A 40,653-nucleotide genomic window follows, 5' to 3' on the forward strand; every position below is an offset into this window, starting at 1 on the left:
ACGCGGGCCTTCCGGGCCGGCGAAGGCGGGAAGCGAGGCCAGCAGCATTTCGGCCAGGCGCCGGCCCATCGGCTCCAGCGCCGGGCGGAAGGCGGTCAGCGCCGGGGAAAAATACCGGCAGAGCGGCGTGTCCACGATCACGGTCACCGCGATGTCGTGGCCCGGCCGGATGCCCATCTCGGCCAGCGCCTTGCAGCCGCCGAGGGCCATGGCGTCGTTGTTGAAGATGATGGCCGTCGGCCGGTCCTTTGCCAGCATCACGCGCGGCGTCACCTGGTAGCCGCCGGCCTCGTTGATGAAGCCGTCGGCGATCAGCGCGGGGTCGGCCTCGATGCCGTGCCGTTTCAGGGCTTTGCGGTAGCCGTTCAGAAACAGATGGCCGAAATTGAGATTGAGGGAAGGGCGGATGGCGGCGATATGGCGGTGGCCGCGCGCCACCAAGCGGTCGACCGCATCGCTGCCTGCCTTCTCGAAATCCAGGTCGAGCGAGGGATAGGCCTTGCCGCCGCTGCGGCTGCGGCCGAGCGTGGCGAAGGGGAAGCCGACCTGTGTGAGATAATCGATGCGTTCGTCCTCGCGCCGCGTCCAGGCCAGCAGCACGGCATCGGCGCGGCGGGTCTCGACGACGCGGCGCAGGCGCTCCTGCTGATAGTCGCCCGGCGCGCCCATCACCACGGTCAGGTCGAGTCCGCTTTCGGCAAGGCGGCCTTGCAGCCCGATCAGGAAGGGAATGAAGAACGGTTCGCCATATTGCTGGTCGCCGGGATGCGGCTGCAGCATGAAGGCGATCGAGTGGGTCGCGCCTTGCCTGAGACTGCGGCCGGACTGGTTGGGTGAATAGTTCAGCTTCTTGGCGGCGTCGAGCACGCGCTGGCGCGTGTCGGCATTGACGTCGGCGCGGCCGTTCAGCGCCCGCGACACGGTGCCGATCGAAATGTTCAGGTGACGCGCTAGGTCGTGAATGCTGGACGCCAAAGACTTTCTCCCCCGAGCTTCGCTAGCATTGGCCGGTGCCGAGGCCAAGGCGAAAGACGATTTTCGTGAGCGGCCAATTGACATTCTACGCTATCGGGTGTGTTCTCGTAAACGTTTACGGAAAACGTTTACGGTGATGCCGTGGATGCCGTGACGGTCGGTCTGGAGGGACCGAGCGGAGGAGGAACGCCGGATGATGAATGTCGTCCTCGTCGGCTGCGGCGCGATGAGCAGGCAATGGCTCGATGCCGCGAGGCAGATCGATGGGCTTGCCATTGTCGGCCTTGTCGACCTCGACGCCGAGCGGGCGAAGGCGAGGGCGCACGAATACGACCTCACCGGCATTGTCATCGGCACCAGCCTTGACGCGGTGCTCTCCCAGACCAGGCCCGACGCGGTGTTCGATGTCGTCGTTCCCGCTGCCCGGCGTGAGGTCGCGCTTTCGGCCTTCGCCCACAATTGCCATCTCTTGACCGAAAAGCCGCTGGCCGACAGTCCTGAAAACGCGCGCGCCATCGTCGAGGCGGCTCGCCAGGCCGGGCGCATCCATGCCGTCGTGCAGAATCGCCGCTACGTCGCCAATGTCAGGCGCATCCGCCGCTTCCTGGACTCCGGCGCCATTGGCGCTGCGACCAGCGTCCATGCCGATTTCTTCGTCGCGCCGCATTTCGGCGGCTTTCGCGAGGAGATGGCGCATGTGCTTCTACTCGACATGGCCATCCACACTTTTGATGCCGCCCGCTATATGGCCGGCGGCGAGCCGGCCGGCGTCTACTGCCAGGAATGGGAGCCGGCCAATTCCTGGTACCGGCAGGGCTCGTCGGCAAGTGCTGTCTTCGATCTCGGCGACGGCAAGGTCTTCACCTATGCCGGTTCCTGGTGCGCCGACGGCTTCCGCACCAGCTGGGAAGGCAGCTGGCGCATCGTCGCCGAGCGCGGCAGCCTCATCTGGGATGGCCATGACCTCTTGACGGCGGAGGTGGTGGCGACGGGCCGCGATGGGCTGTTCGCCAAGACCCAGCCGATCGACGTGCCGCCGCTCGATCCAGCCGACCGCGTCGGCGGTCATCTCGGCATCATCAGGGATTTCATGCACGCCATCGAGACCGGCACCGAGCCGGAGACGCGCGGCACCGACAACATCAAAAGCCTGGCCATGGTTTTCAGCGCCATCGAGAGCGCCGAAACCGGACGCCGCGTGGCGATTTCACAGGAAACACGATAATGCCAAACCCGCTTCTCGACATCAGGATCGGCACCATGGTGCGGGCCAACCTCGACGACCCGGCGGCGTATATCAAGCAGATCCTGCCGCTCGGCTTCGAGAGCATCCAGCCCTTCTTCTGGCAGACGCTGGGCGGCAAGGATCTTCCGCGCCTTGCCGGCGAAATCCGCGAGGCGATCGGCGATGCCGATGTCGTCGTGTCTTCCCTCGGCGTGTTCGGCAATCCGCTGGAGAGCGGCGAGGTCGATCGCGGCGTGCTCGCGGCCTGGGAGACGGTCATCGACAATGCGCATCTGTTCGGCGCTTCGATGGTCAGCGGCTTCACCGGGCGCATCCGCGGCAAGAAGCTGACGGACAGCCTGCCGCGCTTTCGCGAAGTGTGGGGGCCACTGGCCAAGCGCGCCGCCGACAAGGGCGTGCGCATCGCCTTCGAGAACTGTGCCATGGACGGCAATTGGGCGGCCGGAGACTGGAACATCGCCCACAATCCGGACGCCTGGGAGCTGATGTTCAACGAAGTGCCGGACGACGCTCTCGGGCTCGAATGGGAACCCTGCCACCAGCTCGTCTATCTGATCGATCCGATCCCGCAGATCCGCAAATGGGCGCCACGCATCTTCCATGTCCATGGCAAGGACGCCACCGTGCGCTGGGACGTCATCCGCGAGCACGGGGTGTTCGGCCGGCTGCCCTTCGTACAGATGCGCACGCCCGGCTTCGGCGACAGCGACTGGACGCGGGTGATCAGCGAATTGCGGCTGGCCGGCTACAAGGGAGCCATCGATATAGAGGGCTGGCACGATCCGGTCTATCGCGGCGATCTCGAGATGTCAGGCCAGGTCCGCGCGCTGGATTATCTCAAGCAATGCCGGGGAGGCGCCAGCTACCTGCAAAATCCGACGTGAGGACCCGGCCGGCGGGAGGAGCCGGTTCGTAAGTGGCGAAACAATCGTCAACAGCCCCTCGGCTGACGAGGGAAACAATGGGAGGACAAGTGCATGAGCATCGCGATCAGAACGACACTTCTGCGCACGACCGTCGTGGCCGCCGCCACGGCGCTTTGCGCCGCAATCTCGACCTTGCCGGCACGGGCGCTCGACGCCCAGTGGTGCAAGGATGTCCATATCCGCTTCTTCGTCGGCGGCGCCGAGGGCGACGCTTTCGGCACCATCGTCTATAATGGCGCCAAGCAGGCGGCGGCCGATCTCGGCCCCAAGGTCGACTACATCTTCTCCGGCTGGGACGTCGAAAAGATGGTGCAGCAATTGCGCGAGGCGGTCGCGGTCAAGCCCAACGGCATCGCCATGATGGGCCATCCAGGCGAAGACGCGATCATGCCGCTGGCCGAGCAGGCGCATAAGGACGGCATCAAGATGATGTACCAGAACGTGCCGGTGCCGAAGGTGACGGCGGCGTTCGGCGGCGGCTATGTCGGCGCGCAGCAGGAGCAGCAGGGCCGCGCGCTCGGCGCCGAGGCGTTCAAGCTGGCCGGGCTGAAGTCCGGTGACAAGGCGATCATGATCGGCCCCTTCGACAATGAGAGCCGGGGCGCACGCGAGCGTGGGACCGTCGCCGCATTGAAGGAGGCCGGCGTCGACGTCGTGCAAATCAATTCCGTAACCGAGTGGGCCGCCGATCCGAATCTTGCGATCCCGGTGATCACCGCGGCCTTGCTCAACAATCCCAACGTCAAGGCGGTCGGTTACCCCGGCGGGCAGATGCTGGGCAATGTGCCGACCTATATGCAGGCCGCGGGGCGCAAGCCCGGCGATATCTTCAATTTCGGCTTCGACACCAGCCCGCAGATCGTCGAGGGCTTCAAGGGCGGCTGGGTGCAGCTGACGGCCGACCAGCAGCCGTTCATGCAGGGCTATCTGCCGATCCTCAGCCTCTGCCAGCAAGTGGTGCTGGGGCTGGCGCCGATGAATGTCGACACCGGTGCCGGCTTCGTCACGCCGCAGAACTACGAGATCGTCTCAGAGCTCGCCAAGCAGGCGCTGCGCTGACCTCCCAAGGCTGCCGGCCGGGTTGGACCCGGCCGGCAGGACCGCCGGCAAAGGGCCGGCATGCGACAATGAAAGCGAGGATCCGATGGCCGAACGCATCATCGAACTGCGCGATATCACGAAATCCTACGGTCAGGTCTATGCGTTGGGCGGCGTCAATCTCAGCGTCGACCGCGGCGAGGTGGTCGGCCTCATAGGCGACAATGGCGCCGGCAAGTCGACGCTGATCAAGATCCTGTCCGGCGTGGTCAGGCCGACCACCGGCGACATCCTCGTGCGTGACAAGCCGGTGAGCGGCTGGAGCGCGGCGCGCTCGCGCGACGCCGGCATCGAGACGGTGTTCCAGGACCGGGCGCTGGCCGTGCAGCAGACCATCGTGCGCAACATCTTCATGGGCCGCGAACTGACCGGCTTCATGGGCTGGCTGAAGGTCAACAAGGAGATCGAGGAGGCGAGCCGGCTGATGCGCGAGATCGGCTTCACCTCGAAAGTGTTCACGCCGCACTCGATCGTCGGCCAGCTGTCGGGCGGCGAACGCCAGGGCGTGGCGATCGCGCGCGCCATCTACAAGCAGGCCGAGCTGATCATCCTCGACGAGCCGACCACGGCGCTGTCGCTGACCGAGACCGCCAAGGTGTTCCACTTCGTGCGCCAGGTGCGGGCGAGCGGACGCTCGATCCTGTTCATCGGCCACAACATCCATCATGTCTTCGACATTGCCGACCGTTTCGTGGTGCTCGATCGCGGCAAGGTGGCGCTGACCGCCGACCGCAGCGCGGTCAAGTCGGCGGAGGAGTTGATCAATTTCATGGAGGACGTCGCGCATCCCGGCGGATTGCCTGGGCTGCGCGAGGCCGGCGAAGCGGAGCAGCAGGCGCGATGAGCAAGACCATGGAACCCGATCTCGAAAGCCCTCTGCGCCCTCACGCCGGGTCCGCCCGCCAGGAGTGGAAACATCCATCCGACCACTGGCTTCGCGGCTTCGTCCTCGACAACCGCGCCTCGCTCGGCACGCTCGCCGTGTTCATCGTCATGATGGCGGTGTTCATGGTCGCCAACCCGACCGTGTTCACCACCTGGTATCTCTACAGCTCGGTGCTGACGACGCTGCCCGTGGCGCTGTTCGTGGTGGTGCCGCTGGTCTTCGTCGTCACCTGCGGCGAGATCGACCTGTCGTTTCCGGCGACGATGGGGTTTGCCGCCTGGGTTTTCGCCCTGGTGGTGCGGGCCGGCTACGACCCGTTCCTCGGCATTGCGGCCGCACTCGTGACGGGCATGCTGCTCGGCTTCCTCGTCGGCTCGCTGGTCGTCTATGGCGGGCTGTCCTCGCTGATCGCCACGCTCGGGATGAATTTCCTGCTGCGCGGCCTGATCCAGATCATCAACGAAGGCAAGTCGATGTCGTTGACCAGCCTCAGCAACAGCTGGGCCTACAAGATCTTCTCCAGCCAGATCTACGGCGTTCCGGTGCAGATCTTCTGGGCCATCGCCTTCGTCGTGCTGTCGGCAATGCTCTATAACAGGCATCGCTTCGGCGCACAGGTGAGGGTGGTCGGCGACAATCCCGACAGCGCCCAGCAGATGGGCATCGACGTCAAGCGCGTGCGGGTGAAGGTGTTCGTCTTCGTCGGCATAGGGGCTGCGATCGCCGGCACGTTTTCGGTGATGATCAACTTCACCTGGTGGCCGACGGCCGGCGACGGCTATCTCCTGCCGGTGCTGGCCTCGGTGTTCGTCGGCGGCACGCCAACCTGGGGCGGCATCGGCACGGTCGTTGGCGGCGCCATAGGCGCGGTCACCGTGTCGTTCATCCAGACCGGCGTCGTGGCGGCGGGCCTGAGCGGCTTCTACGTGCAGTTCTTCAACGGGCTGATCATCATCCTGTCGCTGCTCGGGCATAAGTGGAACCAGGCACGGTATCGGTGAGGGAAGCACTGCCGTTGTTGGAACGGCGCGAGAGCTGCTCGGAAGGGCAGCTCACACCGTCGCGACGAACCCGTCGAGCACGCGTTTCTGGCCGGCCTTGTCGAAGTCGATGGTCAGCTTGTTGCCTTCTATGGCCGAGATGTTGCCGTTGCCGAATTTCTGGTGGAAGACGCGGTCGCCGACGCTGAAGGGCGACGGCTTGTCGGCGACGGATTTGGCGACCAGTTCGCCGTCGATGGTGCGGCCCTTCACGCTCGTGCGACCGGCGCCGTAGCCCGAGTCGGTCTCACCATAGCCGATGCGCTCGACCTGGTGGCCGGAGCGCGTGCCCCAGTTGCGGTCGGTCGCTTCGGTCCGGTTGGCCTGCGCGCGCTGCCAGCCGGGCGTCGAATAGGTGTTGGAGAAGGCGCCTGATTTTTCGGTGTTGGCGCCGACACTGTCGAAACGCGAGGCGCCGTAGGGGTTCTGCCGCCCACCGCCACGGCCGGAGGCGAAGGAGCCGCCGCCATAGGGATTGCCGTAGCCGCCATAGGAATTGCCGCTTTCGGCGATCTCGACATGGGATTCCGGCAGCTCCTCGAGGAAGCGCGACGGGATGGTCGATTGCCAGAGCCCGTGGATCAGGCGGTTGGAGACGAACCAGATATGCAGGTTCTTCTTGGCCCGGGTGAGACCGACATAGGCCAGCCGGCGCTCTTCCTCCAGCCCGGAGCGGCCGCCTTCATCGAGCGCGCGCTGGTGCGGGAACAGGCCTTCTTCCCAACCGGGCAGGAAGACCGTCTCGAATTCGAGGCCCTTGGCAGAATGCAGCGTCATGATGGAGACGGCGTCCTGCCCGGCATTCTGCTCGGCATCCATCACCAGCGCCACATGTTCGAGGAAGGAGCGCAGCGACTCGTACTCCTCCATCGAGCGGATCAGTTCCTTGAGGTTCTCCAGCCGGCCCGGCGCTTCGGCCGAACGGTCGTTCTTCCACATATCGGTGTAGCCGCTCTCCTCGAGAATGGTCTCGGCGAGCTCGGTGTGCGGCTTGGTTTCCAGCGCCTTCTGCCAGCGCTCGAAATTGGCGGCCACTTCGCGCAACGCGGCGCGCGGTTTCGGCTTCAGCTCGTCGCTCTCGGCGAGATTGCCGGCGGCCTCAAGCATTGGAATGCGAAGCGCACGCGCCGTGTCGTGGATCTGGCGGATGGTGGCTTCGCCCAGCCCGCGCTTGGGCACATTCACGATGCGCTCGAAGGCGAGGTCGTCGCCGCTGTTGGCGACGACGCGGAAGAAGGCCAGCGCGTCGCGGATTTCCATGCGCTCGTAGAAGCGCGGCCCGCCGATGACGCGGTAGTTGAGGCCGAGCGTGATGAAGCGGTCCTCGAAGGCGCGCATCTGGAAGGACGCGCGCACCAGGATCGCCATGTCGTTGAGATTGTGCTTCTGGCGCTGATAAGCCTCGATGGTCTCGCCGATAGCACGGGCTTCCTCCTCGGAATCCCAGGCGGCGTGGACATTGACCTTGCCATCCTCGGGGTCGTTGCGGTCGGTGAACAGCGTCTTGCCGAAGCGGCCTTCATTATGGGCGATGAGATGCGAAGCCGCGCCAAGGATGTGGGCGGTCGAGCGGTAGTTGCGCTCCAGCCTGATGATGGTTGCGCCCGGGAAATCCTTGTCGAAGCGCAGGATGTTGTCGACCTCGGCGCCGCGCCAGCCATAGATGGACTGGTCGTCGTCGCCGACGCAGCAGATGTTGACTTTGTTTTCGCTCACGGCCGCACGCGAGCTCCGCTCGCTGGCCTCCGCGGCGGCGGCCTGGCCGGCCGACGCCCGGTCGGGCTTGCGGCCTTCGGCCGATCGCGGATCCGTTGACGTCGTCGAACGCCCGGCGTCCGGCCGCTGCGCCAGCAGGCGCAGCCACATGTACTGGGCGGTGTTGGTGTCCTGGTACTCGTCGACGAGGATGTATTTGAAGCGCCGGTGGTAGTCCTTCAGCACGTCCGGATTGGCGCGGAAGATGCGGATGGGGTGGCAGAGCAGGTCGCCGAAGTCGCAGGCGTTCAGCGTCTGCAGCCGCTCCTGATAGGCCTTGTAGAGTTCGCGGCCCTTGCCGTTGGCGAAGCTGCGCGCGTCGCCCTCGGCGATATCGGCCGGACCTTGCCCCTTGTTCTTCCAGCCGTCGATCATCTGGGCGAACTGCTTGGCCGGCCAGCGCTTGTCGTCGAGGCCCTCGGCCTGGATCAGCTGCTTGATCAGCCGCACGACGTCGTCGGTGTCGAGGATGGTGAAGTCGGAACGCAGGCCGGCGAGTTCGGCATGACGGCGCAACAGCTTCACGCCGATCGAATGGAAGGTGCCGAGCCAGGGCATGCCCTCGACATTGCCTTCGCCGATCAGGATGCCGATGCGCTGCTTCATCTCGCGCGCGGCCTTGTTGGTGAAGGTCACGGCGAGGATCTGCGACGGGAAGGCCTTGCCGGTGGCAAGGATGTGGGCGATGCGGGTGGTGAGCACACGCGTCTTGCCGGTGCCGGCGCCGGCCAGCACCAGAACCGGGCCTTCGGTGGTTTCCACCGCCAGTCTTTGTTCCGGATTCAGCCCCTTGAGATAATCGGGCGCACTGCTCTGGCCGCCGCGGGCAGCCATGGCGCGCGCGGCAATGCCCGACGGGGCCGTCGGCCGCGCATTGGGTTCATCGAAAAAGGGCATGTCTTCGGAAAAGCCGGACATCTTCCCCCCGAATGTAGTGATTCGGCAGGGAAAGACCAGAACTGTCTACGTTTTGTTCCGGGTAAAAGTGGCGGCGCGGCAAGAATGTAGCTTCGGATGGCGGCCCCGCGAGATGGGCAGGGCTTAACGCTTCGGTGGGCCTTGGTAGAGATACCTGACGGGCAAGGAGACGAGGCTGAACAAAATTCCGGCCAGCAGACCCCAATAGAGGTAGGGGTCTTGCACTCGATCAAGCACATATAGACCGCCGCCATGCTTCGGGATGATGGCTTTGCCCATCCAAAGGAAAACGGCCACGACCAGTGTGCCGATAAGCATCTGTAACAGGAAGATGCCCACTAGGATGGGTGAGTATCGATTATCGCCAGCCATTTAGCTCACGTCTTGCGGTAACCAAGGGCGACGAAGAATCGATGGCCGAAGGAGCGCGCCTCGTCCGTCATTACCGCGCCCAGGGCGACCTGCATCTGGTCGTAGTAGCGGCTGCCGGCGGGTGAGGCCAGGAAGGCACCATAGAGCTTCAGGTCGGCCATGGACATATTCCGGTAGACATAGGCTGCAGATTCCATGGCCTCGCTGTCGATGTCACGGCGAAGCCCTTCGGTTTGCTTGCGCAGCAGGGCCATTACGTGGTCGTCGGGCAGGGGCTTTCCGGCCGCGCCCAGCATTTCGGAAAGCATGGCGTAGCCCATGTTCAAGGCGACGGCTTCTCCGGTGTCGACGGCGCTGATATCGTCCATCATCTTCCTGTACAATGCGAACCTGGCCGGATCCCTGGATGGAAGCTCGCCGAGGATTTTGGCGCCCTCGATCTTCTTGGCCTCCCTTGCTTGCGGCGACGAAGCCTGGATCTCGAGCGCGGTGACCTGTTTGCCCAGGGGTGAAGCATAAAACGAGGCCAGTTCGGACAGGTCCTTGGCACTGAGCCTGTCCGCCATCCGGGCTTCGATCGCCGCTTCCATCTTCTCCGGGTCAAAGGCACCTTCCATGGCGGCGGCAAGGGCGTCCAGGACCTTTTGCGGCGGCGTTCCCGGCGCCGATTTCACGGCCGCGGTGAAACCCGGGCCAATGCCCATCAGCATCTCGTGAAAGCCGTTCGCCTTGTTGATCTCGCTGATTGTCTGCGCCGGCGCGGCCACAGTGCCGGCAAAGAGCGGGACGAGGCAGTAGAGCATCAGCGCCATGCGCGTCAGCGGCGGAACGAGTGACGGCATTTTGCTTGCTCCACGGGAAAGACGATCCATGGAGACTGCGGGAAAACCCTGACGCAGGCAAGATGGATTGCCACCTTGGCGTGTGGGCAGCTTGACAGGCGGGGCAGGCGGGAGAAAGCTGTGCGCAGGGCAGGAGCGGTGCACCGGGTTGCCCATGGCCGCGTGAGCGCGCAACAGTCGAAGGAGTATCATCTTGGCTGTCACCATCACCTCTCTCGTTCTCTTTCTCCTCGGTCTGGCGCTTGGTGGCGGTGGCATCTGGCTGGCGTCGCTGGGGGGCAGTTGGTACTACATCGTCGTCGGCCTCGCCTTCCTGATCGCCGCCTGGCTGCTTTACCGACGCCGGTCCACGGCGCTCTGGCTCTATGCGGCGATCGTGATTGGCACGCTGGCCTGGGCGGTCTGGGAAATCGGTTTCGACTGGTGGGAACTCGGCCCGCGCGGCGGCATCATCGTGCTGGTGGCGCTGTGGCTGCTGACGCCTTGGGCAAGGCGGGGCCTTGCCGGGCCCGACGGGCGCGCGCCGCTGATCCTTGCCGTGCTGGCATCGCTGGCGGTGGCCGGCTATTCGATGACGACGGACCCGAAGGACATTGCCGGTGCGCTCGATACCGACAAGGTGATTCCCAACGCCAATCTGGGCAATGACGTGCCGGCGGGCGAATGGCACTTCTATGGGCGCACGCAGTTCGGCCAGCGCTATTCGCCGCTCGACCAGATCACGCCGGACAATGTCGCCAATCTGCAGCCGGCCTGGACCTACCGCACCGGCGACGTGAAGGGGCCTGACGACATCGGCGAGACCACCTATCAGGTGACGCCACTCAAGATCGGCGACACGCTCTACATCTGCACGCCGCACAATTTCGCCATCGCGGTGGACGCCGCGACCGGCAAGGAAAAATGGCGCTACGATCCCAAGGTCAAGCTCGACAAGGACCGCCAGCACCAGACCTGCCGCGGCGTAGCCTACTATGCCGATGCCACCGGCGCCGCCGGCCAGCCTTGTGCTGCCCGCGTCTACCTGCCGACCTCGGATGCGCGGCTGATCGCGCTCGATGCCGCCAGCGGGCAGGTCTGTCCCGCCTTCGCCGAAGGCGGCACGCTCAACCTGTTGACCGGAATGCCATACCCGAAGTCGGGCTATTACTACTCGACCTCGGCGCCGCTGATATCAGGCGGCAAGATCATCGTCGGCGGCGCGGTCAACGACAATTATTCGACGCAGGAACCGTCCGGCGTCATCCGCGCCTATGATGCGAGCACCGGCAAACTGATCTGGAACTGGGATTCCGGCAATCCGGACCAGACGACGCCGCTGCCGGCCGGCCAGACCTATACCGCCAACTCGCCCAACATGTGGTCGACGCCGAGCGCCGACGAGAAGCTCGGCCTGCTCTACGTGCCGCTCGGCAACCAGACGCCGGACCAACTCGGCGCCGGACGCAGCGCCAATGTCGAGAAATTCTCCTCCTCGATCACCGCGCTCGACCTCAACACCGGGCAGTTGAAATGGGTGCGGCAGACCGTGCACCACGATCTCTGGGACATGGACGTGCCGGCGCAGCCGAGCCTGATCGACATCACCAAGGCCGACGGCTCGGTCGTGCCGGCGCTGGTCGGGCCGACCAAGCAGGGCGACCTCTATGTGCTTGACCGGCGCACCGGCGAACCGGTGATCGCGGTCAAGGAAGTGCCGGCGCCCGGCGGTGCCATCGAGGGCGACCACACGTCGCCGACGCAGCCGGTCTCCGATCTCTCCTTCAACCCGAAGCCGCTGACCGATGTCGATATGTGGGGCATCACCATGTTCGACCAACTGGCCTGCCGCATCGAATTCCACAAATTGCGCTATGAAGGCCGCTATACGCCGCCCTCGCTGCAGGGATCGCTGGTCTATCCCGGCAATTTCGGCACCTTCAACTGGGGCGGGGTGGCGGTCGATCCGGTGCGGCAGGTGATGTTCGGCATGCCGACCTACTTGGCGTTTACGTCCAGACTCATTCCCCGCGCGGACGTGTCGCCGCCGGGTGACAACACCAAGGGCAGCGAGCAGGGGCTGAACCGCAATGAGGGCGCGCCCTATGCGGTGGTGATGGGACCGTTCCTGTCGCCGCTCGGCATCCCTTGCCAGGCGCCGCCCTGGGGTTACGTCGCCGGCGTCGACCTCAGGACCGGCACGATCAACTACAAGCACCGCAACGGCACCGTCTACGACATGACGCCATTGCCGCTGCCGCTGAAGGTCGGCGTGCCCGGCATTGGCGGGCCGATGATCACCGCCGGGGGTGTCGCCTTCCTGGGCGCGGCGGTCGATGATTATCTGCGTGCCTATGACCTGACCTCAGGCAAGCAGCTCTGGCGGGCCCGATTGCCTGCAGGCGGCCAGTCGACGCCGATGACCTACACGGTCGCCGACGGGCGCCAGTTCGTGGTCATCGTCGCCGGCGGCCACGGCTCGGTCGGCACCAAGCCCGGGGATTATGTGATGGCGTACGCGCTGCCGAAGTAGCTGGGCCGCGCCAGCCGAAAGCGCTCTCGGCGCTAGATCAGTTCACCGTTTCATGGAAACGGCGAACTGCTCTAACCCTTTGTCTTGACGCAATTCCCAAGGCAAAGCGCTACGCGCTTTTCCCGGGAAAACCGCTTCACACTTTTCCTGGAATGCTCTAGCCGAGCCCGAGATGGCTCTTGAGGCTGGGCACCGAGCCCAGCACCTGGTTGGTCAAATCGGGGCCGGCGGCGGCTTCGGCCTGCTGGACCAACGTCTCGCCGGCCTTCTGGATCTGCGCCAGATCGAGGCCGGATGCCTTCAGCGCGGCGAGGCCGTTGACCAGCGCGCCCGCCTTTTCGCCGAGAACCCCGCCAAGCGCGCCTTGCAGCGAGGACAGGAAGCCGCCACCGCCACCGGCAGGAGCCGCGGCCATGACGTCAAATTTCTGCGCCAGCGCATTGGCGCCGGGAATCTTGGCGAAGAAGGATGAGGCGCTGGTGCCTTCCGCCTCGTGCTCGAGCACCGAGAAAATGGTGCCGACGACTTTTTCGGTCGTTGCCTGGTCAAGGTCGGCCTTCTGCGAGACGGTGTTCACGATATCCTGTACGTCCATGACTTCACCTCAACCCTGGGTTTTCGTGTTTGCCGGATGGCGCTGGCGGCTGGGGACCTTGACCATGGACTTCCGGTTCGCCGCCACAATGGTTGCGCGCATCGCCAGAATGGCGGCCGCGGCAAGCATGGAGGCGGTTGCCAGGATCGGCGAGGTCATGGTCATCAGTTTTCCTTTCCTTCAGGCCCTTCAGAACCGCGGCCATGTCATGGACCGGCCGGATAGTCAGTTTCCCCCACTATTGTGGCAGCGCCATCAAGATTTGTCGCCGATGACAAAATCGTGATGATGGTTGCCGCAGCTTGCCAGGGAACGGAAGCGACACCGAGCCGTGACTGGACGATGCGGGCCTCGCCCCTATCTTGCGAACGCAAGGACACCAAAGTCGAGGAGCGCCCCCGTGACCAGATCCACCATCGCCGACAAACCTGTCATCACGCAGGCGATGATCGATGCCTATGACGAATACACGCATCTGACGCTCGATCGCCGCCGCTTCATGGAACAACTGACCAGGCTTGCCGGATCGGGTGCGGCAGCGGCCGCGATCGCGCCGATGCTGGCGGCGAATTCCGCCCAGGCGGCGATCGTTGCCGAAAACGATGCCCGCGTGAAAGGCGAGGACATCAGCTATCCCGGCAGCGTCGGCGAGATGAAGGGCTATCTGGTCAAGCCGGCGAACCAGGCCGGCAAGCTCGGCACCGTCATCGTCATCCACGAAAACCGGGGGCTCAACCCGCATATACGTGACGTCGCCCGGCGCGTGGCGCTGGAGGGGTTCGTGGCGCTGGCGCCGGATTTCCTGTCGCCGCTTGGCGGCACGCCTGATGACGAGGACAAGGCGCGCGACATGTTCACCAAACTCGATCCGGCGCAGACCGTCGCCAACGGCGTGGCGACCGTCGCCTTCCTCAAGGCCGACAAGGACGGCAACGGCAAGGTCGGCGCCATCGGCTTCTGCTGGGGTGGCGGCACGGCCAACATGCTGGCCGTCAACGCGCCCGACCTCGCCGCCAGCGTCGCCTATTACGGCATGCAGCCGAATGCCGCCGATGCCTCGAAGATCAAGGCCGCACTGCTGCTGCACTATGCCGGGCTGGACGATCGCACCAATGCCGGCATCGATGCGTTCAAGAAGGCGCTCGATGCCGCGCATGTCGAATACACGTTCTATGTCTATGAAGGCGCCAACCATGCCTTCAACAACGATACGTCGGCGGCGCGCTACGACAGGAAAGCGGCCGATCTCGCCTGGGGCAGGACGATCGCCTTCCTGAAGGAGAAGCTAGCCTAGAGTCGTTGTTTCAGCGCGCCGGCTTGTGGAAGGCAACGCCGGCGACGACCAATGCGATCCCCAGGCAATCGCCGAGGCTTGGAATCTGGCGCAGCACGATGACGCCGATCAACGTCGCGGTGACCGGCAGCAGCGACAGCATCAGCGCGAAACTCGAGCGCGGCAATCGCGACATGGCAAGCTGGTCGCAGATGTAGGGAATGACCGAGGAGCAGATGCCGACGCCGATGGCGGCGATGAGCAGCGGCGGTGAGAAAAAGGCTGGCAGCGCGTCGCGGAAGCCGATCGGCAGTACGACGACGAAGGCGACCGCCATGGCGGCACCCAGGCCGGCAATGCCGTCGCCGGCGCCGGAACGGGCGACACGGTGGCCGAGCACGATGTAGCCGACGAAGAGCGCGCCGTTGAGGAAGGCCCAGAACAGGCCGACGGGATCGATGGACCATCTGACGTCGATCAGGAGCAAGGTGCCGGTGACGGCCACGGCAAGGGCGGCGAGATTGCGCAGGCTCCTGAGACCGACCAGCGCGACGCCGATGGTGCCGACGAATTCGATTGCCGCAACCAGCGAGATCGGCAAGCGGTCGAGGGCCAGGTAGAAGGAGCAGTTCATCACCGAGAGGCAAGCGCCGAAGGCCAGCAACAGCAAGCGTGTCTGGGGATCGGCGCGGGCGAAGCTGCGCCAGGGGCGCGTCAGGGGTGCGAAAATCAACGCGGCGGTGGCGATGCGCAGCCATGCCATGCCGAGCACGCCGACATGGGGGAAGAGCAGCACGGCGAAGGCCGGGCCGAGATAGTGGAAGATGGCGCTGACGCCGAACCAGACATGCGGCGGCAACTTTGTTGCCAGGCCGCCAAGGCCAGAGCCGGTGCCGGCAAGCGCAGGGCCTGCCGTGGGAGCTTGCGCTTGATCGTCCATCGGATCAGTATCGCAGGCATTTTCCGCAACCTACATGGATGATGATCGATCAACCGGATCATATCTCTGTCGAATGCAAGGATTTGTCCGTGAAACGCCTTGGAACTGAAAATATCGATCTCGACGTGGCCGACATGAAGATCCTGCGCCTGCTGGAAAAGGATGCGCGGGCCAGCACGGCGGAGCTTGCCCGTTCGGTCGGCCTGTCGGCGCCGAGTGTCGCCGAGCGCATCAAGCGGCTGCAGGAAAACGGTGTGATCGAGGCCTATTGCGTCAAGATCAATCCCGCCGCGCTGGGCCTGAAACTGTCGGCATGGCTTCGCGTCCGGCCGGTGCCGGGGCAATTGTCCGTCGTGGCCGAGATCATCCGTGAAACGCCGGAGATCGCGCAGTGCGACCGGGTGACCGGCGAGGATTGCTTCATCGCGCTCGCGCATGTCGGCTCGGTGGCCGAACTCGAACGGGTGATCGACCGCATCATTCCCTATGCGATGACGAATACGGCCATCATCCAGTCGTCACCGGTGGTGGCGCGCTCGCCGCTGGCGGCGGTGAAGCGGTCGCCGTAAACGGCGGTTTGATTGGTTGCCCGGTGTTTTCGCGAGCCGTCTCGCCGGCCTATGCGTGGCCGCGCTTCAGGCGGGCGCGCTTCAGGATGCTGCGCCAGCGAATCATGTCGAACGGGATCGGCTCATTGTTGTTGGCGATGTGGAAGATCTCGTTGTCGACGTTCTTGAGCGAACGCCAGAAATCATAGTCCGTGATGCGCGGATCAGCGGCCAGCCTGTCCACCTCGATCTTGATGTCGGTTTTCATGCACGTCCCTCGAACCGGCTTCGCCCCGCCGTCCGTATCGCAACTCGATGCGGATCGTTTTCGACCGCTCCGCTGAGTCGTTCAACGGCTCAATTGGCTTGTTCCCGTTAAAACCTCGGTAAGGTTAATGCGGGTGCCGGGCGGCTTCAAGCACTGGGACCGGCCGATTTGAGGGGGCGGCGATTTTGGATCGCCGGTGTGGCTTTGAGGTTCCGTCACTCTGTTCGGAGCGGTGTCGGCTTCGCCCTATTTGCGTTTGATGCCGATCGAGCGGCCGGCACGCTCCGGCATCGGCAGCACGGAATGGGCGGCGCGCATGGCTTCGACCTTGGCCATCACATCGGCGGGGAAGGGCGCGACCTTCGGCCCCGACATGTCGACATGCAGCGACAGCGTCTCGGAGGTGGCGGCGAGCCAGCCGTCGACATGGCGGATTTCCTGGAAGGCCCGGAGCCGTTTCTCGTCATGGTCGATGAGCTGGAAGGACACCTGGACCTTGTGGTCGAGATGCAGTTCCTGGACGTAGCAGACATGGACCTCGGCGGTGTAGATGGTCAGACGGCGCCCCTTAACATAGTCCAGCCCCATGCCCATCGCCTCGAAGGCCTCGTCCGAGCAGCGGTCGAACAGCACGTTGTAATAGGCCATGTTGAGATGGCCGTTGTAGTCGATCCAGTCCTTCTCGATTTCCATGGGCCTGGAGACGAAGGGGGCAGGGATGGACATCGAAACTTCCTTGTTCTGGTGCTGGACAAATTGTGGCTGCGAAGACTTTTTTGTTCTGACGCAATTCCGGACGGAAAACCGCTTCACACTTTTCCTGGAATTGCTTTAGGCATCCATAGCTGCATAACAAGCGTGGGCGCTGGTCCATTCGCGGAGGAATTCATGGCTCTGAGCGACCTCAATCCGGTCGAACGCAACGAGGAAGGCATCGCGGCGGTGCTCGGCATCCTCAAGCAGCAGTTCGGCGAGCGTTTTCAGACCGGCCAGGCCATCCGCTCGCAACACGCGCACACCACTACGTATATTCCGACACAGGCGCCCGATGGTGTCGCTTTCCCGGAGACGGCCGCCGAGGTGCAGGAAATCGTGCGGGCCTGTGCCGCGCATCGTGTGCCGGTCATCGCCTTTGGCGTCGGCTCCTCGCTGGAAGGCCACACCAACGCACCGGGCGGTGGCATTTCGATCGACACGTCGCGGATGAACCGCATCCTCGCGGTCAATCCGCAGGATCTCGACTGCACGGTCGAACCCGGCGTGACGCGCGAGGACCTCAACCGGCATCTGCGCGACACCGGCCTGTTCTTTCCGATCGATCCCGGCGCCAATGCCTCGCTCGGCGGCATGGCGGCGACGCGGGCGTCCGGCACCAATGCGGTGCGCTACGGCACGATGCGCGAGAACGTGCTGTCGCTGACCGCCGTCATGGCCGATGGCGAGACGGTGACGACCGGCAAGCGGGCGAAAAAGAGCTCGGCCGGCTACGATCTGACGCGGCTGCTTGTCGGCTCGGAAGGCACGCTCGGCATCATCACCTCGCTGACACTGAAGCTGCAAGGCATTCCGCAGGCGATCTCCGGCGGCGTCTGCCCGTTCCCGAGCGTCGAGGCGGCCTGCAACGCCGTCATCGCCACGATCCAGATGGGCATTCCGGTGGCGCGCATCGAACTGGTCAATGCGCTGCAGATGCGGGCGATGAAGAATTATTCGAAGCTCGACTATCCCGAGAGCCCGTGCCTGTTCCTCGAGTTCCATGGCAGCGATGCCGGCGTTGCCGAACAGGCCGAGACCTTCGGCATGATCGCCGAGGAAAATGGCGGCGGGCCGTTCCTGTGGACCAGCGTCGCCGAGGAACGGACGAAGCTGTGGAAGGCCAGGCACGACGCCTACTGGGCCTCGCTGACGCTGCGGCCGGGTGCCAAGGGGCTGTCGACCGACGTCTGCGTGCCGATCTCGCGCTTTGCCGAATGCGTCACCGAAACCGAAGCCGACATCGCCGAGATGGGCCTGATCGCGCCGATCGTCGGCCATGCCGGCGACGGCAATTTCCACGTGCTGGTGCTGATGGATGTGAATGATCCCAACGAGATCGCGCTGTCGGAAAAATTCGTCGCACGGCTCAACCTGCGGGCGATCGCCATGGACGGCACCTGCACCGGCGAGCACGGCATCGGCCAGGGCAAGATCGGTTTCCTGCGCAGCGAGCTCGGTCACGGCGTCGACATCATGCGGACCATCAAGCAGGCGCTGGACCCGCAAAACATCATGAATCCTGGCAAGATATTGCCGGGCGGCGACCACTAGATGTCGATTGCCGAGACCTTGCTGCCGATCGAGGTGCCGCTGTTGTCCGCAGGCGCGCCGCTGCCTCATGTGTTTGCAGATGAAGGCAGGTTGCTCGTCGCCTACCTCGCCAATGCTCCAGAAACATCTTTCGATGGCACGAAACCGCGCTCGGTTTCGCCGCTGACATGCAACCCGTCAGTCGCCATCCTGGCGGCAGAGCCTTACCTGGCATTTCAGTTCGGCCCGCCGAATGACGAGGCCGTCAGTGGCCATCGTCTCTATCAGTCGGGCTTGCGGGCCTACGAGGCATTTGAGGTCTGCAACTCGTCGTGGATAGCCTCCCTGGAAAAGGCAAATCGGGTTCATTCGTCCCATACAGCCGAACTGTTTTCAGACTATCGGCATTTCATCTTGACGTTCCACGATTCGACGCTGGAGTTCGTCGCCAAGAGTTTCTCGACAAGCCTTCGCAAGGGAGCGGTCTTGACTGCGCTGATGGAGGCCGCCGGAGAGGGCCCCTGACCTCTCTAGGCGGAGGTCTCGCAAGCTCGTCATGCGTGATATTTAAGCCCGGCCTAGTGAAGACAACCCGAACGCGTCAGGACAAAAGCGTCGTCTTGACCGCGCCGTCATTCGGGTCGAGGCTCCTTGCGCGGCAGGTCTGACAAGACAGGCGTTGCCAGCGGAGGAGAACTGTCATGGCCATTTCACGCAAGGAAGAAGCGCGCGCACTGAGTGCCGATGAGAAGGAACTGGTGGAGAAGTCGCATCATCCGGTGGTGCAGGAGCTTTCCGACGTCGACCTTTCCGGACTGGTCAAGCTGCTTCGCGGGCGGCGCGACAAGGCGCAGGCCGAAGCACATCGCCGCCGCCGTGAAATACGCGGCAAGGGCGCGCCGAAGGGCGCTGCCGCTTCAAAGGCCGATGGCGGCTCGCAGGTCAAGCTGGCGGTGCTGGCGATGGCGATGCGGCGGCTCAATGGCGAGGCCGAACGGCGGCGCCAACTGGCGGCCCGCGTTTCACTGGTCGGGAACGCACGCAAGGCGCTGGCGATGAAGCAAAGGGCGCCGGCGGACGGTCCCGCGCACAATTCACGCACGGCTCACAAGGGCATGCGGGCCGTCGCCAACGAGCGGGCGCCGAAGCTGGTCCGGCCGGCGGAACTGGGCCGGCAGCGCAAGGCAGGCAAGGTGGCGCAAGCCAAGCGCGACGCACGCTGATTCCTGCGACAAGGGCTGTCGGCAGCCGCTTTACCGTGCTGCGGGAAGCTGCTGTCGCACGCCCTCGACAAGGGCCTGCAGCATCGGGCGGGTCGGCGCGAAGAATGTCGTGCCGGTCTGCGGTGTCGAGACATCGAGCAGGCGGTCGTAGGCGCCCGGCGGATCGCCGACATACATGCGCTGCAGCATCTTTTCGGTGACCCAGAGATACCTGGAATAGCCGATGAAGTAGGTGCCGAACTCATTCTGCCCGGGCCGGCCGAACGGCATGTTGTCGCGCAATATGTCGTATTCGTTGCCTTCGGCATCCTCGATCGTGGCCAGCGATTTGTGCGATTTGCGCGGGGCTTCGTCATCGTCGATCTCGATGTTGTCGATCTTGGTGCGGCCGATGATCGCCTCCTGCTCAGGCGTCGGAATGCGCGCCCAGGCCTGCATGTCGTGCAGGTATTTCTGGACGACCACATAGGAGCCGCCGGCAAAGTCGCCATCCTCGTCGCCGATCAGCGCCGAGGCCGGCAGGTCGAGGCCGGTCGGGTTGGCAGTGCCGTCGATGAAACCGAGCAGGTCGCGGGCATCGAAATAGCGAAAGCCGGTCACTTCATCGACGACGGTGACATCAGGGCCAAGCCGGTCGAGCAGGATACGCTCGAACTCGAAGCACATGTCGGACCGTTCGGCCCGGATGTGGAACAGAAGGTCGCCCGGTGTGGACGGCGCCGAATGGACCGCGCCCTTGATCGGCGCGAACGGTTTCAGTTCCTGCGGCCGCCGGCCGGGGCTGAGCCGATCCCAGAGATCGCGGCCGATGCCGGCAATGCACGACAGGCGGCCGCCAAGATCGCGGAAACCGACAGTCTTGACCAGATCGTCAAGCTCGCCGAGCACGGAACAGACCTTGGCCAGGGCGGGCTGTTCGCCGGCGACGGTGACGACAAGAAAAATCGCCGATTGCGAAAGCGGCGCATCGACGCTCTGCGCGTCGATCGGCACGCGGTCCCAGTTCTTGCCTGACATCTGAAAAATCTCCGCTTTTGCCGGATTTGTTTCAGATCGCCTGGGATGACGCAATACTGGATGAATTGCCTCTTTATCGACACGCGGATGCGGGTAGAGTGCGGCAGAATTTCAATCAACCTGTTCGGAGCTGATGCTCGCACGCCTGTTCGTGATCTTCGGTGGCCTGTTCGTACTGGTGCTGTGCGCGGCGCTGGTGGTTCCGTACTTTGTCGACTGGACCGGCTACCGCGCCCAGTTCGAGCGTGAGGCAAGCGCCATCCTCGGCCGCAAGGTGACCGTGCAGGGCGACGCCACGGCTAGGCTGTTGCCGTTCCCGTCGGTGACCTTCTCCAACGTTGCCGTCGCCGGCGGCCCCAATGGCCAGCCGGCCATGACCGTCGAGACGTTTTCGATGGATGCCGAACTGGCGCCATTCCTGCGCGGCGAGGTGCTGATCTTCGACATGCGGCTGGTGCACCCGAAGGCGACCATCGATATTGCCAATGACGGCACCGTCGACTGGGCGATGCGGCCGTCCTCGCCCTTCGACCTCAACCAGATCTCGATCGAGAAGCTGACGGTGACGGAAGGGCAGATCGAACTGCGCCATGCCGCCGGTGGACGCAGCCATATCTTTTCCGAGATCAATTCGACCATTTCGGCCAAGTCTCTGGCCGGCCCGTGGCGCATGGACGGCACATTGCGGCTTGACGGATTGCGCACCACTGTCGCGGCATCGACCGGCAAGGCCGAAGGCACCGGCCAGATGCGGCTGCGGCTGAAGGCCGATCCCGACGCCTATCCGCTGGTCCTCGAAACCGACGGCAATGCCGGCATCGCCAATGGTGCCGCCGTCTATTCCGGCCAGTTCAAGATCTCCGGCGCCGATAAGAATTCAGCCCAATTGCGCGGCACCGATGGCGAGACGGTGAAGGTCAGCGCCGGCAAGCCCGATCCGGGCTTTCGCCTGAACGGCAAGTTCTCGCTCGACCACCAGAAGCTTGGCGTCGATGAATTCCGTTTCGAAACCGGGCCACTGGACAATCCCTACACCGCCGAAGGCAAGGCTTCTGTCGATCTCGGCCAGAAGCCTAATTTCGCCATCGAGGCCAATGGCGCGCAGGTGCAGTTCGACGAGGCGGTGGGCGCAGAAGCCGGCGCCGGCCTGACGCTCGACCAGCGCATTGCCGGGCTTGAGCAGGCGCTGATCGCTCTGCCGAAGCCGACCATCCCCGGCACCGTCGAGGTGAAGCTGCCGGCTGTGGTGGCCGGCGACACCACCGTGCGTGACGTGCATCTGTCCGCCGAGCCGGCCGAGGGCGGCTGGTCGGTCAAATCGCTGGCTGCGACCTTGCCCGGACGCACCACGCTGGAAGCCGACGGCATGCTCAGCGTCGAGGGCCATTTCGGCTTCACCGGCTCGCTGCTGCTGGCTGTGGCGCAGCCATCCGGTTTTGCCGCCTGGCTGTCGAAAGATGTCGACGAGGCGATCCGCCGTCTGCCCGCCGCCGGCTTCAAGGCCAAGGTCGACCTGACGGAAAAGCGCCAGGCCTTCAGCGATCTCGAGCTGATCCTGGGCAAGGCGAAATTCTCCGGCCGCATCGATTCCAGCCAGCCTGACGAAGCCAGGCCATCGGTTCTGATGCGGCTCGAAGGCGGTGAGCTCGACGTCGACGGGCTGGCGGCCTTCGCCTCGATCTTCGTCAGCGACAAGGGCGCCAACCGCTTTGCCGACCGCGATCTCGATTTCCAGATCAGGGCCGGGCCCGTCAGCGCCGGCGGGCTGACCGCCGATACGGTGGACACCGCGCTCAGGCTGCGTGACGGCTTGCTCGAAGTCGACCGGCTGTCGGTCGGCGGATTGGCCGGCGCCTCGATAAGCGCCACCGGCCGGATCAAGGATTTCCCGGCGAGCCCGACCGGCAAGCTCGACGCATCGGTTGTCGCTGTGGACCTCAAGCCGCTGATCGACGTCGCCGCGCAGCATTATCCCGACAATGCGGTGCTGAAGGGACTGGCGAGCCGCGCTGCCGCCTATCCCGACCTGTTCCAGGATGCGCGCGTCGACCTCGTGGCAAGTGCCGCCGACAATGGCGATGGCACGACGGGCCTGGCGGTGAGCGGACAGGGCAACGCCGGCGGCTCGGCCTTTTCGGCTTCGCTGTCGGGGAAGGGCGCGCCGGACAAGCTTCTCGAGGCGCCGGTGACATTGACCTTCAACGCCAAAAACCCGGATGCGACGGCGCTGCTGGCGCTTTACGGCCTGCCGGCGCTGCCGCTCGGCATGCTGGGCGAGGCAACGACCGACATCCAGGCCAAAGGCACATTGGGCGGCGGGCTGGCGACGACTTTCAGCCTTGCCGGCAATGACTTCAAGGCCAGCTTCGAGGGAACCGTTGCCGACACGCCGCAAGGGCCTGCCGCCAAGGGCAAGATCAATCTGGATGCGGCCGACATCGAACCGTGGCTGATGACGTCGGGCATCGGCCTGCCGGGCATGGGGGCAGGCATGTCGACATCGCTTTCGGCGCAGGGCGACTATGGCAATGGGCTGCTCGTGCTGGACAATGTCAGCGGCGCGATCAACGAGGCGGCGGTGTCCGGCGACGTCAACATCGACGCCAAGGACGGCGTGCCACATCTGGCGGGCGCGCTGGCACTCGACGAGCTCGATCTCGATCCGATGGCCGTGGCGCTGTTCGGCGATTCCGCTTTCCTTGTCGAGAAGAATGGCGCCGACAAAAGCGCGAGCGAGAAGGGCGGCTCCTGGCCGGCAGCACCCTTCAGCCAGAAGTCCAGCCTGCCGTTTACCGCCGCTCTCGACCTGACGACGGCGGCGCTTGCCGCCGGACCGTTCGCCACCGCCTATGACGCCGCTTTTTCGCTGAAGCTCGACCAGGAAGGCATCCGCGTTTCGGACCTGAAGGCAAAATTTCTTGGTGGGGCGCTGACTGGCCTGTTCGAGTTGAAGAACAATGAGGGCACCGGGCTTTTCACCGGCCAGATGAAGCTGGCGGGCGCCGATCTGGCAACCGTATTGCCAGATACCGGCATTGGCGGCGTCGGCGATTTCTCGACGACGCTGTCGACCAGCGGCAAGTCGGTCGATGCGATGATCGCCGCCCTCTCGGGTTCCGGCACGGCGACGCTCAGGGGTTTGCAGGTGGCGGGCGTCAATCCCGACGCGTTCAACGCTCTGCTGGCCAAGGCGGACGCGATCGGGCGCGACATCGATGCGGCCAAGACCGCTGATTTCGCGCCCGGGATCGCCGCCGATGGCAATTTCCCCGCCGGGAATGCCGACATCGCCTTCACGATCGCTGGCGGCACGCTGAGGGCACCGCCGATCAGCCTCGAAAACCCGGAGGCGACCTTGTCCGCCGATGTCACGGCCGATCTCAATACCAGCACGGTCTCCGCCAAGGGCGCCATTACCTATCGGCCCGGCGATGAGGCGCTGGTCGGTTCCGAGCCGGTCGTCAATTTCACCGCCGAGGGGCCGTTCGGCGCCGTCAAACGGCAGTTCGACAGCGAGCCTTTGGCGCAGTTCCTGACCCAGCGCGCGCTGGAGAAGGAGCAGCAGCGCGTCGAGGCGATGCAGGCGGCGTTGCTGGAGAAGCAACGCCTGCGGCGCGAAGTGCGCTACTATGCGGCACTGCAGGACGCGCGCGACAAGGCCGCCGAGGAACTGCGCCAGCAGGAAGAGGCGGCGCGGCTGAAAGCCGAGGCCGATGCCAAGGCGAAAGCGGAGGCTGACGCCCAGGCGCAGGCTGAAGCGGATGCCAAGGCGAAGGCCGACGCGGAAGCGAAAGCCAAGGCTGATGCCGACGCGAAGGCCAAAGCCGATGCCGACGCCAAGGCCGCGGCCGAGCGGCAAGCCGCCGACGAAGCAGCCAAGACGCAGGCCGAGCAGGAGCGCCAGAAGGCGGAAGAGGCGATGCGCATCGCCACGCAGGAAAAGGCCAGGCTGGAAGCCGAACGCAAGGCAGCCGAACAGGCGCCCAAGGTCGAGCCTGCGCCGTTGCCGCAAACCAACGACAACCCGCCGCCAGTCAAGCCGAAGTCCAATCCGTTCACGATCGATAATTTGTTGAAGTCGTTGCAGTAGGGCGGTTGCGCGAAGCCTTCCCGTTCCGAAATCGTGTCAGAGAACGAGCATCTCGGCACTGTCAGCGACATAGCGGGCGTGGCGGAAATCGCGGATGGCGGCAAGCCTGCCGTCCTGCCAGGCCAGCAGGATGAAATAGGCGGGTCGCGCCGTCGGGTCGTTGGGATTGCGGACGAGGATTGCCGGCCTGTCTTCAACGAAGCCAGGTACGAGATGCCAATCCTGCACCTTGGAATAGTTGCCGAAATAGGTGCCGACTTCCTTGCTGCCGTTGAGCCGTGCCCTGGCCACCAGTTCCAGCCGCACCTCTTCAGCCAGCATATCGCGCACCGCGTCGAAATCACGGGCATTGAAGCGATCGATATAGGCGTTGAGCAACTGACGTTCGGCAGCGCTCAGTCTCGGGAGAGGGCGGTCGTCGGGCTCGTGCGCAATCTGGCGCAGCCGGTCGCGGCCGCGATGCAGCGCGGCCTTGACCGCGGGGATGCTGGTATCGAGCGTGGCGCTGATCTCCTGCAGGGAGTAGCCCAGAACGTCCATCATGATGACGCTGCTTCGCTGCGTGACGGGAAGGCGCATGAAGGTATGCAGCCCCGCAGAAGCGGCCTGGCGATCGATGGTGGGATTCGCCGGGTCGACGATCATGTCCAAATCCTCGTCGGAATAGGCCTGTTCGCGGGTGCGGCGGCGCAGGAAATCGAGCGCCGTATTGTGGGCTATGCGAAACAGCCAGCCTTCCGGATTGGCGATCGGGCCGGCACCGGGCAAGGCCTCGATCGCCTTGGCCAGCGCCTCCTGCAACACATCCTCGCCATCGAAGACCGAGCCCGTCATGCGAGCACAGTAGCGGTGCAGCTTGGGGCGCAATTCCCCAAACAGGCGCTCGAAGAGCCCATGCTGCCCGCCGGGAATGGGAATGTTCATGAGCGTCCGTTCTGCGCCTCGTCTGCCTCGATCAGGCATCCAGCATCCGGTAGCTGCCTATCACGGCCATCTCGTCGCGTTGCGGAGATTCGCTGCAGCGATCCCCGAAGCCGCTTTGAAAAGCCTTGAATGTGGCCAGGCCGGTGATGCTATCAGAATGCGCATCGGTTTGCGTTTCGACCAGATGGATGAATGTCCCATCGGCGGCGCGCAACGTCAGGTAGCGGACGCCGTCCGGCGATTTGTCGCGCAATTCCCGGAAAACGGCCTGGATCAGCCGCTCGTTCTCATCGGCTCGTTCGGGCTTCATCTTGTAGCGTATCAGATGGCGTTTCATCGCTGGTCTTCCTCTCGATTGCCTTGCGCGCCCTTTGGGCCTCTCATCGCCTAGACGATGCCGGGAAGCCAAAAGATGCGGGCGCCCGAAAAATAAAAGCTGCCATTCAGCGCAGGATGCCGAAGCGTCACTCGCGGCCCTGATCGAGCAAGCGCCTCAGCATGGGCTCGATGCGCGAAAGCTCGTCGAGATGCGCCGCCGACAGTTCGGCCAGGCGATCGTCGGCGCGTTCGGTCAGCCGCAGCAGCACGCGGCGATGGTCGTCCTTGTCCTGATCGCGCACGACCATGCCGGCTTCACTCAGGCGGTTGACCAGCTCGACGGCGCTGTGATGTCGGATGCGCAGGCGCTCCGCCAGATCGCCGACCGTCATCGGTCCGCCGCCCGGATAACCCTTGATCGCCAGCAAGGCCTGATGCTGGCGCGGCGTCAGCCCGGCGTCTTCCGCCTGCAGCTGGCTGAATTCGAGGAAGCGGCGGATCAGATAGCGAAACTCCGACAGCCGCTGGTAGTCGGCCAGTTCGATGGTGGGGCGAGATTTCCTGGGCTGCGTCATTCCCGACATTTGTTCCATTCCGGCCAAAGGCTCAAACGGTTTTGATGGAGAACCAGCTTGAATTTATATCGTGTTACGATACATAGCGAGCCGACAGAACCGGACGGCGTCTTCGCCGTGCCGCGTATTCGAGATCCGGCCGTCGCCAGAAAGCCCGCCATGAAGCTCTCCGAAAACAACCATCTCAGGGATTTCACCACCGACGCGCGGGTGCTGACCATCGCGACCATCGCCGTGGTGGTCGCCACGGCTGGGCTGTTCGCCGGCATCGTGCTTTTGAAACTGATCCGGCTTGCCACCAACATTGCCCATTTTGGCCAGTTCACGTTCGCCGATCTGAAATTGCAGGATACGCCGCTTGGGCTTGCAGCGGTGGTGGTGCCGGTCATCGGCGCCCTGATCATCGGGCTGATGGCGCGCTACGGCAGCGAGAAGATCCGTGGCCATGGCATTCCCGAAGCAATCGAGGCGATCCTGCTCGGGCGCTCAAAACTCGATGCCAAGGTTGCGATCCTGAAGCCGCTGTCGTCGGCGATCTCGATCGGCTCAGGCGGGCCGTTCGGCGCCGAGGGCCCGATCATCATGACCGGCGGCGCGATCGGCTCGCTGATCGCGCAGATGCTGCCGGTCACCGACAATGAACGCAAGACGCTACTGGTGGCTGGCGCGGCAGCGGGCATGACCACCGTGTTCGGCACGCCGATCGCGGCCATCATGCTGGCGGTGGAACTGCTGCTGTTCGAATGGACGCCGCGCTCCTTCATTCCCGTGGCGGTTGCCGCGATCATTGCCGAGGTCGAGCGCACCGTGCTGCATTTGCCTGGGCCGATCTTTCCGTTTCAGGGCGGCATGGCGGTCTCGTTCACCGGGCTTGGCGGCTGGGTTCTGGTCGGCATCTGCGCCGGCCTGCTGTCAGGGCTGCTCACCCAGATGGTCTATGCCTGCGAGGACGCCTTCCAGAAACTGCCCATCCACTGGATGTGGTGGCCGATGATCGGCGGCCTGGTGGTCGGCATTGGCGGGCTGATCGAGCCGCGGGCGCTCGGCGTCGGCTACGACAACATCGCCGACATGCTGGATGGCCGCACGCTCGCGGCCGCCGCGCTGCTGCTGCTGGTGGTCAAGGCCATCATCTGGTCGGTGGCGCTCGGTTCGGGAACATCAGGGGGCGTGCTGGCGCCGCTGTTGATCATGGGTGGCGCAATGGGGGCGGTGCTCGCCGGCATCCTGCCCGCGGCGGATCCGGGCTTCTGGGCCCTGCTGGCGATGTCGGCGACCATGGGCGGCACGATGCGGGCGCCGCTGACGGCGACGTTCTTTGCCGTGGAACTGACTGGCAACACGCATGTGCTGGTGCCGCTGATCGCGGCTTGTGCCGCGGCGCACGCCGTCACCGTGCTCCTGATGAAACGGTCGATCCTGACCGAGAAGATCGCCAGGCGCGGGCACCACCTCGTGCGCGAATACCGCGTCGACCCGTTCGCGCTGACCAGGGTGCGCGAGGTGATGACGGCGCAGGTCGAGAGCGTGCCGGCGACGATGACGCTGCATGGCGCGGCGGCGTTCCTGACCGCGCCGGAAACCCGGCATCCGAGCTTCCCGGTCATCGACGAGAACAGGCGGGTGCTCGGCCTCATCGATCCGCCGGCGATCCTGCGCTGGCGCCGTGCCGGCAAGCACAGGACGACGACGCTCGGCGACCTGCTTGCTGGAAGCAAGGTGACGCTTGCCTATCCCGACGAGTATCTCGAAGGCCTCTCCGACAAGCTGTTGATGGCCAATGTCTCGCATCTGCCGGTCGTGACCCGCGAAAGCCTGCAACTGATCGGCTATGTCGGCTGGAAGGACCTGATGCGCGTGCGGTCGAGGAAACAGGCCGAGGAACGCGACCGTTCGACCTTGCTTGGCTTCGGCACCAGGCGCGGGAGAAAGGCGGACGCGGTCGAAGGCGTCTAGCCCAAGCCAGTTCCGCGCTTCGCCCATTCCAGGACATGAAGCCGCAGCGCCGAGGACAGGTTGGTGTCGCGGGGCCGCGTCTCATCGACTTCGGCGACGAGTGCGGCCAGCGTCAGCTTTCTCGCCGCCGCGATGGCGACGAGGTCGTCATAGAAGGGCTTTTCGAGGGAATAGCTGGTGCGATGGCCGCGAATGGTCACCGAACGCTTTTCGACGACGCTCACGGCCGGAGACTCACTGCCGGAGACTCACTGCTTGTCCTTGCCGGACGGGTCGAGGCGATGGCCGGCGACAAATTTTTCGGCCTTGTCGGCATTCAGCCGGTCGCGTTGCTTGTCCGCCTTGGAACGGCCATGCAGGGCCCGGTTCTGTTCGGCGACGCGCGCTTTCTCGTCCCGCGCCTTCTGCTTGCGAGCCTGGCGGAGATTGACGATGTCGGCCATGGCGCGGACCGCGAAGCTATTTCTTGCGGAAGGCGTCGAGCGAAACCACTTCGGCGCCCTTGGCGCCGGCCTCGGTTGCGGCGGGCTTCTTCTCCGGCTCGGCTGCAGCCTTCTTCTCGGCCTTCGGCTTCTTCTCGGAAACGATGGTCAGCGGCTCGGACGCCGGCTGGGCCGGTTCCTCTTCAGGCTGCGCATCGGTCTTGACGTCGAACTCGAGCTCGAAATTCACCGAGGGATCATAGAAGCCACGCACGGCCGAGAACGGGATTTCAAGTTTCTCCGGCACGTCGGAGAAGGACAGGCCAACCTCGAAGCCGGTGTCGGTCACCTTGAGGTCCCAGTACTGGAACTGGATGACGATGGTCATCTGCTCGGGATAGCGCTCGCGCAGGCGCGACGACACGCGCACGCCGGGCGCGCCGGTCAGGAAGGTGATGAAGAAATGATGGTTGCCGGGGAGGCCGGTGCGTGCGACCTCGGCCAGGACCTTGCGCATGACGCCGCGCAACGCCTCCTGGGCCAGAATGTCGTAGCGGATGTGGTCGTCGGCCATGTGGTGGTCGGGTTCCGTTGAATCGTCCGCATAGCTGTAATCAAGCTTGAGCGCGGCGTAAACCTGATATAGCCCACCGTCACGTCGAAGCGAGGACTATTGCCAACGATTTGATCGGCAAGGCGGCTTTGCGGCAACCGCAAATGTTATGCGTTGGCCAGCGCAGTGTGCTTTTTGACGTTGCCCGGGGAAGGGCGCCTGCCAAAAGCGCGCAGGAAGGTGCGCACGCCATTCGTCGCCGATTGCACCACTTCGTCCTCACGCGGCGTGCCGCCGAGCATGAAGGTGGTCTGCAGTTCGGCATTGACCAGGCCGAAGAACTGGCGCGCCGCGACGTCGGGGTCATCGATGGTGAGGTAACCGCCATAGGCGAGGCGGGCGAAGCGGGCGGCGATTGCCGGCCACGTCGTGCCCGGACCCTGTTCGCGCCATTCGGCAAACAGTTGGGGGTAGCGTTCGCCTTCGGTCTGGATCAGCTTGCGCAGGAATTTTCCGTCGCGGTTGCAGATGCAGTTCTGATTCAGGCGCACGGCAAAGCCGATCAAATCCGCTTCGAGATCGCCGGGCTGGTCAGGGAAGGTGGCAATGGTGGCGAAGATGCCGACATTGCAGCGATCCGTGAGGTCGCGCACCACGGCCATGAAGAGCTTTTCCTTGTCGCCATGGTGGTTGTAGACGGTCTGGCGCGAGACGCCGGCCTCCGCGGCGATCAGATCGATATTGGCGCCGGCAAAGCCTTCGCGGCAGAACACGCCGGCGGCGGCGTCGACGATCGACAGGCGCTTGGCCTCATGGCCGCGTGGCGGGGAAGTGTCAGGAGAAACGCTGGCTCTCATCAAAATCTATATAGAGGTGATTGACGATTTAGACAAGACTGTCTAAATTTATGGACATGCGATTAAGAGATTTCGCGCCGGGAGACGACAAGATTCGCTGCTGGAGTGTCGGAAGCTCACGGGATGGAACGTCCTAGGTCAGACGTCGCCTGGCGGCGGCAACCAGATTTCGAAAGAAGCCAATATCATGAGTGCCAAATTCCTCCGCATCGCGGTCGTGCTCGGTCTGTTGTCCGCCATCGGCCCGTTCGCGATCGACATGTATCTTCCCGCTTTGCCGTCGATCGGCGCGGATCTGCACGCCGGCACCGCCGCCGTGCAGATGAGCCTGCTGATCTTCTTCCTGTCGATGGGCTTCGGCCAGATCGTCGTCGGGCCGATCTCCGACATGGTCGGCCGAAAGCTGCCGCTCTATGGCGGTCTTGCGCTGTTCATGGTCGGCGGCATCGGTTCGGCAATGGCGCCGACCATCGAGTGGCTGATCGCCTTCCGCTTCCTGCAGGGCCTTGGCGCCAGCGCCGGCATGGCCGTGCCGCGTGCCATCGTGCGCGACTTGCACACCGGCAATGAGGCGGCCAAGCTGATGTCGTTGCTGATGCTGGTGTTTTCGGTGTCGCCGATCCTGGCGCCGCTGACCGGCAGCCAGATCATCGAGAATTTCGGCTGGCGCGCCGTGTTCTGGACGGTGACCGCTGCGGCAGCCCTTGCCACCATCCTGCTCGCGACCTCCCTCAAGGAAACGCGGCCGGCGGCGGAGCGCGTCGGTTCTTCCTTCGGCACCGCGCTTGCCGGCTATCGCTTCCTGATGGGCGACCGCAACTTCCTCGGCCTGGTGGCGATCGCCGGCTTCGGCATTGCGAGCTTCTTCGTCTACCTGTCGAGCTCGTCCTTCATCCTGATCGACCATTACGGGCTGTCGCCTTCGGTCTACAGCGTGTTCTTCTCGATCAACGCGGTGGCCTTCATCGGCATGTCGCAGCTGACGGGCCTGCTGGCCGAGCGTTTCGGGCTGCGGCGCGTGGTGCGCGTCGCGGTCACCGGCTACGCCTCGACGATGGTGGTGCTGCTGGCGATCATGGCGACGGGCGTCGACCGGCTCGACGTGATGGCGGCCCTGCTGTTCGTCGGCTACGGCTTCCTCGGCCTGGTCATCCCGACCACCTCGGTGCTGGCTATGGAAGAACATGGCGAGATCGCCGGCACGGCCTCGGCGCTGATGGGCACGCTGCACTTCGCCATCGGCGCGCTCGCAATGGGCGTCGCCGGCGTGTTCTTCGACGGCACGCCGCTGCCGATGGTCGCCGGCATCACGCTCTGCGCGGTGATTTCCTTCACGCTGGCCAAGGTCACGCTTGGCCGTTCGCGCGAGGCGGTCGAAGCGCCGGCGGAATAGGCATTGCTCGCAAGCGCATGAAAAGGCCGGGTTTCCCTGGCCTTTTCATTTCAGCCCTGCCTCGGCCAATACGAAACGCAATCGTGTCTCGACCGGCGCCAGGGGCAGCGGAACCAGCTCGTAACCCAGCTCCACATAGACGCCGGCCAGCGCATGGTAAGTGCGCTCGGCCTCGTCTGATGTCTGCTTGCGCTCTTGATCCTGCGTGAAAATGCCAGGCCAGGGCGGGGCGATGAACACGCGCCGATTGTAGCGGAAGCGCTTGGCGGCGGTGCTGATGTGTTCTGCCACCGGCAGGCCGCTCAGCCTGAGATAGCCGAGCGTGTCCGGCACGCCGCGATCGAAGAAGACCGGTCCCTTCTGTTCGACCTCGTTCCGATATGAGCGCATTTCCCACGACAGCATGAGTTCGGCGAACATCGCGCGGTCGCTCCAGGGCAGGGCGGTTCCGCCTATCGAGGACTGGTCGCGGATGATGCCGCGCCCGGCTTCGACTGAAGTCGCAAAGCCCACCCGGTGCAGGGCTTCGATCAAAGTGGTCTTGCCGGAGCCCGGGCCACCGGTCAGCACGAAGAATCGATCGGAATCGTTTTGCATTCCTGTCCATGGAGAAAGAGGCACGCGATGCGGCTTCGCGGCAAATGGGCCGTACGAAGTCCGGACGGCAAAAGGCGGCCGTTGCGCGTGACGTGGATTGAGGCAGGGGGAGAAGTGGAGGTTTCTGTTGCCAGGTACCTCCGAACCCCGCCTAGAAGTGCGAACCCCTAGGGCTTGATTTGAAGCTATCGCACTGCATTAAGCAGCGAGACGTGCTTCCGCATAGTTGTCGTTGGCAACTATAAGTTTAGCCCGATGACGGTGGTACAATGCCGGGCAAAAGTACGATCTTTACACCTTCGTCGATCCTATTTCGCCCCCAGCAAAAACCGCTCTGTCGTCAACAGCGGCTTTTGGTGGAGGCGCCGGGTACCGCCCCCGGGTCCGAACGGCTTATTTCATCGCCCATTTATCGCCATAGTCGGTCAAGCCGACAAATCGAATATAGGGGGCGTTCGCCGGAAATGAAAGGCCGGAGTGAGGCTTTGCCCCTGTGTCAAATCGCGACGGCAAGGGTTGACTTGGGCGCGGTCTCAACGGAAGCTTTGCGAGCGGTGAGGAGTTACCGACCTAGCGCACAAGTTGCGAAGCGCGCCACAGCCCTCATCGATCGGATCCGTGGCGCCGACGAGGGGAATTTTTGATGGCCGACTATCTTGCGGATGTGAAGAAATACGACGCGGGCGCCAGCTCCGACGCGGTCGAAAAGATCGTCAAGCATCTGGGCATTGCGCTGAGGAACCGCGATTCCTCGCTGGTATCCTGCACCGACCCGAAGGAGCTCGAGCGCGTCAAGGAGAGCTGGGTGGCCAAAAAGCTCGGCGTCAGCGACGGGGCGAAGGCCGACGCCTCGATCGAGAAGACCTGCAAGGCGATGCACGCCGACAACACCAAGAGCCGCGTGACCTTTTACTACCTGGTGGCCAAGGATCTGGGCAAACTCGGCGCGCTCTGACGATCGCGCGTCAATTTGCGAAGGCCGGCGCCGGCGTTGCGGCCAGCCACTTTCTCCCCGCTCACGCAATGCGCAGGTCCGATTAGCGCCGTTTTGCTGTGTTCGACCGCCGGACTGGTCGCTATAATATGCGCACACTCGAATCGAGCTGGAACCGATGCGCCAATATCTCGACCTCTTGCAGCACGTGCTGGACAATGGCGCCGATCGCGCCGACCGCACCGGCACCGGCACGCGCTCCGTCTTCGGCTACCAGATGCGTTTCGACCTGGCGCGCGGCTTTCCGGTCACCACGACCAAGAAGTTGCACCTGAAGTCGATCATCCATGAGCTCCTGTGGTTCCTGGCCGGCGACACCAACATCAAATACCTGACCGACCACGGCGTCACCATCTGGGACGAATGGGCCGACGAGAATGGCGACCTTGGCCCCGTTTACGGCAAGCAGTGGCGTTCCTGGCCGGACGGCCATGGCGGGTCGATCGACCAGATCGCGGGCCTTCTCAAGGAGATACGCCGCAATCCTCAATCGCGCCGGCTGATCGTTTCGGCGTGGAATCCGGCCGAAGTGGAGGCGATGGCGCTGCCGCCCTGCCACTGCCTGTTCCAGTTCTACGTGTCCGAGGGCCGGCTGTCCTGCCAGCTCTACCAGCGTTCGGCCGACATCTTCCTCGGCGTGCCGTTCAACATCGCGTCCTACGCGCTGCTGACGCTGATGGTGGCGCAAGTGACCGGGCTGAAGCCAGGCGATTTCGTCCACACACTGGGCGACGCGCATCTCTATTCGAACCATTTCGAACAGGCGCGCGAGCAATTGCGGCGCACGCCGAGGGCGCTGCCGACAATGTGGATCAATCCGGAGGTGAAGGACCTGTTCGCCTTTCGCTTCGAGGATTTCCGCCTGGAAAACTACGTGGCCGATGCCTCGATCAAGGCGCCGATCGCCGTCTGAGGGATCTCGATATTCAGGTGATGCCGACCTCATCTGGAGCTCAACATGCCTTGAGCTCGACCCCCGTCAGTCGATGCCGACCATCACGTCCGAGGCCTTGACCACGGCATAGGCCGGCTTGCCCTTTTCGAGCTTGAGATCGGCGACCGCCTCGTTGGTGATCGAGGCGGTGACGACGGCGCCGCCGCCAATGTCGATCCTGACATGCGAAGTGGTGGCCCCCTTGACGATTTCGGTGATCGTCCCCTTGAGCACATTGCGGGCGCTGACCTTCATCGGGCTCTCCATTGCTTTTATGCATGCCGTTCTCGCAAAACCGAGGTCGCTTTTGGGCAACATGCATCAGGGTTTGCCGCTCGTCTTACCAGAACAATCGACGGGGCATGGCGTTTTCGCAAGCCGTCGGGCCTTCCCTTGTTATATTCATGCGGATATATCGATCGACAGGCCTCGCGCCGCACGGATTTCAAACCAGGGAGAGTTTTCGATGACGCGCAAAGGTTTCGGGTTGAGGGCGATCGCCATCGGCGGTCTTGCGGCGACGTTGATGGCTGCGGTGCCGGCAGCACATGCGCAAGACAAGGTCGTGGTGTTTGCCGCAGCCAGCCTCAAGGACGCGCTCGATGCGGTGAACAAGGCCTGCGAGGCCGATGTCGGTGAGGCCGCGACTGTCTCCTATGCGGCAAGCTCGGCACTGGCCAAGCAGATCGAGGGCGGGGCGCCGGCCGACGTCTTCATCTCGGCCGATCTCGACTGGATGAAATATCTTTCCGACAAGAAGCTGACCAAGCCAGACACCGAGGTGAAGCTGCTCGGCAACGAGATCGTGCTGGTGGCGCCGAAGGATTCGAAGGTCGAGGCCAAGATCGAGAAGGGTTTCGACCTCGCTAAGCTGGTCGGCGACGGCAGGCTCGCCATGGGCGACATCAAGGCGGTGCCGGCCGGCAAGTACGGCAAGGCGGCACTGGAATCGCTCGGCGTCTGGTCCTCGGTCGAGGGCAAGGTGGCGCAGGCCGAGAACGTGCGCGCCGCGCTCAAGCTGGTTTCGACAGGCGAGGCCGCTCTCGGCATCGTCTATGCCACCGACGCGCATGCCGAAAAGGGCGTCAAGGTGATCGGCACCTTCCCGGAGGATTCGCATCCGCCGATCATCTACCCGGTTGCCCAGACCGCCGATTCGAAGGACAAGGATACGACGGCTTTCCTGAAATGCCTGAAATCCGCCAAGGCCGGCGCGCTCTTCAAGGAACAAGGTTTTACCGTGCTCACGCCGAGCAACTGAACAGGGCCTGATAGCGCAATATGAACTGGCTGCTGGACCTCACTCCCGACGAATGGAATGCGGTCCGGCTGTCCATCAAGGTGGCGACCGTGGCGATGCTCGCCAGCCTGCCGCCGGGCATAGCCATCGCGCTGCTGCTTGCCCGCGGACAATTCTGGGGCAAGACTCTGCTCAACGGCGTGGTTCATCTGCCGCTGATCCTGCCGCCTGTCGTGACCGGCTATCTCCTGCTTTTGACGTTTGGCAAGCGCGGCCCGGTCGGCGCCTTCCTGGCCGAGCATTTCGGCATCGTCTTCTCGTTTCGCTGGACGGGTGCGGCGCTGGCCTGCGGTGTCATGGGCTTTCCGCTGATGGTGCGGGCAATCCGGCTGTCGATCGAAGCGGTGGACCGCAAGATGGAGGCGGCCGCGGGAACGCTTGGCGCCAATCCTTTGTGGGTGTTCGCCACCATCACGCTGCCGCTGATCCTGCCCGGGCTGATCGCGGGCGCCATCCTGGCCTTCGCCAAGGCGATGGGCGAGTTCGGCGCGACCATCACCTTCGTCTCCAACATCCCCAACGAAACGCAGACGCTGCCCTCGGCGATCTACACTTTCACGCAGGTGCCGGGCGGCGATGAGGGGGCATTGCGGCTGACATTGATCTCGGTCGTCATCTCGATGGCGGCTTTGGTCGCCTCGGAAGTGCTGGCGCTGCGGGTCGGGCGGCAAATGGACATCGAATGAGCGTCCGCGTCGACATCGGCCACCGGCTCGGCGATTTCGCCATCGAGGCACGCTTCGAGAGCGCCGGGCGGCTCACCGCGCTGTTCGGGCCGTCAGGCTCCGGCAAGACCACGCTCATCAACATGATCGCCGGGCTGATCCGGCCCGACAAGGGCCGCATCGAGGTGGAGGGTCGTGCACTGGTCGACACCGATGCCGGCATTTTCGTGCCGAAGCACAGGCGCCGTATCGGCATGGTGTTCCAGGACGCGCGCCTGTTTCCACATATGAGCGTGGCCGGCAATCTGCGTTACGGCCGCTGGTTCACGCCGGCCAAGGAGCGCTACGCCGACATGGATGCCGTCGTCGACCTGCTCGGCATCGGCCCGCTGCTCAACAGGCGCCCGGTGAAGCTCTCGGGCGGCGAGAAGCAGCGCGTGGCGATCGGCCGGGCGCTGCTCGCCAGCCCCAGGCTGTTGCTCATGGACGAGCCGCTGGCCTCGCTCGACGAGGCGCGCAAGGCCGAGATCCTGCCCTATATCGAACGGCTGCGCGATGAGACGAAGATCCCGATCGTCTATGTCAGCCATTCGGTCGCCGAGGTGGCGCGGCTGGCCAGCGACGTGGTGATGCTGGCGCAAGGCAAGGTTGTTGCCAGCGGTCCGACCGATGCGGTGATGCAAAGGCTCGACCTGCTGCCGGCGGAAGAGCGCGGCGAGGGCGGTGCGGTGCTGGACACCAAGGTGCTGCGCCACGACGAGATTTTCGGCATGACCGTGCTCGTCTCGGCCGCCGGAGAGATCCGCGTGCCGCGTCTGGCGATGAAAGCCGGGGCTCCCGTGCGTGTCCGCATCCGGGCCCGTGATGTTATGATCGCCGCGGAGAAGCCGACAGGCCTCAGTGCGCTCAACATCCTGCCCGGCACGATCGTTGCGATCCGCCCGGGCGAAGGGCCGGCGGTCGAGGTCGACATCGATTGCAATGGCGCAACGGTGCTCGCCCGCATCACCGAACAGTCGCGGCAGGCGCTGGAATTGCGGCTCGGCGGCAAGGTTTTCGCCGTGGTCAAGACAGTGAGTTTCGACCGGGCCAACACCGGCGCCGGCCTGCCGCTCGAGGTCGATGGCTGACAGAAGCGGCGTTCGCCGCTATATTGTTTTGGAATAACGGTATCGCTGAAGTGGCTTCGGCAGGAGTCCTGGCGACCGCGGAGGAGCAAAGATGCCATCGCTGAGCTTGCGGATAAATCTCGATCCCGACGGGCGGATCGGTCCGGGCAAGATCGAGCTTCTGGAGCAGATCGCCACCTTCGGCTCGATCTCGGCCGCCGCGCGCGGCATGGAGATGTCCTACAAGCACGCCTGGGATCTGGTGGAGGACATGAACCGGGTGTTCGGCAAGCCGCTGGTCGCCGCGCAGACCGGAGGCCGCAAGGGCGGCGGCGCGCAGCTGACGGCCATTGGCCTGGCGGTGGTCAGCCGTTTCCGCGCCATCGAACGTGCGGCCACTGCGGCAGCGAGGACGCATATGGATGCGCTGCAGGCGGAGATCGATGCGGGCTGAGAGGCGGGGGCGGTAGGGCAGTAGGGCAGTAGGGCAGTAGGGATTGCGGCCCAACTCTTCGCCGTCGGAGATTTTCGTTTCCAAATCTGCCTTAACGCGCGTCTAAGTTAGAATTTCACTGCCTACTGCCTATTCTTCCGGCTTGCGCAGCAGATAGGTGTCCATGATCCAGCCCTTTTGCCGGCGGGCTTGCTCGCGGACCTTTTCGATCTCGGCGCCGACATCGCCGAGGCGACCGGAGACGATGATCTCGTCCGGCGTGCCGAGATAGGCGCCCCAATGGATGATGACATCCGGGTCGGCGACTGTGTTGAAGGCGCATTTGCCGTCCAGCATGACGACTGTGCTGCCGGCATTGCTGGCCAGACCTTCTTCGGTCAGCCTGCGGCCGGTGGTGACCAGGAACGAATCGCCGATGCGGTTCAGTGCCATTTTGTGGCTGGCGGCAAGCGCCTGGATGGCGGTGATGCCGGGGATGACCTCCAGTTCGAAGGCGACATTGTTCCTGAGGCGCACGCGTTCGAGGATGCGCAACGCGCTGTCGTAAAGCGAGGGATCGCCCCAGATCAGGAAGGCGCCGCAGCCATCCTTGGCGATCTCGTCGCGGATCAGGGCTTCGTAGATGGCAGCGATGGCTTCGTGCCAGTCGTCGACGGTCGAGCGGTAGGAAGACGTCGGTTCGGCGCGGACCGGCACGCCGAATTCGACGCGGCGCGATTTCGGGTTGCTGACGAAGCGGTCGCAGATCTCGCGCCGCAATTCGGCAAGGTCGTTCTTCTTGGCGCCCTTGTCGGGGATGAACAGCACATCGGCACGGTTCAAGCCCGATATGGCCTGAACCGTCATGTGGTCGGGGTTGCCGGCGCCGATGCCGATGACGAGAAGCTTGCGCATGGGCCGAACTCCTGCCCGATCGGAAGCTGTTAGTCCAGACCGCTGGCATGTCCAGGCCGGTGTGGCGTAGTCACGCAAGTGGAAGGGCTTTGAAACGCCGCATTGAAACGGCTAGGGTCGTCGGGGCATTCTTGCCGAGGGGGCTTCGATGTTGCGATATGTTCTGACTGCGGCGCTGGCGCTTTCGGCGGCACCCGCATTGGCCAACGATTCGGTTGCCGAGCTTGGCACAGGCGGCTTGATCCTGTCGCGCAGCGATGCGGTCGCGATGCAAAGCGAGGATCTCTTCATCTCGCCCGACAAGGTCACGGTCGACTACGTCTTTCACAACAACACCGACAAGGATGTCGACGCGATCGTCGCCTTCCCGATGCCCGATATTTCGGGTGACCCCGAAGAAATGCCGGCCATCCCCGAAAACCAAAGCGACAATTTCCTCGGCTTCGAGGTGACGATTGATGGTGTCGCGGCAAAGCCTCAACTCGAGCAGAAGGTGTTCGCGCTCGGCATCGACATCGGTGCCGATCTCAAGGCGCAGAATGTGCCGTTCAACCCGTTCGGCGATGCGGCCAAGGCGGCATTGGCGAAGCTGCCGCAAGCGGTGGCCGAGAACTGGGTCAACCGCGGCATCATCATCGAGGACACCGCCGATGACGGCAGCGGCATGAAATCCTCCTATGCGCCGTTCTGGCAATTGCGCTCGACCTACTGGTGGCGCTCGACCTTCCCGGCCAACAAGGACGTTCACGTTTCCCATCGCTACAAGCCGAGCGTCGGCGGCACGTCGTCGGTCAGCTTCTTCTATGACGGCCAGTTCCAGGGGCAATATGCGACATACAAGACCCGCTACTGCATGGACGACACGTTCGAGAACGCGGTGCGCAAGGCGGCGAAGGACAATCCGGAAGGCTATCCCAAATATTATGAAAGCCGCATCGCCTATATACTGACCACCGGCGGCAACTGGGCGGCGGGCACCATCGGTAAGTTCAAGCTGACCGTCGACAAGGGCAATCCGAAAGACTTGGTCTCGTTCTGCGGCGACAATGTCAAAAAGGTCGGGCCGACGAGTTTCGAGATGACCGCGAACGATTTTTACCCAGAGCACGACATCGATATCCTGCTGCTCGAACCGTCGGACAGCAATGGCGGGGACGCGAACTGATGCATGTGGCAATCTACGTCGCCATTGCCGAGAACGGCGTGATCGGGCGGGATGGCGGACTGCCATGGCGGCTCTCCACCGATCTCAAGCGCTTCAAGGCCGACACGATGGGCAAGCCCATCATCATGGGCCGCAAAACCTATGAAGGCATAGGCCGTCCGCTGCCGGGCCGGCTCAACATCGTCGTCACCCGTGACAAGAGCTGGCGCGCCGAGGGCGTCGAGGTGGCGCATACGCTGGAGGCCGCGATTCAGCTGGCAACGGTGCGCGCGCGCTGCATGGCCGGCATCGACGAGGCCTGCGTGATCGGCGGCGGTCAGATCTATGCCCAGGCGCTGCCGCTGGCCGACAGGCTGCACGTCACCCATGTGCTGGCCGCCGTCGACGGCGACGCGCATTTCCCGCCGATCGACGCCGAGACATGGCGCGTGGTCAGTTCGCAAGGGGTTCCGGCCGGGGAAAAGGACAGCCACGCAACACGCTATTCGGTTTATGAGCGCCGCCGCCCGATACTTTGATAGATAAAAAAAGTGCATTGAAGGACGACAAAGGGTCGCTACCGGCCCAAAACGGATGATGTCGGCGGCGCATCGCGTTGAAAGCGTGCTGTGGCGTCCCTATAGAAGAACAACACTGGATTTGCGCCGTAACTCCGGCGCTTGAGGGAATTCCAAGCGAAAGGACGTTCATGCCCTGGAACGACAAGAGTGGCGGAGGCGGCGGCCCGTGGGGC

The 40,653-nt window shown here is 64.1% G+C and carries 42 protein-coding genes and 1 other RNA gene (1 of these 43 running past the window's edge); 22 read left to right on the forward strand and 21 right to left on the reverse strand.

The window, feature by feature from the left end:
• Window positions 1-975, reverse strand: partial view of a LacI family DNA-binding transcriptional regulator gene (locus tag CK227_RS18930; RefSeq protein WP_095773972.1) — the 5' portion only. 51 nt of this gene lie to the left of the window's left edge; only the first 975 of its 1,026 coding nucleotides appear in the window; it begins with the start codon at window positions 973-975; the stop codon falls past the left edge of the window.
• 193 nt (window positions 976-1,168) lie between these two features.
• On the opposite strand from CK227_RS18930, the gene CK227_RS18935 reads away from it, so the two are divergent.
• From CK227_RS18935 to CK227_RS18955, 5 genes are all read left to right on the forward strand, one after another.
• Complete coding sequence (locus CK227_RS18935; protein WP_095773973.1) at window positions 1,169-2,200, forward strand: Gfo/Idh/MocA family oxidoreductase; 1,032 nt, start codon at window positions 1,169-1,171, stop codon at window positions 2,198-2,200.
• On the forward strand, window positions 2,200-3,105 hold the full coding sequence (locus CK227_RS18940) for a sugar phosphate isomerase/epimerase (RefSeq protein WP_210421436.1): 906 nt from the start codon (window positions 2,200-2,202) through the stop codon (window positions 3,103-3,105). Before CK227_RS18935 ends, CK227_RS18940 begins: the two co-directional genes overlap by 1 nt.
• Window positions 3,106-3,198: 93 nt before the next feature.
• A complete protein-coding gene (locus CK227_RS18945; RefSeq protein ID WP_095773975.1) occupies window positions 3,199-4,206 on the forward strand; it encodes a substrate-binding domain-containing protein in 1,008 nt (335 codons plus the stop codon).
• 85 nt (window positions 4,207-4,291) lie between these two features.
• Window positions 4,292-5,089 (forward strand): ATP-binding cassette domain-containing protein, encoded by a 798-nt coding sequence (locus tag CK227_RS18950; RefSeq protein WP_095774037.1) that lies wholly within the window; start codon window positions 4,292-4,294, stop codon window positions 5,087-5,089.
• Window positions 5,086-6,132: an ABC transporter permease gene (locus CK227_RS18955; RefSeq protein ID WP_095773976.1), complete on the forward strand. Its 1,047-nt coding sequence runs from the start codon at window positions 5,086-5,088 to the stop codon at window positions 6,130-6,132. Before CK227_RS18950 ends, CK227_RS18955 begins: the two co-directional genes overlap by 4 nt.
• 51 nt (window positions 6,133-6,183) lie before the next feature.
• On the opposite strand, the gene CK227_RS18960 is transcribed toward CK227_RS18955, so the two are convergent.
• From CK227_RS18960 to CK227_RS18970, 3 genes are all read right to left on the reverse strand, one after another.
• Window positions 6,184-8,844, reverse strand: a complete 2,661-nt coding sequence (locus CK227_RS18960) for a UvrD-helicase domain-containing protein (RefSeq protein ID WP_095773977.1) — start codon at window positions 8,842-8,844, stop codon at window positions 6,184-6,186.
• A 123-nt stretch (window positions 8,845-8,967) separates the two neighbouring features.
• Window positions 8,968-9,216 carry a hypothetical protein gene (locus CK227_RS18965; RefSeq protein WP_095773978.1) on the reverse strand — a complete coding sequence of 83 codons (249 nt, stop codon included), beginning with the start codon at window positions 9,214-9,216 and terminating at the stop codon, window positions 8,968-8,970.
• A 5-nt stretch (window positions 9,217-9,221) separates the two neighbouring features.
• The gene (locus CK227_RS18970) at window positions 9,222-10,028 is read right to left on the reverse strand and encodes a DUF2059 domain-containing protein (protein ID WP_245318178.1); all 807 of its coding nucleotides are present in this window, start codon (window positions 10,026-10,028) and stop codon (window positions 9,222-9,224) included.
• Window positions 10,029-10,251: 223 nt separating this feature from the next.
• Between CK227_RS18970 and CK227_RS18975 the strand changes: the two genes are divergently transcribed.
• Window positions 10,252-12,570, forward strand: coding sequence for a glucose/quinate/shikimate family membrane-bound PQQ-dependent dehydrogenase (locus CK227_RS18975; RefSeq protein WP_095773980.1), 2,319 nt, complete (start codon window positions 10,252-10,254; stop codon window positions 12,568-12,570).
• A gap of 157 nt (window positions 12,571-12,727) precedes the next feature.
• Here the strand turns inward: CK227_RS18975 and CK227_RS18980 are convergent, their stop codons facing one another.
• Entirely contained in the window at window positions 12,728-13,165 is a 438-nt protein-coding gene (locus CK227_RS18980; RefSeq protein WP_095773981.1) for a hypothetical protein, read from the reverse strand.
• 9 nt (window positions 13,166-13,174) lie between these two features.
• A complete protein-coding gene (locus CK227_RS36770) occupies window positions 13,175-13,330 on the reverse strand; it encodes a hypothetical protein (RefSeq protein WP_095773982.1) in 156 nt (51 codons plus the stop codon).
• 280 nt (window positions 13,331-13,610) lie between these two features.
• On the opposite strand from CK227_RS36770, the gene CK227_RS18990 reads away from it, so the two are divergent.
• The gene (locus CK227_RS18990) at window positions 13,611-14,459 is read left to right on the forward strand and encodes a dienelactone hydrolase family protein (RefSeq protein WP_095774038.1); all 849 of its coding nucleotides are present in this window, start codon (window positions 13,611-13,613) and stop codon (window positions 14,457-14,459) included.
• 10 nt (window positions 14,460-14,469) lie between these two features.
• Here the strand turns inward: CK227_RS18990 and CK227_RS18995 are convergent, their stop codons facing one another.
• Window positions 14,470-15,378, reverse strand: a complete 909-nt coding sequence (locus tag CK227_RS18995; protein ID WP_095773983.1) for a DMT family transporter — start codon at window positions 15,376-15,378, stop codon at window positions 14,470-14,472.
• An 89-nt stretch (window positions 15,379-15,467) separates the two neighbouring features.
• Here CK227_RS18995 and CK227_RS19000 point away from each other — a divergent pair, with 89 nt between their 5' ends.
• Window positions 15,468-15,947, forward strand: coding sequence for an Lrp/AsnC family transcriptional regulator (locus CK227_RS19000; RefSeq protein ID WP_095774039.1), 480 nt, complete (start codon window positions 15,468-15,470; stop codon window positions 15,945-15,947).
• 49 nt (window positions 15,948-15,996) lie between these two features.
• Here CK227_RS19000 and CK227_RS19005 read toward each other — a convergent pair whose 3' ends face one another.
• Window positions 15,997-16,194 (reverse strand): hypothetical protein, encoded by a 198-nt coding sequence (locus CK227_RS19005; protein WP_010910205.1) that lies wholly within the window; start codon window positions 16,192-16,194, stop codon window positions 15,997-15,999.
• Window positions 16,195-16,440: 246 nt separating this feature from the next.
• The gene (locus CK227_RS19010) at window positions 16,441-16,920 is read right to left on the reverse strand and encodes a thioesterase family protein (RefSeq protein ID WP_095773984.1); all 480 of its coding nucleotides are present in this window, start codon (window positions 16,918-16,920) and stop codon (window positions 16,441-16,443) included.
• A gap of 162 nt (window positions 16,921-17,082) precedes the next feature.
• Between CK227_RS19010 and CK227_RS19015 the strand changes: the two genes are divergently transcribed.
• The 3 genes from CK227_RS19015 to CK227_RS19025 all read left to right on the forward strand — a co-directional run bounded on the left by CK227_RS19015 (window position 17,083) and on the right by CK227_RS19025 (window position 19,703).
• Entirely contained in the window at window positions 17,083-18,501 is a 1,419-nt protein-coding gene (locus CK227_RS19015) for an FAD-linked oxidase C-terminal domain-containing protein (RefSeq protein WP_095774040.1), read from the forward strand.
• A complete protein-coding gene (locus tag CK227_RS19020) occupies window positions 18,502-19,005 on the forward strand; it encodes a hypothetical protein (RefSeq protein ID WP_095773985.1) in 504 nt (167 codons plus the stop codon).
• Window positions 19,006-19,181: 176 nt separating this feature from the next.
• The gene (locus CK227_RS19025; RefSeq protein ID WP_095773986.1) at window positions 19,182-19,703 is read left to right on the forward strand and encodes a hypothetical protein; all 522 of its coding nucleotides are present in this window, start codon (window positions 19,182-19,184) and stop codon (window positions 19,701-19,703) included.
• A gap of 30 nt (window positions 19,704-19,733) precedes the next feature.
• Here the strand turns inward: CK227_RS19025 and CK227_RS19030 are convergent, their stop codons facing one another.
• A complete protein-coding gene (locus CK227_RS19030) occupies window positions 19,734-20,720 on the reverse strand; it encodes a Dyp-type peroxidase (protein ID WP_095773987.1) in 987 nt (328 codons plus the stop codon).
• Between the two features lie 133 nt (window positions 20,721-20,853).
• On the opposite strand from CK227_RS19030, the gene CK227_RS19035 reads away from it, so the two are divergent.
• A complete protein-coding gene (locus CK227_RS19035; RefSeq protein ID WP_095773988.1) occupies window positions 20,854-24,810 on the forward strand; it encodes an AsmA-like C-terminal region-containing protein in 3,957 nt (1,318 codons plus the stop codon).
• A gap of 36 nt (window positions 24,811-24,846) precedes the next feature.
• On the opposite strand, the gene CK227_RS19040 is transcribed toward CK227_RS19035, so the two are convergent.
• The 3 genes from CK227_RS19040 to CK227_RS19050 form a co-directional block, all read right to left on the reverse strand.
• Window positions 24,847-25,734 (reverse strand): RNA polymerase sigma factor, encoded by an 888-nt coding sequence (locus CK227_RS19040; RefSeq protein ID WP_095773989.1) that lies wholly within the window; start codon window positions 25,732-25,734, stop codon window positions 24,847-24,849.
• Window positions 25,735-25,765: 31 nt separating this feature from the next.
• On the reverse strand, window positions 25,766-26,071 hold the full coding sequence (locus tag CK227_RS19045; RefSeq protein ID WP_095773990.1) for a hypothetical protein: 306 nt from the start codon (window positions 26,069-26,071) through the stop codon (window positions 25,766-25,768).
• A gap of 127 nt (window positions 26,072-26,198) precedes the next feature.
• The gene (locus CK227_RS19050; RefSeq protein ID WP_095774041.1) at window positions 26,199-26,636 is read right to left on the reverse strand and encodes a helix-turn-helix domain-containing protein; all 438 of its coding nucleotides are present in this window, start codon (window positions 26,634-26,636) and stop codon (window positions 26,199-26,201) included.
• Between the two features lie 150 nt (window positions 26,637-26,786).
• Here CK227_RS19050 and CK227_RS19055 point away from each other — a divergent pair, with 150 nt between their 5' ends.
• Window positions 26,787-28,583 (forward strand): chloride channel protein, encoded by a 1,797-nt coding sequence (locus CK227_RS19055; RefSeq protein WP_095773991.1) that lies wholly within the window; start codon window positions 26,787-26,789, stop codon window positions 28,581-28,583.
• Here the strand turns inward: CK227_RS19055 and CK227_RS19060 are convergent.
• The 4 genes from CK227_RS19060 to CK227_RS19075 form a co-directional block, all read right to left on the reverse strand.
• On the reverse strand, window positions 28,580-28,807 hold the full coding sequence (locus CK227_RS19060) for a ribbon-helix-helix domain-containing protein (protein ID WP_095773992.1): 228 nt from the start codon (window positions 28,805-28,807) through the stop codon (window positions 28,580-28,582). The two genes, CK227_RS19055 and CK227_RS19060, sit on opposite strands and share 4 nt — an antisense overlap.
• A gap of 24 nt (window positions 28,808-28,831) precedes the next feature.
• Window positions 28,832-29,026: a DUF4169 family protein gene (locus CK227_RS19065; protein ID WP_095773993.1), complete on the reverse strand. Its 195-nt coding sequence runs from the start codon at window positions 29,024-29,026 to the stop codon at window positions 28,832-28,834.
• A gap of 16 nt (window positions 29,027-29,042) precedes the next feature.
• Window positions 29,043-29,579, reverse strand: a complete 537-nt coding sequence (locus CK227_RS19070; RefSeq protein WP_010910193.1) for an SspB family protein — start codon at window positions 29,577-29,579, stop codon at window positions 29,043-29,045.
• Between the two features lie 146 nt (window positions 29,580-29,725).
• Window positions 29,726-30,415, reverse strand: coding sequence for a TetR/AcrR family transcriptional regulator (locus tag CK227_RS19075; RefSeq protein ID WP_095773994.1), 690 nt, complete (start codon window positions 30,413-30,415; stop codon window positions 29,726-29,728).
• A 187-nt stretch (window positions 30,416-30,602) separates the two neighbouring features.
• On the opposite strand from CK227_RS19075, the gene CK227_RS19080 reads away from it, so the two are divergent.
• Window positions 30,603-31,808, forward strand: coding sequence for a multidrug effflux MFS transporter (locus tag CK227_RS19080; protein ID WP_095773995.1), 1,206 nt, complete (start codon window positions 30,603-30,605; stop codon window positions 31,806-31,808).
• Between the two features lie 45 nt (window positions 31,809-31,853).
• Here the strand turns inward: CK227_RS19080 and CK227_RS19085 are convergent, their stop codons facing one another.
• Both CK227_RS19085 and ssrA read right to left on the reverse strand, forming a co-directional pair.
• Window positions 31,854-32,405 (reverse strand): AAA family ATPase, encoded by a 552-nt coding sequence (locus tag CK227_RS19085; RefSeq protein WP_095773996.1) that lies wholly within the window; start codon window positions 32,403-32,405, stop codon window positions 31,854-31,856.
• A 113-nt stretch (window positions 32,406-32,518) separates the two neighbouring features.
• Window positions 32,519-32,879, reverse strand: a transfer-messenger RNA (tmRNA) gene (gene ssrA, locus CK227_RS19090).
• A gap of 169 nt (window positions 32,880-33,048) precedes the next feature.
• On the opposite strand from ssrA, the gene CK227_RS19095 reads away from it, so the two are divergent.
• Window positions 33,049-33,360, forward strand: a complete 312-nt coding sequence (locus CK227_RS19095; RefSeq protein ID WP_095773997.1) for a DUF2853 family protein — start codon at window positions 33,049-33,051, stop codon at window positions 33,358-33,360.
• A gap of 157 nt (window positions 33,361-33,517) precedes the next feature.
• Window positions 33,518-34,312: a thymidylate synthase gene (locus tag CK227_RS19100; protein ID WP_095773998.1), complete on the forward strand. Its 795-nt coding sequence runs from the start codon at window positions 33,518-33,520 to the stop codon at window positions 34,310-34,312.
• 66 nt (window positions 34,313-34,378) lie between these two features.
• On the opposite strand, the gene CK227_RS19105 is transcribed toward CK227_RS19100, so the two are convergent.
• The gene (locus CK227_RS19105; protein WP_095774042.1) at window positions 34,379-34,588 is read right to left on the reverse strand and encodes a molybdopterin-binding protein; all 210 of its coding nucleotides are present in this window, start codon (window positions 34,586-34,588) and stop codon (window positions 34,379-34,381) included.
• A gap of 211 nt (window positions 34,589-34,799) precedes the next feature.
• Here CK227_RS19105 and modA point away from each other — a divergent pair, with 211 nt between their 5' ends.
• From modA to CK227_RS19125, 4 genes are all read left to right on the forward strand, one after another.
• Entirely contained in the window at window positions 34,800-35,594 is a 795-nt protein-coding gene (gene modA, locus CK227_RS19110; RefSeq protein ID WP_095773999.1) for a molybdate ABC transporter substrate-binding protein, read from the forward strand.
• Window positions 35,595-35,614: 20 nt separating this feature from the next.
• The gene (gene modB, locus CK227_RS19115) at window positions 35,615-36,319 is read left to right on the forward strand and encodes a molybdate ABC transporter permease subunit (RefSeq protein WP_095774000.1); all 705 of its coding nucleotides are present in this window, start codon (window positions 35,615-35,617) and stop codon (window positions 36,317-36,319) included.
• A complete protein-coding gene (gene modC, locus CK227_RS19120; protein WP_095774001.1) occupies window positions 36,316-37,428 on the forward strand; it encodes a molybdenum ABC transporter ATP-binding protein in 1,113 nt (370 codons plus the stop codon). The genes modB and modC overlap by 4 nt, the downstream gene beginning before the upstream one ends.
• Before the next feature lie 91 nt (window positions 37,429-37,519).
• A complete protein-coding gene (locus tag CK227_RS19125; protein ID WP_095774002.1) occupies window positions 37,520-37,861 on the forward strand; it encodes a winged helix-turn-helix domain-containing protein in 342 nt (113 codons plus the stop codon).
• A gap of 129 nt (window positions 37,862-37,990) precedes the next feature.
• On the opposite strand, the gene cobF is transcribed toward CK227_RS19125, so the two are convergent.
• Window positions 37,991-38,755: a precorrin-6A synthase (deacetylating) gene (gene cobF, locus CK227_RS19130; RefSeq protein ID WP_095774003.1), complete on the reverse strand. Its 765-nt coding sequence runs from the start codon at window positions 38,753-38,755 to the stop codon at window positions 37,991-37,993.
• Between the two features lie 148 nt (window positions 38,756-38,903).
• Here cobF and CK227_RS19135 point away from each other — a divergent pair, with 148 nt between their 5' ends.
• Window positions 38,904-39,920, forward strand: coding sequence for a DUF4424 domain-containing protein (locus CK227_RS19135; RefSeq protein ID WP_095774004.1), 1,017 nt, complete (start codon window positions 38,904-38,906; stop codon window positions 39,918-39,920).
• Complete coding sequence (locus CK227_RS19140; protein ID WP_095774005.1) at window positions 39,920-40,438, forward strand: dihydrofolate reductase; 519 nt, start codon at window positions 39,920-39,922, stop codon at window positions 40,436-40,438. Before CK227_RS19135 ends, CK227_RS19140 begins: the two co-directional genes overlap by 1 nt.
• Window positions 40,439-40,653: the final 215 nt, after the last annotated feature.

This window comes from Mesorhizobium sp. WSM4308, assembly GCF_002294905.1.
GTDB lineage: Bacteria > Pseudomonadota > Alphaproteobacteria > Rhizobiales > Rhizobiaceae > Mesorhizobium.

Bases quoted from the DNA above. Each gene is read 5' to 3' on its own strand.
- CK227_RS19070 (WP_010910193.1), bottom strand. From the start codon at position 29,579: ATGGCCGACGACCACATCCGCTACGACATTCTGGCCCAGGAGGCGTTG.
- CK227_RS19100 (WP_095773998.1), top strand. From the start codon at position 33,518: ATGCGCCAATATCTCGACCTCTTGCAGCACGTGCTGGACAATGGCGCC.
- modA (WP_095773999.1), top strand. From the start codon at position 34,800: ATGACGCGCAAAGGTTTCGGGTTGAGGGCGATCGCCATCGGCGGTCTT.
- CK227_RS19125 (WP_095774002.1), top strand. From the start codon at position 37,520: ATGCCATCGCTGAGCTTGCGGATAAATCTCGATCCCGACGGGCGGATC.
- CK227_RS19015 (WP_095774040.1), top strand. From the start codon at position 17,083: ATGGCTCTGAGCGACCTCAATCCGGTCGAACGCAACGAGGAAGGCATC.
- CK227_RS18980 (WP_095773981.1), bottom strand. From the start codon at position 13,165: ATGGACGTACAGGATATCGTGAACACCGTCTCGCAGAAGGCCGACCTT.
- CK227_RS19085 (WP_095773996.1), bottom strand. From the start codon at position 32,405: ATGCAAAACGATTCCGATCGATTCTTCGTGCTGACCGGTGGCCCGGGC.
- CK227_RS19135 (WP_095774004.1), top strand. From the start codon at position 38,904: ATGTTGCGATATGTTCTGACTGCGGCGCTGGCGCTTTCGGCGGCACCC.
- CK227_RS18955 (WP_095773976.1), top strand. From the start codon at position 5,086: ATGAGCAAGACCATGGAACCCGATCTCGAAAGCCCTCTGCGCCCTCAC.
- CK227_RS18990 (WP_095774038.1), top strand. From the start codon at position 13,611: ATGATCGATGCCTATGACGAATACACGCATCTGACGCTCGATCGCCGC.
- CK227_RS19080 (WP_095773995.1), top strand. From the start codon at position 30,603: ATGAGTGCCAAATTCCTCCGCATCGCGGTCGTGCTCGGTCTGTTGTCC.
- CK227_RS18950 (WP_095774037.1), top strand. From the start codon at position 4,292: ATGGCCGAACGCATCATCGAACTGCGCGATATCACGAAATCCTACGGT.
- CK227_RS18935 (WP_095773973.1), top strand. From the start codon at position 1,169: ATGATGAATGTCGTCCTCGTCGGCTGCGGCGCGATGAGCAGGCAATGG.
- CK227_RS19050 (WP_095774041.1), bottom strand. From the start codon at position 26,636: ATGTCGGGAATGACGCAGCCCAGGAAATCTCGCCCCACCATCGAACTG.
- CK227_RS19040 (WP_095773989.1), bottom strand. From the start codon at position 25,734: ATGAACATTCCCATTCCCGGCGGGCAGCATGGGCTCTTCGAGCGCCTG.
- CK227_RS19075 (WP_095773994.1), bottom strand. From the start codon at position 30,415: ATGAGAGCCAGCGTTTCTCCTGACACTTCCCCGCCACGCGGCCATGAG.
- CK227_RS19140 (WP_095774005.1), top strand. From the start codon at position 39,920: ATGCATGTGGCAATCTACGTCGCCATTGCCGAGAACGGCGTGATCGGG.
- CK227_RS19020 (WP_095773985.1), top strand. From the start codon at position 18,502: ATGTCGATTGCCGAGACCTTGCTGCCGATCGAGGTGCCGCTGTTGTCC.
- modB (WP_095774000.1), top strand. From the start codon at position 35,615: ATGAACTGGCTGCTGGACCTCACTCCCGACGAATGGAATGCGGTCCGG.
- CK227_RS36770 (WP_095773982.1), bottom strand. From the start codon at position 13,330: ATGACCATGACCTCGCCGATCCTGGCAACCGCCTCCATGCTTGCCGCG.
- CK227_RS18995 (WP_095773983.1), bottom strand. From the start codon at position 15,378: ATGGACGATCAAGCGCAAGCTCCCACGGCAGGCCCTGCGCTTGCCGGC.
- CK227_RS19045 (WP_095773990.1), bottom strand. From the start codon at position 26,071: ATGAAACGCCATCTGATACGCTACAAGATGAAGCCCGAACGAGCCGAT.
- CK227_RS18945 (WP_095773975.1), top strand. From the start codon at position 3,199: ATGAGCATCGCGATCAGAACGACACTTCTGCGCACGACCGTCGTGGCC.
- CK227_RS19035 (WP_095773988.1), top strand. From the start codon at position 20,854: ATGCTCGCACGCCTGTTCGTGATCTTCGGTGGCCTGTTCGTACTGGTG.
- CK227_RS18940 (WP_210421436.1), top strand. From the start codon at position 2,200: ATGCCAAACCCGCTTCTCGACATCAGGATCGGCACCATGGTGCGGGCC.
- CK227_RS19005 (WP_010910205.1), bottom strand. From the start codon at position 16,194: ATGAAAACCGACATCAAGATCGAGGTGGACAGGCTGGCCGCTGATCCG.
- CK227_RS19105 (WP_095774042.1), bottom strand. From the start codon at position 34,588: ATGAAGGTCAGCGCCCGCAATGTGCTCAAGGGGACGATCACCGAAATC.
- cobF (WP_095774003.1), bottom strand. From the start codon at position 38,755: ATGCGCAAGCTTCTCGTCATCGGCATCGGCGCCGGCAACCCCGACCAC.
- CK227_RS18965 (WP_095773978.1), bottom strand. From the start codon at position 9,216: ATGGCTGGCGATAATCGATACTCACCCATCCTAGTGGGCATCTTCCTG.
- CK227_RS19065 (WP_095773993.1), bottom strand. From the start codon at position 29,026: ATGGCCGACATCGTCAATCTCCGCCAGGCTCGCAAGCAGAAGGCGCGG.
- CK227_RS19030 (WP_095773987.1), bottom strand. From the start codon at position 20,720: ATGTCAGGCAAGAACTGGGACCGCGTGCCGATCGACGCGCAGAGCGTC.
- CK227_RS19095 (WP_095773997.1), top strand. From the start codon at position 33,049: ATGGCCGACTATCTTGCGGATGTGAAGAAATACGACGCGGGCGCCAGC.
- CK227_RS19025 (WP_095773986.1), top strand. From the start codon at position 19,182: ATGGCCATTTCACGCAAGGAAGAAGCGCGCGCACTGAGTGCCGATGAG.
- modC (WP_095774001.1), top strand. From the start codon at position 36,316: ATGAGCGTCCGCGTCGACATCGGCCACCGGCTCGGCGATTTCGCCATC.
- CK227_RS18970 (WP_245318178.1), bottom strand. From the start codon at position 10,028: ATGGCGCTGATGCTCTACTGCCTCGTCCCGCTCTTTGCCGGCACTGTG.
- CK227_RS19010 (WP_095773984.1), bottom strand. From the start codon at position 16,920: ATGTCCATCCCTGCCCCCTTCGTCTCCAGGCCCATGGAAATCGAGAAG.
- CK227_RS19055 (WP_095773991.1), top strand. From the start codon at position 26,787: ATGAAGCTCTCCGAAAACAACCATCTCAGGGATTTCACCACCGACGCG.
- CK227_RS18960 (WP_095773977.1), bottom strand. From the start codon at position 8,844: ATGTCCGGCTTTTCCGAAGACATGCCCTTTTTCGATGAACCCAATGCG.